This window comes from Crocosphaera sp. XPORK-15E, assembly GCF_034931425.1.
Lineage (GTDB): Bacteria > Cyanobacteriota > Cyanobacteriia > Cyanobacteriales > Microcystaceae > UHCC-0190.
This window is the reverse complement of record NZ_JAYGHQ010000018.1, coordinates 57,672-115,342: the sequence shown is the minus strand read 5'-3', so window position 1 is coordinate 115,342 and position 57,671 is coordinate 57,672. Positions and strand designations below refer to the sequence as shown.

The 57,671-nt window shown below is 39.6% G+C and carries 58 protein-coding genes, 1 tRNA gene and 2 pseudogenes (1 of these 61 only partly in view); 41 read left to right on the top strand and 20 right to left on the bottom strand.

Annotated features, from left to right (window positions below; all coding sequences use genetic code 11):
* Positions 1-899 carry the 3' portion of a thiamine-phosphate kinase gene (gene thiL / locus VB691_RS20080; protein WP_323293301.1) on the top strand. The gene continues 85 nt to the left of window position 1, outside the view, so the window shows 899 of its 984 coding nt (coding positions 86-984); its start codon lies off the left edge, out of view; its stop codon occupies positions 897-899.
* 65 nt (positions 900-964) lie between these two features.
* On the opposite strand, the gene VB691_RS20075 is transcribed toward thiL, so the two are convergent.
* Positions 965-1,528 (bottom strand): tetratricopeptide repeat protein, encoded by a 564-nt coding sequence (locus VB691_RS20075; RefSeq protein WP_323293300.1) that lies wholly within the window; start codon positions 1,526-1,528, stop codon positions 965-967.
* Between the two features lie 346 nt (positions 1,529-1,874).
* Between VB691_RS20075 and lpxC the strand changes: the two genes are divergently transcribed.
* On the top strand, positions 1,875-2,693 hold the full coding sequence (gene lpxC / locus VB691_RS20070; RefSeq protein ID WP_323293299.1) for a UDP-3-O-acyl-N-acetylglucosamine deacetylase: 819 nt from the start codon (positions 1,875-1,877) through the stop codon (positions 2,691-2,693).
* A gap of 5 nt (positions 2,694-2,698) precedes the next feature.
* Here lpxC and VB691_RS20065 read toward each other — a convergent pair whose 3' ends face one another.
* The 6 genes from VB691_RS20065 to VB691_RS20045 form a co-directional block, all read right to left on the bottom strand.
* On the bottom strand, positions 2,699-3,472 hold the full coding sequence (locus VB691_RS20065; protein ID WP_323293298.1) for a class II glutamine amidotransferase: 774 nt from the start codon (positions 3,470-3,472) through the stop codon (positions 2,699-2,701).
* A gap of 131 nt (positions 3,473-3,603) precedes the next feature.
* A complete protein-coding gene (fba, locus tag VB691_RS20060; RefSeq protein WP_323293297.1) occupies positions 3,604-4,683 on the bottom strand; it encodes a class II fructose-bisphosphate aldolase in 1,080 nt (359 codons plus the stop codon).
* 174 nt (positions 4,684-4,857) lie between these two features.
* Entirely contained in the window at positions 4,858-5,070 is a 213-nt protein-coding gene (locus VB691_RS20055; RefSeq protein ID WP_323293296.1) for a DUF6887 family protein, read from the bottom strand.
* Complete coding sequence (locus VB691_RS25885) at positions 5,067-5,261, bottom strand: DUF6888 family protein (protein WP_416245351.1); 195 nt, start codon at positions 5,259-5,261, stop codon at positions 5,067-5,069. Before VB691_RS25885 ends, VB691_RS20055 begins: the two co-directional genes overlap by 4 nt.
* A gap of 96 nt (positions 5,262-5,357) precedes the next feature.
* Positions 5,358-6,014: a glycerol-3-phosphate 1-O-acyltransferase PlsY gene (gene plsY / locus VB691_RS20050; protein ID WP_323293295.1), complete on the bottom strand. Its 657-nt coding sequence runs from the start codon at positions 6,012-6,014 to the stop codon at positions 5,358-5,360.
* Between the two features lie 16 nt (positions 6,015-6,030).
* Positions 6,031-7,221: a DUF3086 domain-containing protein gene (locus VB691_RS20045; protein WP_323293294.1), complete on the bottom strand. Its 1,191-nt coding sequence runs from the start codon at positions 7,219-7,221 to the stop codon at positions 6,031-6,033.
* 116 nt (positions 7,222-7,337) lie between these two features.
* Between VB691_RS20045 and asnS the strand changes: the two genes are divergently transcribed.
* The 4 genes from asnS (at position 7,338) to VB691_RS20025 (ending at position 10,313) form a co-directional block, all read left to right on the top strand.
* A complete protein-coding gene (asnS, locus tag VB691_RS20040) occupies positions 7,338-8,729 on the top strand; it encodes an asparagine--tRNA ligase (RefSeq protein ID WP_323293293.1) in 1,392 nt (463 codons plus the stop codon).
* A gap of 192 nt (positions 8,730-8,921) precedes the next feature.
* Entirely contained in the window at positions 8,922-9,599 is a 678-nt protein-coding gene (locus VB691_RS20035; RefSeq protein WP_323293292.1) for a glutathione S-transferase family protein, read from the top strand.
* A 5-nt stretch (positions 9,600-9,604) separates the two neighbouring features.
* A complete protein-coding gene (locus tag VB691_RS20030; RefSeq protein WP_416245349.1) occupies positions 9,605-9,907 on the top strand; it encodes a hypothetical protein in 303 nt (100 codons plus the stop codon).
* A gap of 118 nt (positions 9,908-10,025) precedes the next feature.
* Positions 10,026-10,313, top strand: a complete 288-nt coding sequence (locus VB691_RS20025; RefSeq protein ID WP_323293290.1) for a hypothetical protein — start codon at positions 10,026-10,028, stop codon at positions 10,311-10,313.
* A gap of 91 nt (positions 10,314-10,404) precedes the next feature.
* On the opposite strand, the gene VB691_RS20020 is transcribed toward VB691_RS20025, so the two are convergent.
* Positions 10,405-10,812: a hypothetical protein gene (locus VB691_RS20020; RefSeq protein ID WP_323293289.1), complete on the bottom strand. Its 408-nt coding sequence runs from the start codon at positions 10,810-10,812 to the stop codon at positions 10,405-10,407.
* A 145-nt stretch (positions 10,813-10,957) separates the two neighbouring features.
* Here VB691_RS20020 and VB691_RS20015 point away from each other — a divergent pair, with 145 nt between their 5' ends.
* From VB691_RS20015 to VB691_RS19970, 10 genes are all read left to right on the top strand, one after another.
* Positions 10,958-12,160, top strand: a complete 1,203-nt coding sequence (locus VB691_RS20015; RefSeq protein ID WP_323293288.1) for a response regulator — start codon at positions 10,958-10,960, stop codon at positions 12,158-12,160.
* Positions 12,161-12,301: 141 nt separating this feature from the next.
* Positions 12,302-12,664: a response regulator gene (locus VB691_RS20010; RefSeq protein ID WP_323293287.1), complete on the top strand. Its 363-nt coding sequence runs from the start codon at positions 12,302-12,304 to the stop codon at positions 12,662-12,664.
* Positions 12,665-12,691: 27 nt separating this feature from the next.
* Positions 12,692-13,270, top strand: a complete 579-nt coding sequence (locus VB691_RS20005; protein ID WP_323293286.1) for a chemotaxis protein CheW — start codon at positions 12,692-12,694, stop codon at positions 13,268-13,270.
* Between the two features lie 83 nt (positions 13,271-13,353).
* Positions 13,354-16,743 carry a methyl-accepting chemotaxis protein gene (locus tag VB691_RS20000; protein ID WP_323293285.1) on the top strand — a complete coding sequence of 1,130 codons (3,390 nt, stop codon included), beginning with the start codon at positions 13,354-13,356 and terminating at the stop codon, positions 16,741-16,743.
* Between the two features lie 13 nt (positions 16,744-16,756).
* A complete protein-coding gene (locus VB691_RS19995; protein WP_323293284.1) occupies positions 16,757-17,386 on the top strand; it encodes a DUF3365 domain-containing protein in 630 nt (209 codons plus the stop codon).
* Positions 17,387-17,490: 104 nt separating this feature from the next.
* Positions 17,491-20,865, top strand: a complete 3,375-nt coding sequence (locus VB691_RS19990) for a methyl-accepting chemotaxis protein (RefSeq protein WP_323293283.1) — start codon at positions 17,491-17,493, stop codon at positions 20,863-20,865.
* A 46-nt stretch (positions 20,866-20,911) separates the two neighbouring features.
* Complete coding sequence (locus VB691_RS19985) at positions 20,912-24,283, top strand: hybrid sensor histidine kinase/response regulator (RefSeq protein ID WP_323293282.1); 3,372 nt, start codon at positions 20,912-20,914, stop codon at positions 24,281-24,283.
* A 75-nt stretch (positions 24,284-24,358) separates the two neighbouring features.
* On the top strand, positions 24,359-24,883 hold the full coding sequence (locus VB691_RS19980) for a chemotaxis protein CheW (RefSeq protein ID WP_323293281.1): 525 nt from the start codon (positions 24,359-24,361) through the stop codon (positions 24,881-24,883).
* 105 nt (positions 24,884-24,988) lie between these two features.
* A complete protein-coding gene (locus tag VB691_RS19975) occupies positions 24,989-26,263 on the top strand; it encodes a polysaccharide biosynthesis/export family protein (RefSeq protein ID WP_416245346.1) in 1,275 nt (424 codons plus the stop codon).
* A gap of 35 nt (positions 26,264-26,298) precedes the next feature.
* Entirely contained in the window at positions 26,299-28,500 is a 2,202-nt protein-coding gene (locus VB691_RS19970; RefSeq protein ID WP_323293280.1) for an ATPase, read from the top strand.
* On the opposite strand, the gene VB691_RS19965 is transcribed toward VB691_RS19970, so the two are convergent.
* From VB691_RS19965 to VB691_RS19955, 3 genes are all read right to left on the bottom strand, one after another.
* Positions 28,497-30,134, bottom strand: a complete 1,638-nt coding sequence (locus tag VB691_RS19965; RefSeq protein WP_323293279.1) for a CocE/NonD family hydrolase — start codon at positions 30,132-30,134, stop codon at positions 28,497-28,499. The two genes, VB691_RS19970 and VB691_RS19965, sit on opposite strands and share 4 nt — an antisense overlap.
* Positions 30,135-30,174: 40 nt before the next feature.
* Positions 30,175-30,636, bottom strand: a complete 462-nt coding sequence (locus tag VB691_RS19960; RefSeq protein ID WP_323293278.1) for a YbjN domain-containing protein — start codon at positions 30,634-30,636, stop codon at positions 30,175-30,177.
* A 396-nt stretch (positions 30,637-31,032) separates the two neighbouring features.
* Positions 31,033-32,526, bottom strand: a complete 1,494-nt coding sequence (locus VB691_RS19955) for a hypothetical protein (protein ID WP_323293277.1) — start codon at positions 32,524-32,526, stop codon at positions 31,033-31,035.
* Positions 32,527-32,628: 102 nt separating this feature from the next.
* Between VB691_RS19955 and VB691_RS19950 the strand changes: the two genes are divergently transcribed.
* The 14 genes and pseudogenes from VB691_RS19950 to VB691_RS19885 all read left to right on the top strand — a co-directional run bounded on the left by VB691_RS19950 (position 32,629) and on the right by VB691_RS19885 (position 42,365).
* Positions 32,629-33,744 (top strand): esterase-like activity of phytase family protein, encoded by a 1,116-nt coding sequence (locus tag VB691_RS19950; protein WP_323293276.1) that lies wholly within the window; start codon positions 32,629-32,631, stop codon positions 33,742-33,744.
* A 138-nt stretch (positions 33,745-33,882) separates the two neighbouring features.
* The gene (locus VB691_RS19945) at positions 33,883-34,635 is read left to right on the top strand and encodes a metallophosphoesterase family protein (RefSeq protein WP_323293275.1); all 753 of its coding nucleotides are present in this window, start codon (positions 33,883-33,885) and stop codon (positions 34,633-34,635) included.
* Between the two features lie 155 nt (positions 34,636-34,790).
* Positions 34,791-35,006 (top strand): annotated as a pseudogene (locus tag VB691_RS19940) (DUF433 domain-containing protein); the annotation flags it as partial.
* A gap of 75 nt (positions 35,007-35,081) precedes the next feature.
* Complete coding sequence (locus VB691_RS19935) at positions 35,082-35,639, top strand: hypothetical protein (protein ID WP_323293274.1); 558 nt, start codon at positions 35,082-35,084, stop codon at positions 35,637-35,639.
* Complete coding sequence (locus tag VB691_RS19930; protein WP_323293273.1) at positions 35,624-36,322, top strand: hypothetical protein; 699 nt, start codon at positions 35,624-35,626, stop codon at positions 36,320-36,322. Before VB691_RS19935 ends, VB691_RS19930 begins: the two co-directional genes overlap by 16 nt.
* Positions 36,288-36,536 carry a hypothetical protein gene (locus VB691_RS19925; RefSeq protein ID WP_323293272.1) on the top strand — a complete coding sequence of 83 codons (249 nt, stop codon included), beginning with the start codon at positions 36,288-36,290 and terminating at the stop codon, positions 36,534-36,536. The genes VB691_RS19930 and VB691_RS19925 overlap by 35 nt, the downstream gene beginning before the upstream one ends.
* A gap of 68 nt (positions 36,537-36,604) precedes the next feature.
* Entirely contained in the window at positions 36,605-37,186 is a 582-nt protein-coding gene (locus tag VB691_RS19920; protein ID WP_323293271.1) for a Uma2 family endonuclease, read from the top strand.
* Between the two features lie 293 nt (positions 37,187-37,479).
* Positions 37,480-38,253 (top strand): DUF1350 family protein, encoded by a 774-nt coding sequence (locus tag VB691_RS19915; protein WP_323293270.1) that lies wholly within the window; start codon positions 37,480-37,482, stop codon positions 38,251-38,253.
* Positions 38,254-38,275: 22 nt separating this feature from the next.
* Positions 38,276-38,533, top strand: a complete 258-nt coding sequence (locus tag VB691_RS19910; RefSeq protein ID WP_323293269.1) for a glutaredoxin family protein — start codon at positions 38,276-38,278, stop codon at positions 38,531-38,533.
* 92 nt (positions 38,534-38,625) lie between these two features.
* Entirely contained in the window at positions 38,626-39,807 is a 1,182-nt protein-coding gene (locus tag VB691_RS19905) for a PP2C family protein-serine/threonine phosphatase (protein ID WP_323293268.1), read from the top strand.
* Between the two features lie 19 nt (positions 39,808-39,826).
* Positions 39,827-40,876, top strand: coding sequence for a chemotaxis response regulator protein-glutamate methylesterase (locus VB691_RS19900; RefSeq protein ID WP_323293267.1), 1,050 nt, complete (start codon positions 39,827-39,829; stop codon positions 40,874-40,876).
* Positions 40,877-40,893: 17 nt separating this feature from the next.
* Positions 40,894-41,481 carry a DUF6272 family protein gene (locus VB691_RS19895; protein ID WP_323293266.1) on the top strand — a complete coding sequence of 196 codons (588 nt, stop codon included), beginning with the start codon at positions 40,894-40,896 and terminating at the stop codon, positions 41,479-41,481.
* A gap of 47 nt (positions 41,482-41,528) precedes the next feature.
* Positions 41,529-41,873 (top strand): SiaC family regulatory phosphoprotein, encoded by a 345-nt coding sequence (locus VB691_RS19890; protein ID WP_323293265.1) that lies wholly within the window; start codon positions 41,529-41,531, stop codon positions 41,871-41,873.
* Positions 41,874-41,882: 9 nt separating this feature from the next.
* A complete protein-coding gene (locus VB691_RS19885) occupies positions 41,883-42,365 on the top strand; it encodes a histidine kinase (protein WP_323293264.1) in 483 nt (160 codons plus the stop codon).
* A 108-nt stretch (positions 42,366-42,473) separates the two neighbouring features.
* Here VB691_RS19885 and VB691_RS19880 read toward each other — a convergent pair.
* Positions 42,474-42,560 (bottom strand) — tRNA-Ser (locus VB691_RS19880).
* Positions 42,561-42,753: 193 nt separating this feature from the next.
* Between VB691_RS19880 and VB691_RS19875 the strand changes: the two genes are divergently transcribed.
* The gene (locus VB691_RS19875; protein ID WP_323293263.1) at positions 42,754-43,329 is read left to right on the top strand and encodes a hypothetical protein; all 576 of its coding nucleotides are present in this window, start codon (positions 42,754-42,756) and stop codon (positions 43,327-43,329) included.
* A gap of 24 nt (positions 43,330-43,353) precedes the next feature.
* On the opposite strand, the gene hemC is transcribed toward VB691_RS19875, so the two are convergent.
* The 7 genes from hemC to VB691_RS19840 form a co-directional block, all read right to left on the bottom strand.
* A complete protein-coding gene (gene hemC / locus VB691_RS19870) occupies positions 43,354-44,310 on the bottom strand; it encodes a hydroxymethylbilane synthase (protein ID WP_323293262.1) in 957 nt (318 codons plus the stop codon).
* A 183-nt stretch (positions 44,311-44,493) separates the two neighbouring features.
* On the bottom strand, positions 44,494-44,805 hold the full coding sequence (locus tag VB691_RS19865) for an AtpZ/AtpI family protein (RefSeq protein ID WP_323293261.1): 312 nt from the start codon (positions 44,803-44,805) through the stop codon (positions 44,494-44,496).
* A gap of 160 nt (positions 44,806-44,965) precedes the next feature.
* Positions 44,966-46,183 (bottom strand): ABC transporter permease, encoded by a 1,218-nt coding sequence (locus VB691_RS19860; RefSeq protein WP_323293260.1) that lies wholly within the window; start codon positions 46,181-46,183, stop codon positions 44,966-44,968.
* Between the two features lie 56 nt (positions 46,184-46,239).
* Entirely contained in the window at positions 46,240-46,350 is a 111-nt protein-coding gene (locus tag VB691_RS19855; protein WP_323293259.1) for a delta-aminolevulinic acid dehydratase, read from the bottom strand.
* A 125-nt stretch (positions 46,351-46,475) separates the two neighbouring features.
* Positions 46,476-47,531: a threonine-phosphate decarboxylase CobD gene (gene cobD / locus VB691_RS19850; protein ID WP_323293258.1), complete on the bottom strand. Its 1,056-nt coding sequence runs from the start codon at positions 47,529-47,531 to the stop codon at positions 46,476-46,478.
* A 17-nt stretch (positions 47,532-47,548) separates the two neighbouring features.
* Positions 47,549-47,830 carry an HU family DNA-binding protein gene (locus tag VB691_RS19845; RefSeq protein WP_323293257.1) on the bottom strand — a complete coding sequence of 94 codons (282 nt, stop codon included), beginning with the start codon at positions 47,828-47,830 and terminating at the stop codon, positions 47,549-47,551.
* Positions 47,831-48,183: 353 nt separating this feature from the next.
* Positions 48,184-48,957: a pentapeptide repeat-containing protein gene (locus tag VB691_RS19840; RefSeq protein ID WP_323293256.1), complete on the bottom strand. Its 774-nt coding sequence runs from the start codon at positions 48,955-48,957 to the stop codon at positions 48,184-48,186.
* 402 nt (positions 48,958-49,359) lie between these two features.
* On the opposite strand from VB691_RS19840, the gene dxr reads away from it, so the two are divergent.
* The 10 genes and pseudogenes from dxr to VB691_RS19790 all read left to right on the top strand — a co-directional run bounded on the left by dxr (position 49,360) and on the right by VB691_RS19790 (position 57,256).
* Positions 49,360-50,550, top strand: coding sequence for a 1-deoxy-D-xylulose-5-phosphate reductoisomerase (gene dxr / locus VB691_RS19835; protein WP_323293255.1), 1,191 nt, complete (start codon positions 49,360-49,362; stop codon positions 50,548-50,550).
* Between the two features lie 142 nt (positions 50,551-50,692).
* Complete coding sequence (locus VB691_RS19830; protein ID WP_323293254.1) at positions 50,693-51,133, top strand: helix-turn-helix domain-containing protein; 441 nt, start codon at positions 50,693-50,695, stop codon at positions 51,131-51,133.
* A gap of 58 nt (positions 51,134-51,191) precedes the next feature.
* Positions 51,192-51,407, top strand: a complete 216-nt coding sequence (locus VB691_RS19825; RefSeq protein ID WP_323293253.1) for a hypothetical protein — start codon at positions 51,192-51,194, stop codon at positions 51,405-51,407.
* A 110-nt stretch (positions 51,408-51,517) separates the two neighbouring features.
* Positions 51,518-51,622: pseudogene (locus VB691_RS19820) on the top strand (type II toxin-antitoxin system HicB family antitoxin); the annotation flags it as partial.
* Between the two features lie 57 nt (positions 51,623-51,679).
* Positions 51,680-53,476 carry a fatty acyl-AMP ligase gene (locus VB691_RS19815; protein WP_323293252.1) on the top strand — a complete coding sequence of 599 codons (1,797 nt, stop codon included), beginning with the start codon at positions 51,680-51,682 and terminating at the stop codon, positions 53,474-53,476.
* An 84-nt stretch (positions 53,477-53,560) separates the two neighbouring features.
* Positions 53,561-54,067, top strand: coding sequence for a DUF192 domain-containing protein (locus VB691_RS19810; RefSeq protein ID WP_323293251.1), 507 nt, complete (start codon positions 53,561-53,563; stop codon positions 54,065-54,067).
* Between the two features lie 526 nt (positions 54,068-54,593).
* Positions 54,594-54,785 carry a DUF2949 domain-containing protein gene (locus VB691_RS19805; RefSeq protein ID WP_323293250.1) on the top strand — a complete coding sequence of 64 codons (192 nt, stop codon included), beginning with the start codon at positions 54,594-54,596 and terminating at the stop codon, positions 54,783-54,785.
* Positions 54,786-55,001: 216 nt separating this feature from the next.
* The gene (locus VB691_RS19800; protein WP_323293249.1) at positions 55,002-55,946 is read left to right on the top strand and encodes a nucleoside hydrolase; all 945 of its coding nucleotides are present in this window, start codon (positions 55,002-55,004) and stop codon (positions 55,944-55,946) included.
* 108 nt (positions 55,947-56,054) lie between these two features.
* The gene (locus tag VB691_RS19795; protein ID WP_323293248.1) at positions 56,055-56,744 is read left to right on the top strand and encodes a glycosyltransferase family 2 protein; all 690 of its coding nucleotides are present in this window, start codon (positions 56,055-56,057) and stop codon (positions 56,742-56,744) included.
* Positions 56,745-56,830: 86 nt separating this feature from the next.
* Positions 56,831-57,256: a hypothetical protein gene (locus VB691_RS19790; RefSeq protein ID WP_323293247.1), complete on the top strand. Its 426-nt coding sequence runs from the start codon at positions 56,831-56,833 to the stop codon at positions 57,254-57,256.
* A 23-nt stretch (positions 57,257-57,279) separates the two neighbouring features.
* Here VB691_RS19790 and VB691_RS19785 read toward each other — a convergent pair whose 3' ends face one another.
* Positions 57,280-57,543 (bottom strand): YggT family protein, encoded by a 264-nt coding sequence (locus VB691_RS19785; RefSeq protein WP_323293246.1) that lies wholly within the window; start codon positions 57,541-57,543, stop codon positions 57,280-57,282.
* Positions 57,544-57,671: the final 128 nt, after the last annotated feature.

The following is a 57,671-nucleotide window of genomic DNA, read 5'->3' as shown; positions in this document are numbered from 1 at the left end:
CTATATTGTCCCTCGATCCTCAGCAAAAATTAGTTGTCACCACTGATGTGTTAGTGGATGGGGTACACTTTAGCGACAAGACCACTCCACCTGATGCTGTGGGATGGCGTGCTGCGGCCGCTAATTTATCAGACTTGGCCGCTATGGGTGCAACCCCCATCGGAATTACGGTGGGGTTGGGTTTACCAGGAGAGACATCTGTTGCCTGGATAGAACATTTGTATTTAGGTATAACTCAATGTTTACAGGTTGATCAAACGCCCATTGTAGGGGGTGATATTTGTCGCTCAACCGTGATTACGGTGAGTATTACTGCCTTGGGTCAAGTATATCCTAATCGTGTCATTCGTCGCTCTACGGCCCAACCTGGTGAGGTTATTGTCATCACAGGTTATCATGGTATGGCGCGGGCAGGATTAGAATTATTGCTCAAACCTAACATTCAAGATAATTTAACCCCAGAAAGCAGAGACAAATTAATCTTTGCTCATCAATACCCTAAACCCCGTTTAGATGTACTTCCTTACCTGTGGGATGTTGTAGGGACAACGACGGTAACAGGAATGGATAGCAGTGACGGGTTAGCTGATGCCATCCTGCAGATTTGCCGCATGAGTGGGGTCGGGGCAGAAATTGGCCTATCATCCCTTCTTACCCCTCCTACACTATCACAATGGGTATCTTTTGAGCAAGGGTTAGAGTGGATCTTATATGGGGGAGAAGATTTTGAATTAGTGTTATGTTTACCAGAGGTGTTAGGAATTAAATTAGTTGAACAGTTAGGAGAAGGGGCGGCAATTATTGGTAAAATTATTGATGAACCTAGGATAGTTTTAATTGAGCATAACCAGCAACAGCGAGAATTAAATTTATCAGCAGGGTTTCAGCATTTTTCTTAGCTGAATCGTGATTTTTCAGAAGTAATACTTCTCCGTTAATCATAGTCATCATTCAATCATTCTAATCACAGTAAAGACAGCAACCTTCTAACTAACCACCGCAACCCTAACCAAACATAATAAAAGGGTAAAATCAACAGTCTTAAAACCCCTTGAATTAATCCTAATAATTTCTGTTTCCAGAGGTTACGGGATTTTGGTTTCAACATCTTAACTACTTCATCAGGAAACCGTTTTCTTAATTCTGCTTCGGGGAATTGGGACAACATTATCATATAATTTTGATAACAGGTTTGGGTATTAGGATGATTTTCTCCTAATCTTTCTCTCAAAATATTAATTGCTTGTAAATAGAGAGGTTCTGCACTTAAATACAATCCTTGACCAGCAAAAAAGTGACTTAAACCAGTAAATACCCAATAAATTTCTTCATCTGAAACTGACTGTTGTAGCTGTACCTTAAATTGTTCAAAAGATGAGGAAGGGGAGTTAGGAATAGTTGCACTTAAATAGTTCCCTAATTCTTCTAAATGGGGGATGAGAAAACGATAAAAATCAATCTGTTTTAGAGTGGGAGATTGGGGGATAGTCTGGAAAACAGCGATTAAACTTTGACTAAAAGTATCCATGAGAGAAAAAGCATAAGTCGCTTAAATTTGTCTATAGTACCATCTAGGGAATTTCACCCACACGAGTTAAAGCACCTGTTATAGTAATGGTGACAATAGTAGCAAGAAGGGTTAAAGGTTCCATCGGTAAAATACGGAGATCATGGCAGGACTAATCTTATTTTAGTGCAGAATCAAGATAAATTGTGACATAATTATGTAAGGTTATCGAAACTTGTACTGAATTTCGACTACGCTCAATTGTCGCGTAGTCGAAATTCAATAACAGCTTGCCGAAGTATGCTTATGTTACAGTATTAATAACTCAAATGAAAACAGGATAAATCAATTTTATAGAGGAGTGATTATGACATCAACGATTGAAAAAGGCTTTACATTATCAGGAATTGGTTTACATTCTGGGGCAACAACTCAAGTAACAATCTTACCTGCAAAATCTGGAGAAGGACGTTATTTTGTGCGGGTAGATTTACCAGAAAAACCCATCATTCCTGCTCAAGTTTCTTCAGTCAAACAAACAACATTATCAACAGAATTAGGCTCTAATAATGCTACTATTCGTACAGTAGAACATTTATTAGCTGCTTTGGTAGGTTGTGGCATTGAAAATGCTCGAATTGAAATTGATGGCCCCGAAGTTCCCTTATTAGATGGATCAGCTAAAAATTGGGTTGATGCTATCATTAAATCGGGTCTGAAACCGTCGGAAATAGTGCCAGGAAGCCCCATTAATGAACCTATATGGGTTAGGGATGGTGATGCTTTTGTAGCGGCTCTTCCTGCCTCAGAAATGCGCTTTACCTATGGTATTGATTTTCCTTATAAAGCAATTGGTAATCAATGGATTAGTTGGAATCAAAAAAAAGAATCTTTTAGTGAATTTATTGCCCCTGCAAGAACTTTTGGATTTGCTGATCAGATTGAACAATTAAAACAAGCAGGGTTAATTAAAGGAGGTAATTTAGAGAATGCTTTAGTCTGCGATCGCAATGGTTGGGTTAATCCTCCGTTACGCTTTGAAAATGAACCTGTGCGTCATAAATTATTAGATTTAGTGGGGGATTTAAGTTTATTGGGAACTATCCCTCAAGCTCATTTCTTGGCTTATAAAGCAAGTCATAAACTTCATGTTGAGTTAGCTAAAAAAATCAAAGAAATTTATTAGTTTAATTAACTAATATTGAGAGGTAAACCATCTTGAAAAGCGATTAATTGATTCGGTTGTAAAGGTGTCCAAACTTCATTATCTGTTAAGGGAGTGGTCGCAATAACTGCCACGCGATCGCTTGCATGGGTTAATGCTTGAAAGTCTACAGTAACATCTTGATCAATTAAATGGGCAGCCCCAAAAGGAGCTTGTCTAATAATATAATGTAACTTAGTGGAACAATGGGCAAAAAATGACTCCCCATCAGATAATAAATAGTTAAAAATTCCCAGATTAGCTAAGGATAACGTAATCTGATTTAAGGTGCTATAAAGTATCGGTAAAGTTGGCTTTTCATGAGGAAATTCTTGACGTAATTTATTTAAAATAAAGCAAAAAGCTTGTTCACTATCCGTCGTTCCCACAGGTTGATAAAATTGAGAATTATTAGGCTCAAAATCCGGTAAATCTCCATTATGAGCAAATACCCAATATCGTCCCCAAAGTTCCCGTCGAAAAGGATGACAATTTTCTAACCTAATTTCCCCCTTAGTTGCTTTACGAATATGGGAAATAACATGGGTAGAATGGATAGGATAACGTTTCACTAATTCAGCAATAGGGGAGGTTGTAGAAGGTTTTGCATCCAAAAATAACCGACAACCTTTCCCTTCAAAAAAAGCAATTCCCCAACCATCTTGATGTTCATCTGTTTTTCCTCCTCGCGCACAAAACCCTTCAAAAGAAAAACAAATATCCGTAGGTATATTACAATTCATTCCTAATAGTTGACACATATTGATACTCTCCTTAATATGATAAAGAAACACTATATCTTGAACGAAAACCATAAAAAATTGGGTAACTAATAAAGCTACCCAAAGGATTTAATCATGAACTATATTACATTGCTTATTATAGTCAAAGACTATACAGCAACAGTTTTCTTTGTTCCAGCAGTTAATTCACCTTTAGCATACTTAGCAGCATAGTCATCAAGAGACATTTGCTTAATCTTACTAGCATTGCCAGCAGTCCAGAATTGCTGATAACGATCAAGACAAACTTGCTTCATGTAAGTAATAGAAGGCTTCATGAAGTGACGGGGGTCAAAGTTAGAGGGATCTTTATACGCAGCTTCACGAATAGCAGCAGTGATCGCCAAACGGTTGTCGGTGTCAATATTGACTTTACGAACCCCACTCTTAATACCTTTTTGAATTTCTTCAACAGGTACACCATAGGTTTCAGGAATCTTACCACCGTATTGGTTGATCATATCAATCCATTCCTGGGGAACAGAGGAAGATCCGTGCATTACCAGGTGAGTATTAGGTAGAAGGGCGTGAATTTCTTGAATACGGCTAATGGCTAAAACATCGCCAGTAGGTTTTTTGCTGAATTTATAAGCACCATGACTGGTACCGATCGCAACTGCGAGGGCATCAACTTGGGTTTTAGTGACAAATTCTACCGCTTCTTCAGGATCAGTTAATAATTGATCATGGGAAAGCGCACCTTCAAAACCGTGGCCATCTTCAGCTTCACCTTTACCAGTTTCGAGGGAACCTAAACAACCGAGTTCACCTTCCACACTAGCACCCACAGAGTGAGCAACTTTAACAACTTCAGCCGTTACGCTAACATTGTAGTCAAAGCTGGCGGGGGTTTTAGCATCTGCTTCTAAGGAACCATCCATCATGACGCTGGTAAAACCGTTGCGGATAGCACTGTAGCAAGTTGCAGGGCTGTTACCATGATCTTGGTGCATGGCAATGGGAATATGAGGATAGCTTTCTGCTGCGGCTAAAATTAAATGACGGAGGAAGTTTTCCCCTGCGTATTTACGGGCACCGCGAGAAGCTTGTAAGATAACGGGGCTATCGGTTTCGTCAGCAGCCTGCATAATTGACAGGATTTGCTCTAAATTGTTGACATTAAATGCAGGAATACCATAACCGTGTTCTGCCGCGTGATCTAAAAGCAGCCGCATAGGTACAAGTGCCATAGATGTCCTCCTAGTCTATTTCTTATTTTTTGTGAGCGAGTCGTTAAGAAAATTAATTCTCTTATCTGTTAATCTTAAGATAGTTTTCACTATTTGACTAACTTGATTTGGATTTTTTTTGATACATATTTTATGTATTTTGTCAAGTCTATTTTCAATACATTTCGGGGCAATTTAGTGCTTGTTTGCTTTGATTGTTTGAGCTTTCTCGATAATGGCAAGAAAACGATCGCTATTTTCAGCGTCTTCTTGGGTTCCGTGTGCTAGGACTGGTTCGGTAGCTAGTTTGTCCATGTAAGCGTGAAATGCCGCTTCATCTTCCCGATGTTCAAGCAGATAGTTTTTAAGTTCGTCTCGGTTCATTTTCTCGAAATTAGGCTGAGTCATAGATAATCCCATTCACCATTTTGGTCAATTAATATCTCTGTTTCCTCACCTGCAAGGATAAAGATCTTACCGCTTCTTTGATCCAAGCGTACCATAAAGATTGGGAGATACAAATTGGTTAATCGTTGGCAGACATCAAAACAGATTAATGCTTGTACTGTAGTTGGCAGACTAAATAGCCTCCTTTTCAAACAATAATAATCTGATTATATAACATTTGAATGCTTAACAGCTTAGAGAGTTCTTATATCAATATTTGTCGTCATTTTTTCTCCTTCTTTAGACATTTAAACTGGTTTTGCTTCTTCTTGTTGTAACTTTTCCCCAATTCTCGGTTCTGTCCCCTCAAATATACGAATAATATTAGTACGATGACGAGCAACAACATAAATACCACCCACCACCGCAAACAGACAATAGGATAAAGGTTGATGTAAGACTAGCATCAAAATATTAACCGCTATCACTCCCATGATAGAACTGAGGGACACAATACGAAATAACCCTAACACCCCTAAAAAAGTAGCCAACGCACCCAAAGCAACCAAAGGGTTAAGAACCAGTAAAAGCCCCAAACTAGAAGCGACAGACTTACCTCCAGTAAAATTGAGAAAAATCGACTTACTGTGACCTAATATCGCAGCCATTGCCCCTGCTACTATCAGCCAAGATTTCCACTCCAGGGGAATAACAGTTAAAGGCGCAAAAACAAACCAAAGTTTGATTATCCCTACCGCTAACATGGCTTTGGCCATATCTCCAATTAAGACAAAAATAGCCGCAGTTTTGCCGACGGTTCGCAAAACATTAGTGGCCCCAGTTGAACCGGAACCTTCTTCCCTAATATCAATCCCTTTGACGTATTTTGCGACTAAATAGCCTGTGGGAATTGAACCCAGTAAGTAGTCAACTAAGATCAATAATGCAGTAATTAGCCAAGCCATAGGTCAAAACTGTTTATTAATAGAGATAACTGGACATTTGTTGAGGATCAGGCGCAAAAGCTAACCATAAAGGAAATTGTAAGAGAGAGAGGTTAATTTGCTCCTCTGTTTCGTCAATGACGACTAGGGGCAAAAATTTATCCTCGACCAACCTTTCCGCCTTCTGTATTAGTGCTTCTGGGGACTCAAATAAGACCACACCCTTTTCTGGTCCAAAGTCACCGCGAGCAATGCCTAAACAGTCTTGTAGTCCCCGTCGCCATTCTCCCAGTCTTTCGGGGGTATTAGCCAAAATAAGAAACCGACTGCGATCGCCGTGTAACTGATTGACAACAGAAATCACTGCCGAGGCGACTAAAATATTTTGTAAACGACTACCCATAGAACGAATAGTTCCCCGTCCCCCTTGTTTAAAGAACCATTGTTGTACGCGCTCGGCGTGAATAGGTTCAAAGGTACGGCGCAATTGCCAAGGCGGCCCATAATAATCAGGATTTTTGCGATATTGATCAAGAATTTGCTGAATTCTGCGGGTTTGCTCTGCAAATTCCTGGGGCGCAAACTGGGCGTTAAGGGAACTTGGGGGGGGAGGTGTCAGGGTTGCGGAGGGAGTTGTCCAAGTTTCTGTAGTCGGTAATTCTAATTGTTCAGCAGCAGCCGCTAAATCTTGTAAACTACCGACTAAATAATCCTTAAACCCTTGTACCCGAATGGCCAAATCTTGGGAAATTCCAGCAAAAGTGGTCTTCATTTCCTCTCGAATGCGATCTCGACGGCGTTCGAGTTGTTCAACGGACATTTCTAGGGTTTGTTTTTGCTGCTGAAGTTCTTTTAACCCTTCTTGAACCATTTGACGCAAAACTTGTTCAATATCTTGGGTTTGTTCCGTCAGTTTTTGGGCTTTCCTGATTTCTAAAGCTTCAATTTCTCTGGTTAATGCTTGTTTTTGCTGTTGTAATGACTCAACTTGTTGGCTGAGTTGTTGTATCTGACTTTCTAGCTTAGCCGTTTCTTGGGGTTGAGGGTTGAGGGTTGAAGCTACTTTAACAGGTAATTCTGTTGCCGACGGTTCCGCCTCTCCAGGGGAAGGAAGGTTCAGGGGTTGGAGTTTTTCCTCGTTTAAGGGAAGGGGAGAACCCTCGGCCAAGTTTTCTGTAAAATCAACGTTTAAGTCGGGTTTGGGGGACTGGGAAGGGTCTGAATTCATTAATCAAAATTAGATCAATTCTTATTGTATCAGGAGACAGGGTTATGTACAGTGGACATTTGACAAGACCTGATAAAATGAACAATACAATGACTTCCTAATCATGTCAAACAACCATGCAAACGAAACGAATTCGAGACATTTTACGTCATGGTCAACCTGATGAAACCGTTACCATTCAAGGTTGGGTACGCACTAAGCGAGAATTAAAAGAATTTGCTTTTATGGAAGTCAATGACGGGTCTTCTTTGGGCAATTTACAGGTTGTTCTTGACACCAATCTTCCTAACTATGAAGATGTAGTTAAATCCCTTAATACAGGGGCTTCTGTGGAAGTTTCAGGCAGTTTGGTTCCCTCCCCAGGCAAAGGACAAAGAATTGAGTTAAAAGCTTCTACAATTCAAGTATATGGGGAAGCTGACCCCGAAACCTATCCTCTCCAGAAAAAACGTCATTCCTTTGAATTTTTACGCACCATTGGACATTTGCGATCGCGGACAAATACAATGGGGGCAGTTATGCGGGTGAGAAATGCCTGTGCAACGGCTATTCATAACTTTTTTCAAGAACGAAATTTTATCTGGGTTCATACCCCAATTATTACCGCAAGTGACTGTGAAGGGGCTGGGGAATTATTTACTGTTACTAATTTTGATTTAAACAAAATTCCCCGTAATAAACAACAAGCAATTGATTATGGTCAAGACTTTTTTGGGAAAAAGGCTTATTTAACGGTTAGTGGTCAATTAGAAGCAGAAGTCATGGCTATGGCTTTTCAAAATGTGTATACTTTTGGGCCAACTTTTCGGGCAGAAAATTCTAACACTTCTCGTCATTTAGCTGAGTTTTGGATGGTGGAACCAGAAATGGCTTTTTGTGACATTGAAGGGGATCAAGATTTGGCTGAAGAATTCTTAAAGTATATTTTTAAATATGTCTTAGAAACTTGTCCCGAAGACATGGAATTTTTTAACCAACGTATTGATAAGTCGGTTTTGGAAACGGCTAACAATATCATTAATAATGAGTTTGAACGCATTACCTATACTGAGGCGATTAAGTTACTGGAAAAATCTAGTAAACAGTTTGAATATGCCGTAGAATGGGGCATTGATTTACAGTCCGAACATGAACGCTATTTGGCGGAAGAATTGTTTAAAAAACCTTTGATTGTTACGAATTATCCGGCAGCAATTAAAGCCTTTTATATGCGTCTGAATGATGATCAAAAAACTGTTGCAGCGATGGATGTTTTAGCCCCGAAAATTGGCGAAATCATTGGGGGTTCCCAACGGGAAGAAAGATTAGATGTGTTAGAAAAGCGCATCGCAGAAATGGACATTATTTCTGATGATCTTTGGTGGTATTTAGATTTACGTCGTTATGGTACTGTTCCCCATGCAGGATTTGGTTTAGGCTTTGAAAGACTTGTACAATTTATGACAGGAATGGGCAATATTCGAGATGTTATTCCTTTCCCTCGTACTCCCTTAAGTGCTGAATTTTAATAACCCTTGTTGGGTGGGCAGTTGCGAGTTTTAATGATCAAGTAAATAACTAAAAATATAAACTGCTCACCTTCTTCTCAAAAACATTTTTAGTTATTAGTCTTCTGATTTTATTGCCTTTATTATTAACTAGATTTTTTGCTAATTAATAATATGCTAAATCTCAAATAATCAAGTCTCTGAAAATACCTTATGTTATTGTTACAATTTAGCACTTCTCATTATTGTCGAAAAGCAAGATTAGCATTAGGATACAAAAAAATTCCCTATCAAGTAGAAAACTTGACTCCAGGAATACATATTTTGAAACTAAAACCGTTGACAGGGTTAACCACCGTCCCCGTTTTATTACCTCAAAAAACAGGGGAACCCCAAGCAGTTGCAGACTCAACCCGTATTTTTAAGTATTTGGAAACCTATCAACCTAACCCTCCCATCATACCAACTGACCCCACGCAAAAAACTCAAGCATGGTTATTAGAAGACTGGTTAGATGAAAGTATTGGGACAGCAACCCGTTTTGTCTATTATCATTTTAGGGCTGGGGAAGGAAAATCGATTGATCCCTCATTATCAAGTCAATTGGTAATTAATATTGTCCGTCGTCAATATGGTATCACCCCCACTACCGTAGAATTAGCCGCACAACGATTAGAAACCGCCATGGATGTGTTATCGTTTTGGAAGACTCAGCCTTATTTAGTCGGCGATCGCCTGAGTGTGGCCGATCTCACCGCTGCTGCATTACTCAGTCCCCTGGCCTTAATTCCTAATTATCGTCAAACCTATCCTTGGTTATTTGAGAGAATTGTTACAATTCATAATATCTGTGGAGAAGCGTTACCACCAGGGTTGTCACCAAGGGAATGATAAACATGAGATATCCCGCATTTTACAGGGTCATACCGATGAGTTTAGCCTTACAAATGATAATTCTAGAGGCGGGGGTAGCATTACCACCTCCAGAGGACATTCCTGAAGAAGTATTGCGAATGGAAATTATCACAGAAGGAAGATCCGGAATAAATGGAGAACCATTAACAGCAGCAGAATATGCTCAAATTCAGGAAAAATTGGGGGAAAGTCCTTATCCTCCTCAAATAGACTCAAAGTTACGCAACCTGATCTTTTTATTGAAAATCAGGAAGATGTTAAAAACCTTTGTCCCTATATTGTAGGCTTAGGTTTGATCAATATCACAACATAGTTTGATTAATTTCACAGACTAATCATCAATAAAAGGTTTATAACAAGCTTAGCAATAGAAAAAGTTTAGAAGTTGTTAGGAAGATTATTGTGAGAATTGTCATTCGTTTAGGAACGATTTTAAATGTTAGTCTTGTCTTAGCTTTGGCCTTTATTTTTCTAGGGGATAAAGTCTTACCGAAATCATTAGGGACAGTTAGTCAAAATACAAGAACAACCCTTCATAAATCAATCGCTAAGTTTATTAGTGAAGAAAAACAAGATTTCACCAGTTTAAAAGGAGGGGAAGCAACAACCAAGGTTAAATTTAACAAACCTGGTACTTATTTTGAACGCACTGTTAACGAAGCAGAAAAGCAAACTAATGCCTCTAAATAAAGTCAAGGGCAAATTGATGTTTTTTTCAGGTTTTTTGTTAGTTTTCTAAACTTAGTAGGGGTCAAAAGCCGTTGACAGATTAAAAAATTCATCAATAACCACAATCAGTAGGATTAACTCGAAGATTGGCCAAGGACTGACCCCCATTGCCACGATAATTAAAAGATAAAGTTACACCATTTTGCAATAACAATCCTACAGATTGATCACGGCAGGTGGTAGAAACCAGTGCCATTTGCAGTTGTTTAAGTTGATTGGCATTGGGTTTATTAGCAGAAAGAATCGTAAAATTATAATTGAGAATCGAGCCAGGGCCGGCCGAAACCGAATCCCAACGGGCCTGATCGTTGATCATCATTGGTAAATTTTGATTAAGTTGTTGGGTCATTTGTTGCAACATAGCCTCAGAAATCAGCAAATTTTCGGCATAACTAGGCATCGCAGGGGTTGCGACAACACAAGCAGTCATTAAACCAAGGATTGAGAGAATTTTTTGCATGGAAAAATTTCCTAGAAATTAACAGCACTATCTTTAAGATTAGATTGCCCAAAAATCGGCCAGAATCTTGCAAATGTTATTTTTCTGGAAATTAAGGGAACTCTAGAACTGTAACTCTGAGATTGGTCACGCAACCGGATATGCAATGATGACTGCTCAATATCCCTCTCATAATCCCATTTCCATCCATGAATTTACGGCCTCTAAACAAGCTGGATTTTTTGACACGCTGAAACAACCAAGATTTAGCGGTCAATTAATACTGACCAGTAGTAAAGGCGAACAATGGTTCTTCTATCTATATCTAGGGCGCATTATGTACGCCACTGGGGGTTCTCACCCCGTTAGACGATGGCGACGACATATCGCTATGTATCTACCGCAAATTGCCTCCCAACTGTCTTCTTTACAACTAGATATTGCTAGTTTAGGAAATCAAGATTTCCGTCTTTGTTGGGAATATCAACTGCTGTGTCTGTGGGTAGAACAACAAAAAGTCAGTCGAGAACAAGCGGCCAGAATGATCCGTTCGGTCATTATCGAGGCCTTGTTTGACATCACTCAAACCATGGAAGTTACTTGTGAACTACGACAAGATAACTTACTTTCTACTAGATTAGTCTTAATTGATGCTGATCAACTAATTAACGAAGCCCAAAAACATTGGCAAGCTTGGCAAGGGGCCAAAGTTGCCGATCGCTCGCCTAATTCTGCCCCCATTATTCGACAGGCAGAACAATTACAACAGCGCACCTCCCCCCAAGTTTATCAAACCCTACGACAACTCCTAGACGGCAACCAAACCTTAAGAGATTTATCTGTGCGGATGAAGCGAGATGTCGTAACCGTTACCAGTTCCCTGTTGCCCTATATTCAAATGGGATTAGTGGAATTGATTAACATTGATGATCTGGCCCCTCCCGTTTCACCTCCCCCCACGGGATCTTTATCTACGGGAGAAACTGCCCTAGGGCCTCTGGTGGCCTGTGTGGATGATAGTCCCCTCATGTGTCAAACCTTAGAAAAAATCCTCACCGGAGCCAATTATCAATTTTTGGGCATTAATGATCCCTTAAGAGCGATCGCCATTTTATTAGCCCGTAAACCCGCCCTGATCTTTTTAGATTTGGTCATGCCGAATGCCAACGGCTATGAAATTTGTGGGCAACTCCGCAAACTTTCCTTTTTCCGCAATACACCGATCATCATTTTGACAGGCAATGACGGCATTGTCGATCGGGTTAGGGCAAAAATGGTCGGTTCTACGGATTTTATGAGTAAACCCGTCAATCCTGAATTGGTACTCAGTGCCATTCGGAAAAATCTCAAACAGGAAAGTCCCGACTAAACTAAGCCCATAAGTTGTCCTTTTGTAAATTTTATGCACCCAATCGATCAAAACTGTTACTTTCCTTGAATTTCAGGGAATTTTAAAACTAGAGAACCTGAATCAAAACATCTAAATAATTGGTTAAATGAGGTAGAAATTATGGGAACTGCGCTGGTTGTAGAAGATTCTTTAACAGAAAGAGAAATTATTACTCAATATTTGAAACAAGCTGGTATTACGGTGGCCATTGCTACCAGTGGCGAAGAAGCCTTAGAAAAGCTTCTTGGAGATCTACCTGATCTCATTGTCCTGGATGTAGTATTGCCTGGTTTGAGTGGATTTGAAATTTGCCGAGAACTGAAAGCTGAAGCCCGAACTAGCAAAATTCCTGTCATTATATGTTCCACCAAAAACACCGATATGGATAAATTTTGGGGAAAAAGACAAGGGGCCGATGCTTATATTCCCAAACCCATTGATCAAGATATCTTTCTTCGCACCATTAAACAATTAATTCTCTAATTTTTTCCTCACCAGGAGTATTCCGTTGTGGTTTTTAATGGACTTCCCAAACCAACTTCCTCCAACTCCCTCCTAACTAGCCAAGACTACAGCCAGAGGGTTTTAAGTGAACGCAACCAATTAGAACAATTCTTGCGATTTCATCTTGTACCAGACACAACCCTTTTGTTACCAGTGTCCCAACTAACAGAGGTTTTGACCATTCCCCTGGGTCAAATTGTTCCCATTCCCCATATGCCTCCTTGGGTAATGGGGGTGTATAACTGGCGGGGCGAAATTCTGTGGATGGTTGATTTAGGCGCATTACTAGGTCTTACCCCTCATGCTCATCAGGCCCAAGTCACCCCTGTTTATCGAGGGCTCGCTTTACAATCTGTGGCTGAGTCTTCCACCACGGCTAAAGTCCATCGCCAACTGTTAGGGGTGGTGGTAAGTCGCGTCGAAGATATTGAATGGTGTAACCCCTCAGAAATTCAATCCCCAACAGGTGCAGCTGTGACAGCTAACTTAGCACCTTTTTTACGGGGCTATTGGTTACAACCCCAAGGAGATATGGTAATGGTTCTTGATGGGGAATCAATTCTCGCGGCTATGCCTAAACCCTAAGTTCTACCTCATTATTTCTCTTATTTTCTATTGTTTGATTGCACTCAATCCCACCTTATTTATATCTTATTGAGGTTAATTTTATGTCTTCTCCGAATCCTAATCCCAATCTTCCTAACAGCGAATTAAAGATTGAAGACGGCGAACCATCTACGATCCAGATTGAAACCGAGATTCTTCCCCCAGAGAGGGAATTGAGGGGTGAATATGACCAACCCTCTACAATATCTAATCTACAATCGATCCTCAAAAAAGGGCAGTTTATGGGGCAATGGTGGCGCAATCTTACCCTGCGGTCTAAAACTTTGTTTGCCGCTACAGCACTTAGCGTAGGTCCCGTTATTTTAGTTGGTTCTCTCGCTTATGGCGTGGCCAACCAGGTGATTCTCCATCAGACAAAAGAGATGGAAACCATCCATGCTGTCGAATTGACAGAAAAAGTCAATCGCTTTATGAGAGATCGCTATTTTGATATTCAAGTTTTATCTAATTTAGAATTCTTGACCAATGCTCAATTAAGAAATACGATTAGACCCCAAGATAAACAAAGGGCATTGGATAGGTTTATTAATATTTACCAAATTTATGACAGTATTGCCGTTTTTGATCTTCAAGGAAATGTGATTGCTCAATCTCAAGGTACTCCCCTCAAAAATCATCGAGATCGGAGCTATTTTCAAGAGGTTATTAAGACAAATTCCCCCACCATTAGCGAACCCCTAATCTCCACCACAGAGGGGACATTTAATGTTTATTTTGCGGCTCCTGTAAAGGATCAAGCTACAGGAAAAACGATAGGAGTCATTCGCGCCAGAATGCCAGTTGAACAGCTTCAACACATTGTTAATCACCATAAGATTCCCGGACAAAAATCTTATCTCATTAATAGTAAGAAAGAAGTTTTTCTGGCCCCTGATGGAATGCAAGTAACTCAAATGAATACGGCGGGTAAAGTTGATGCAAGAAGCAAAAAGTTTGAACATCAAGCTGTTAGTGCTGCTTCTCTATTCCCAACCTATGGAAAATTTACCAACAAAAAAGAACCCCTCGCCGCCCAAAGTTCAGATAAAATTATTGCCTTTGCTCCCTTTACTACCCTAGAAAACTTACCTGACTTGGGTTGGAGTACCGCAGTTACCCTAGATCAAGCAGTTGCCTTTATTCCTCAACGTCAACTATTATCAGCCCTCTTTTTAGGTACATTATTAACAGCAGGGGTAGCTGGAGCCATAGCCATCTTACTCTCAGAACAACTCACCCGTCCCATTCGCCGCATTGTTTCTGGGGTTAAGCAAATTGGTGAAGGAGACTTAACCGTACAAATTCCCGTAGAAGGTCATGATGAATTTGCCCTGCTGGCCGATAATGTCAATCTTATGACCAGGCGGATTCATACCTTAGTCGAAAAACAAACCAATTCTACCAAACAAGCCAACCTCTTAGCAGAAATTGCCAGTAGTTTAATTGCTGATCGTCAGGCCTTGGAACTAATTTTAAATAACGCTTTAGACGGGGTGAGAGACATTCTTAAAGTTGATCGAGTTGTGATTTATCAATTCAATCTTGATCAGACTGCCGTTATTTCTCATGAATCTAATGATCCTAATTATCCTAGTGCTATAGAATTACAAATCAGCGATCGCTGTATTCCCCCAGACTTAATTAATGAATACAAAAAAGGGCGGTTTGTAGCTACAGATAATGTCTATGAAGCCGGATTTGATCCTGATCACCACCGCCTCATGGAACAGTTACAGATCCATGCTAACTTAGTCGTTCCCATCCTCAAACAAGGGGATGTGTTCGGTCTATTAATTGCCCATCATTGTACTGGCCCCCACGAATGGGAAAGCAGCGAAATTGGCTTTATGCAACAAGTTGCTGAACAATTAACTATTACCTTAGATCGTCTCAGCTTACAACAACAAAGACGGGGAGACGCTAAACGGGCCCAAATTCTCAGAGATATCACTGTCAAAATTTCTGCTGCTTTAACCACCGATGATGTCTTAGAAATTGCTGTGGGAGAAATGCGTCGCGCCCTCAAAAGCGATCGCATCATTGTTTACCGTTTTGATCCTAACTGGAAAGGAACCATCATCGCTGAATCTGTGGCCAATGAATATCCTGTCGCCTTAAACGCCGAAATTCTCGACCCCTGTTTTGCGGAGAAATACGTTGAAAAATACCAACAAGGTAGGGTTCAAGCTACTCCTGATATTTATAATGCTGGACTGACTGAATGCCATCTTAAACAACTTAGTCCCTTCAAAGTTCGGGCTAACTTAGTCGCCCCCATCATCCGTAAAAACAAATTAATGGGGCTATTTATCGCTCATCAATGTTCTGGCCCTCGTCAGTGGGAACCCTCAGAAATCAACTTTTTCTCTCAAGTTGCCGCCCAAATTGGGTTTTCCTTAGAACGGGCGGAACTGATAACACAACAGCAAAAATCGGAACAAGAACAAAGACGTGCTAAAGAACAACTGCAACGACGGGCATTAGAATTATTAATGGAAGTTGATCCCGTGAGTCAAGGGGATCTGACCATTCGGGCCAAAGTTACGGAAGATGAAATCGGCACCATTGCCGACTCCTATAACGCAACCATTGAAAACCTACGGAAAATTGTTACCCAGGTACAGGGGGCCACAGGTCAACTGTCCGACACAACCCATTCAAATGAATCTGCCATTCGTCTGTTATCCGAGGAAGCCTTTAACCAGGCACAGGATGTTTCGGCAGCGTTAGATAAATTACAAGTCATGAACGAGTCTATTCGTGCCGTTGCTGCCAACGCTGAACTAGCTGAGGCCACCGTACAACAAGCCACCCAAACGGTAGCACAAGGTGAAGATGCCATGAATCGTACTGTAGATGGCATTATGGCAATCCGTCAGACGGTCGCAGAAACGGCCAAAAAAGTCAAGCGTTTAGGGGAATCATCCCAGAAAATTTCTAAAGTCGTCAACCTAATTAGTAGTTTTGCCGATCAAACGAACCTTTTAGCCTTAAATGCCTCCATTGAAGCCGCCCATGCGGGAGAAGAAGGACGAGGCTTTGCGGTGGTTGCGGATGAAGTGCGATCGCTTGCCCGTCAGTCAGCCCAAGCAACGGCAGAAATTGAAACCTTAGTAGCCAGTATTCAAGCGGAAACAAATGACGTTGTTGCCGCGATGGAAGCAGGGACAGAACAGGTGGTGACAGGAACAAAATTAGTGGATGAAACCCGTAAGAGTCTTAACCAAATTACGGCGGCGAGTCTACAAATTACAGAATTAGTTGGAGCTATCACCAAAGCAGCCATTGAGCAATCTCAAACCAGTCAGACTGTGACGCAAACCATGACCCAAGTAGCGGCGATTTCCGATAAAACCTCTACCGAAGCGGCCCAGGTGTCTGACTCCTTTAAACAATTACTGGAAATCGCTCAATCCTTAGAAGAAAGCGTCCGTCAGTTCAAAGTTAAATAAGGAGTCTCCTAAGATGATCCACACAATCATAACCCATATTCGACGATTTAAGCTGCCCCTGCGCTTAGTTGCCCTGATGTTATTAGCTGTTACCAGTTGGTTTCTTGTTGTCTCTTGTAGTAGCCTCCAGGCAGGGCAAGGGGGAGGAAACTTAGCCCCAGATGTGATCGCTGACTATATTTATCGCATTATTAAATCCGAACGCACGGTTTACGGAAAATATGTGGTGCAGCGACTCAAAGACGAAAATGTACTGCGGGCCTCGGAACATTGGCAACAGGATAAATCTTTACCTCTACCCGCTCAAATGTTTCGCATGAGTTCTGAATTAGCCTCTGAAAATAGTCCTTTTAGCTATGGTGCTATTTCTCCTTGGAGTCTCAATCAAAACAACCAGCCTAAGACTGAATTTGAGAAAAAAGCGATGGATTCGATCTTGCTCACCGGATTACCTTTTAAAGATTATCAAACAAAAGATGGTAAACGCTATTACTCTGCCCTCTATCCCGATAAAGCTATTTCTGCCGCTTGTATTGATTGTCATAATCAACATCCTGTTCACAAACAACGTTATCCCGACAAAGTCTTTAAAGTTGGAGACGTAATAGGAGGGATTTTAATCAATTTACCTTTAGATCAGTAAGTAATCATAAGTAACTAAGTGTAACAAGTAAAAAAATTATTACTTATTACTTATTACTTATCACCTACCAATCATTAATTATCAACCATTAATTATCAACCATTATGCAAACCCCAATTATGCCGACATCTTCTTCAGAACCCACGCCCCCAACTTCTAGATCCCCTAACCCCCCTCTAGTGGCTACCGACAAGGCTAGTCATGCAAAAACTACCATCAGCCAGGTGAAAAAACCCCTCAAGAAGTTTTACGATTTGCCAGTCAGTCGCAAAACCCAAGTCATTACCGTGTTAATGTTTGCCGCTTTAGGGGGTTTAATTGGATTAGGATCAACAGCCTTAGTGGGAAGTTTACGGGCCCAATTGTTGAATCAGACCAAATCTCAATTGGCTGTCACCGAGCTTAATTATAATAATAATTTACAAGAAACAGGGTTAGTCTTTAACTCCCAAGCAGAAAACCCAACCATTATTGAAGCAGCTAAAACCTTAAACCAAGGAAAGTCATTACCTACGGATGTTGGACAACAAATTAACACTATTCTCAAAAATGAACAAGAACTCCGTCAACTCGAATATGCCACCTTTGTCAGCAAAGATTTACGCATTATTGCCAATGGAAATGGTAAAAATATCGGACAAACTTTTAATCCTAATAACTTAGTCAGTCAAGCTATTGAACAGAAAAAGCAAATTCGTACCAATGAATTAATTAGTTGGGATGAACTCACAAAAGCCAAAATCCCCTTACCCGCAGGAATTACTAGCCAAGATGCCCTAATTCTCTATACTATTACCCCAGTTAAACTACCAGGCAGTCAAACCGTGATCGGAGCCTTAGTCTCAGGGGATATTGTTAACGGAAATTCAGACATCGTGGAGAAAACCGTTGAAGCTTTCCAAGGGATAGGCTATAGTGCTGTGTATCTCTACAATCCCGACAGGGATGAATTTACCGTCGCTACAGCTTACGAGGGAACCGAACTCAGACAATCCAGTTTTAACTTACCCCTTCTTAATAAATCCATCTTAAAAAATGCTGTAGAAGCCAAAGGACAAACCGTTTACCAGCGCACTCATGTAGATGGCCATGCTTATACCCTGGCGACTAAAACTTTACCAAATTACAATGGGCAATCAGTCGCCGTTTTAGTTTACGGTGATCCTGAATTTGATTTAAACCAGATTCTCAAACAAGGCTTAATTTTGCAATTGGAGCTATCACTTGCTATCCTCACCCTAGTTGTGGTGGTAGTAGCAGTTATCGTCCAAGCTATCACAAAACCCCTGCAACGACTACAGCGAGTCACAAAAGAATTTGCTGAAGGCAACTATTGCGCAAGAGCAGAGGTTGTTTCTGAGGATGAAATCGGACAATTGGCGATTTGTTTTAATCAGATGGCCGACAATATTGCTGCTAATGATCGTCATCTTCGCCAAAAAACGGAAATGTTTCGCTTTTTAGCCGAACTTTCCCCCCCACAAACCATTGAGCCAAAATCCCTAGAAGATTGGTTTAATCAGGCATTGACAGAAGCTCGACACCTCATTAAGGTTGATCGTTTGTTGATTTATCGTTGGGACAATGAAGACAAGGGGCATATTGTTAACGAGTCCGTAGCTCCTGGTTATTCCCGTCTTAAGGAGCAAAAAGAGAAATATGCTCTTGTCCCTTCAGCCTTGTTAAAAGAAAATTCAGCAAATGCTTTCGATGGCACTGAGATAACATCAGAACCTGAATTCAAGCAATTGCTGGAACGTTTAGAAGTCCAAGCTAATCTTATTATTCCTATTTCCCATCAAAATAAACCCTTTGGCTTTTTAGTCGCTCATCACTGTGCTAATTCCCATCAGTGGCAAGAAACCGAAGTTGACTTCCTTAAACAGTTTGTCAGCCAAATTCAAATCACCTTAGAGCGGGTAACGCTTACCCATCAAGAATCCTTAGAATCAGGATTAGCCCATGCTTTAAAAAATATTACCCTGCAAATTGCCAAAGAATTTTTAGCGGATAATTTGTTTGATCTTGTTGTTCAAGGCAGTCGAGAAGCTCTCAAAACAGATCGGGTCATTATTTATAGTTTTGATGAACATTGGCAAGGAACGATTATTGCGGAATCCGTTAACCCCCTTTATCCTCAAGCTTTAGGCAAACAAATCCCTGATCCTTGTTTTGCCAAGTCTTTTGTTGAACAATATCGTCAAGGTCGTGTCAAAGCTCTCGATAATATTTATAAAGCTGGCTTAAATCCCTGTTATCTGAAACAGTTAGATGGTTTAGAAGTTCAGGCCAATTTAGTTACTCCCATTTTAATGGCCGGGGAACTCATCGGCCTCTTAATTGCCCATCATTGTGAAAGTCCTCGTCCTTGGCAACAATCGGAAATTGATTTCTTGACCCAAGTTTCTCTACAAATTGGGGTAGCCTTAGAACGGGCTAACCTTTTGGATGAACAAACAATGGCACAAGAACAACAACGGGTTGCCAAAGAACAGTTACAAGCAAGGGCCCTGGAATTATTGAAACAAGTTGAACCCATTAGTCAAGGTGATTTAACGGTTCGGGCCCAAGTAACTGCCGATGAAATTGGGACGATCGCTGATTCTTATAATTCTACGGTGGAAAGTCTACGGCGCATTGTTCGTCATGCCCAAACTGCTGCCCAAGAATTTTCTCAAACTACGGAAAATAATGATAGTTTAATTCAGTCTTTGGCGGGTGAAGCTTTGCGTCAAGTTGAACAATTGACCTTAGCGGGCGATCGCTTAACGGCCATGACTCATTCTATTAATTCTGTGGCGGAAAATGCCCAAGCCACTCAAACCGCTTTCCAGCAAGCTAGTCAAAGCGTGGTAGCAGGGGAAAACGCCATGAATCAAACTGTTGCGGGGATGATGGCCATTAAAGAAACAGTGGCAGAAACAAGTAAGAAAGTACAACATTTAGGGGAATCTTCCCAAAAGATTTCTAAAGTTGTTAGTTTGATTGGTCGTTTTGCGGCTCAAACCCACTTACTTGCCTTGAAAGCCTCCATTGAAGCGGCCCGGGCCGGAGAAGAAGGACGAGGTTTTGCTGTGATCGCCAATGAGGTGAGAACCTTGGCCACAAGTTCAGCCGAAGCCACGGCTGAAATTGAAACCTTAGTTAATAGTATTCAATCAGAGACAAAAGAAGTACAAGAGACGATGGAAACGGGAACTCAACAAGTTTTAATGGGAACCCAATTAGTGGAAGAAACTCGTCAAAGTCTCAACCAAATTACTGTCGCCAGTCAGCAGATTAATCAGCTAATTAAGTCTATTTCTCAAGCTGCGATCGAACAGTCAAGCAATTCCGAATCAATGAATGCGGTGATGGTAGAAGTTTCTTCTATTGCCGAAAATACCTCAGTTTCTGCAACTCAATTATCTGATTCTTTCCAAGAAGTTCTTTCCCTGGCGAGCCAACTCCAATCGAGTGTAGAGCAGTTTAAAGTTTAGTTATTATCAATCCCCTAAACCCCGTCCCCTATTCCCCATCCCTAAAATGCTGAATCCTGACATCCGCGATCAAGCTTATCAATTTTTTATCGAAGAAGCCCCTGAACTTCTCCAAATCATTGAAACAGGTTTACTAACCCTAAAAGAAGAACGTAGCACACCCAAAGTCCATGAAATTATGCGGGCGGCTCATTCAATTAAGGGTGGGGCGGCAAGTGTCGAACTCAATACCATTAAAATCCTAGCCCACCGGATTGAAGATATTTTTAAAGCTTTATATGATGAGACGGTTGAGATTGATAATGAGTTAGAAAGTCTTTTATTACAAGCTTATGATTCCCTGAGAAATCCTCTCATCCAGCAAATTGAGCAGGGCAGTTTTGATGAAGAAGCAGCCATAACAGCAGCGATGCCCATTTTAGAAGCCCTTGAAAGCATTTTAGGGGATAGTCTGGCTCAAGGCGATCAATATATGCCATCTTCGGCAGATTTAGGGATTGATATTGTTTCTTCGCTGTTTGAGGTGGATGTAGCCCAGGGGTTAGAACAGTTACAGACTGCGATCGCTACTAATAATAACGCACAAATTGCCCAGGAATTACGCAATCAGGGGGATGTTTTTCAGGGATTTGCCGAATTATTGAGTTTACCAGGGTTTGGGGCGATCGCACAAACTGCGATCGAAGCCTTAGATAAGCATCCTGAAGCGGCTTTAACCATTGCAACTTTGGCCTTAAAGGATTTTCAAGAGAGTCATCATTTAGTCTTAGTAGAAGGCGATCGCACTTCTGGGGGTCAACCTTCTGAGGATTTACTAACCTTAGCTCAAGGACAAATCCTTAATCCTGTTAATAATAACTCAACCCAGGTAAATACCAAACAAATTTTGTCCTTAGATGATTTATTTCAAGATGATTGTGAGGACAACAATCAAGAAGTTATCTCCTATGAAATGGTAGAGAATAATCTGGAATCTCTCGAAGTTACAGAGGAAGATTCTTTCAATTTAACGGCTTTAGAAGACTCTGATTTCTTCAATACACCGCCGTTAGATGATGTTTTTGGGGGAAGTTTAAGCAGTGTAGAAGAAACGGACTTTTCTGATGCACCTCTCTTAGATGATGTGTTTGGTGAGGCTATTTCCCTCACAGAAGCATCTGATAATTTTGCTTTTTCTTCTAATTTAGATGATGTATTTGGTAATATTGAAGAATCCTCATCAAAATCTTTATCATTGGATTTAGATGAGACTGAAAGCAGAGAAAATATTGATAATTTTATCGAATCTGTTGAGGATATTTTTGATAAATTGCTACCCTTAGAAGAACAAATAAACTCATTCATTCCAGTTCAAAAATCAAAAGTTACTACCTCTACTAATTCTTTTCATTCCACCCGCTCAAAACGCACTTCAAAAAGCCGTTCAGGAACAACAACTAATTCAGAAAAAGATAGTTCGGAAAAACAAAAAGCAGCCGGATCTAATCTTTCCGTTAGGGTTGATTTTAACCGAATCGAAAAAATGAATAATTTAGTCGGTGAATTAGTAATTAATCGTAATAGTTTATCCCTACAAAATGATCAGTTACAAGGAAGAGTTAAAGAATTACTTAATCGGTTTAGTTATTTTCAAAAAATTACAGGAACTTTACGACAACTTTCTGATCAAATGTTAGTTGCACCTGAACGTTATGGAGCAATGAATGTTCCCTTAAAATCGACAAAACAAGGAGGCAATTTAGCAACAGATTTTGATTCTTTGGAGATGGATTCTTATGGGACTGTTTATTCCATTGTACAAAGTTTAGTAGAAGAAATGATGCAATTAGAGGAATCAGTAGATGATATTGTTTTATTTGCGCGAGCCTCTAATCAAACATTAGAACAACAGCGTCAAATGCTCACTAACCTCAGAGATGAATTAATGTGGGCAAGAATGCTACCGTTAGGGGAAGTGTTAAATCGCTTTCCTAGGGTGTTAAGAGATCTGTCTACAACGTATCATAAACCTGTTAAATTAAAGTTAACAGGGACAGGAGTATTAGTTGATAAAGCAGCCTTAGAAAAATTATATGATCCCTTACTTCATTTATTACGAAATGGCTTTGATCATGGGATTGAACCCCCAGAAATTAGACGAAAATTAGGTAAACCAGAACAGGGACAGATTGAAATTAGAGCTTATCATCAAGGCAACCAAACCATTGTGGAAATCAAGGATGATGGAGGAGGGTTAAATCTAGAAAAAATTGCTCAAAAAGCTGTGACAGTTGGTTTAGTAACACCAGAACAAGTAGCGGTGATGTCCAAAGAAGTCCTACAAAACTTAATTTTTGAACCAGGGTTTTCTACAGCGACTCAAGTGAGCGAATTATCAGGGCGTGGGGTTGGTTTAGATGTTGTCCGAGAACAATTACAAGTTTTAAAAGGAATGGTTTCTGTTAGTTCAATTTCAGGCAAAGGAACAACATTTACCCTCCGTTTACCCTTAACTTTAACCATAGCTAAACTGTTAGTTTGTTTGATTAATAATGAGGGCCATGGCCAAACCTCAGCCGTCGCATTACCATCAGATAGCATCGAAGAAATTATTATGCCCGAACCTGAACAGATTAAAAAGTCAGGGAATCAACGCTTTTTAAGCTGGCAGAGGCAAATTATTCCCATTTATCCCCTAAGTCATCTGTTAGACTATCGCTGTACCTTTCCTGACGGCTTTACCAGTAAGGCATTGCAGGGCATATCAACCCCTCATGATTGGGGTTTACCCTTGTTAATTCTCCGACAAGGGGAACAACTTTACGCCCTAGAAGTAAATCGTCTGGTGACAGAACAAGAATTAGTGATTAAACCCTTTGGTAAAGCGATGGCTTCCCCTGCTTATACTTATGGGTGTACCATTTTGGGGGATGGAACCTTAATTCCGGTCATCAATGGTAGCACCTTAATGGAACAAACCCTTGATCCGATTCATAGCGATAATAAGGCTTCTGGCATTGTTCTAGACCTTGGGGAGCCTAAGTCTTCAGTTCCCGCGAAAATGGTGCAAAATCACACTGTTTTAGTGGTAGATGACTCAGCCGCCCTCAGACGAACTTTAGCGTTAACATTACAAAAAGCAGGGTATCGGGTTTTACAAGCTAGGGATGGACGAGATGCCCTTGATCAGTTGCAACAGAGTTCAGCGATTAACTTGGTAATCTGTGATGTGGAAATGCCCAATATGAATGGGTTTGAGTTTTTAGGGCAGCGTCGTCGTGATCCCGAATTAATGAAAATTCCCGTAGCTATGTTAACCTCTCGCAGTAGCGAAAAACATCGTCAGTTAGCAACTCATTTAGGGGCCAGTGCCTATTTTACTAAGCCTTATATTGAGCAACAGTTCTTAGAAACAGTGAAAAATATGATTACTCAGTAGGGGCGTTATGAGAAAGGGAAGTGTGATTCCAAACCCAAACCCCAAACCCCAAACCCCAAACCTCATTAACCAATTATGACTAACCCAACAATTACTCCCTATTCTCCGGCCAGTCTTGACCCCCATTCAAGAGAAACAGCGAACCACCGTCGTAAATTGCTAATTTTTCAAGTTGGTAAGCTTAATCTAGCCTTACCCGTAGAATTTGTCAAAAAAATCCTGCATTATATGCCCATGGAGGGAAGTGGAACAACTGCCGTTGGTTTGATTCATCTTGGGGATCAAGAAATTACGGCGATCGATCTCCATAAACGCTTATTTAAAGTGAGTCAAACTCAAATAGAAGGACGGCAGTTTCTCATCCTAGCGAAAAATACTATTGATGAGCAATTTGGGATTCTCATCTCTCAAACCCCTAGTTTAATTGATTTACCTCTGTCTCAAATTCGGACATTACCGGATTCTTATCGTCGTGCTGATACCTTGGATATGGCCAGTCATGTAACAAGAGTGCAACACATGGAGCAACTGTTAACGGTATTTGTGTTAGATGTTGATCGTTTAGTACCACCTATCGGCATTGGAGATTTTGTTTTTTAACCGAGAATAATTCCCGTTTTTTTCTGCTCCTTCCTCCTCAAAAAACCTTAATAATTGCTATATTAGCAAGGACAATGGGTTAAAAAAAATTGATCAATGGTGGTGATGAGTAAAGTGAGAAAAACGAAGATGGGAATGGCGAATGTTCTTGATCAACCAATAAAAACGGCTTTGAATCTACGATTATGGGCTTCAGTGTTCTATAGTCTTTCTAATGGCCTAGTCTTTTGGAGTCTCGCCCAAGGATTATTAGTGTCAGCCAGTTTAGCTCAGGGTTCTCAACAAAAATCCTTAGAACCGTCCTTGGTGTCTCAGGCCCCTCCCTCTACCTTCAGAAACGATGATATCCCCCCCGAAAACTCTGCTCCGCCCCTATTTGATGTTAATACTTCAGAACAGTTTAATCTCTATCGATTGGCGATCGGAGATGTAGTCAGTGTGAATGTTCGAGAGTTTCCTGAATTTAGCTTTGCTGGCCCGATTGATCCAGAAGGAAGAATTCGGGTTCCCTTTCTCGGACAAATTTCCCTTGTTGGCCTCACCTTAGATGAAGTAGAAACGAAAATTGCCTATGAATTGGGGCAGCGTTACCTTCAAGAAGAGCCGGAAGTCCTGGCCGTATTAGGACAACCTCGCCCCGTTCAACTGACCATTTTAGGAGAAATCACCCGTCCTGGCTATTATTTTTTTGGCCCTGGTGTCACCCTCAATAATGTGATCACCTCTGTTGGGGGCAGTACCCCGCAAGCTGATTTACGCTCAGTCATTGTACGTCGTTCCCTGGTAGATGGAACCATACTCGAAGAAAGAGTTGATTTATATACGCCCCTCATTCAAGGAAAACGCCTCCCAGAGTTTCGGTTGCAGGGAGGAGATACGGTTATTGTCTCTCAACTGCCCATTGGACAAAAAGACTACGATCAGACTCTCATTGCTAAGACAAATTTGGCACAACCCGCCATTACCATTCGGGTATTAGTACCGCTAAACCCGGCTGGGTTAGCCGTTCGTAACCTGACATTGCCCAGTGGCAGTACCTTTTTAGATGCGGTGGCTAATCTTCCTGCTATTAGTCCTTTAGTGATCAAAGAAGAAGTGACATTGTTGAGATTTGACCCTGAACAGGGGAAAGTTGTTGCCCAAGGATTGAATCCCATTAACACAGTACGAAATTTAGATGTGACTCAATATGTTACCCTCAAAGATGGAGATGTGATAGTTGTTAGTCGTACCTTGTTAGGAGAGATATTTTCTGCTTTCCGAGTTCTAACTCAGCCGATTCGAGATTTGATAGGGTTCGCAAATTTTTTTAGACAACTGGAAAACACCTTCGATAACAACAACAACAATAACAATAACAATAACAACAATTTCTTTTAAAATAGTGACATCTATGTTGATATTCTTAAAAACTTATGGCCCCCCCTATTGTTAAACGGTTTGCTATTTCTTTTCAACAAAATTACTGGCTAGGGTTATTGACGATGCTGGCTGGTTTTGGCATTTCAGGAATTGTGGCACTACAACCCCCGGCCGCTCCTCCGGCCCCTACCTATAAAGCGGGGGGACAACTGACCTTTTCGGAACCCCCTCCGGCCTTTACCACCACAGGTAATCAACTCCAAGCAGAAGGACGGTCAATTAGTAAAAGTATGCTGTTATCTGAGCAAGTTCTTAGGAACGTAATGGAGAAGTTACAGCTTAAGCCTGAGGAAATAGTCCAAATTCGGGATAAAAATCTGCAAATTGAAGTGCCGGAAAAGGATAAGAAAGGAAACGCGACATCATCGATTATTTCCTTGGAGTATACGGATAAGGAGTCACCAACGAGAGCGACGCTCATTTTAGAAGCCTTTATGAAGGAAATGGTAGATTATAGTCGCTGGCTTAATACCTCTGAATTGCGAAGTCGTATTGAAGCCCTCAGTAAACGTCTAGCTCAAGTTCAAGAGGCTCTAACTGCTGCGGAAAATCGCTTTTATCGTTATATCTCTCAAGAGGGTTCGGATTTATTAGCGATTCAAGATGGTAGTCTCTTTAGTGGGATCACCAGTAGTCAACAAAGACAACGGGAGCTACAATTAGCTCTCCAAGAAGTGGAAGGTAGGATCAATAATCTCATCAGTCAGTTAGGGTTAACACCAGAACAGGCTTATACTTCAGTCGCTTTGAGTGCTGATCCTTTGTTGGCCAATTTACGGGCCCAAATCTTGCAAACTGAATTGCAATTAGAGCGTCTGCAACTCGACTTAAAGCCTGAACATCCCAACATTGTTAGATTACTGAAACAAAAGCAAATAAACGAAAAGTTATTCCAAGAAAGGGCCCAAGAATTAATGGGAGCGAGGAATTTAACCCCTGTCCCTCTCGCTCAAATTCGTCAAGATAGTAGTCTTGATCCTAGTCGGCAACAATTAGCTAGTCAACTGTTAACGTTACAAACACAACGGGCAGGTTTATTTAAACAATTACAATCTGTGGTTGAAACAGAGCAAAAATTACGACAAGAGTATGAGAAGTTTCCTGATAAACAGTTGCGGCAAGCGAAACTGGTACAAGAAGTGGAATTTCAACGGATTGTTTATCAAAATATCTTAACGGCTTTAGTGGATGCTCAAGCGGCAGAAGCGGAAACTGTGGGCAGTCTCTCCGTTGCTATTCCGGCTAACTATCGACCGGTGGCCCCAACGAAACCCACGCAGACAAATCGTTTACTGATTATTGCAGCGGGTGGTGGTATCGGTGTTGTGGCTGGTTTTGGGGTGATTCTCTTGCTGGCGTTACTCGATGATCGTTTACATACTCCTCAAGAAATTCGAGATGCTTTGGCTGATCGAGAGGTTCCTTTGTTGGGGCAGTTACCGTTTATTTTCAGTTCTTTATATCGAGAGGATCTCAGCCCTGTTTTATTGGAGGGAGAGTCAGGGGATCTCAGTTTTTATGAACGACTTCGCAGTAATTTACGCCGTTTGGGATCGGATGCGTCTAAGGTGATTCTGATTACCAGTATCGCCAATGAAGAAGGAAAAAGCGCGACGGCCTACAATTTGGCGATCGCTTGCGCCCATGCGGGAAAACGGACTTTATTGGTGGAGGCTGATCTGCGGGCCCCGTCTAAAGCGGAATGGTTAGAGGTGACACCTGATCCTAATGCGAGTTTAGAACCATTACGGTATTATGGCGATCGCAGTAATGCCATTGATCTTGTGCCTGGGGTGGCTAATTTGTATGTGTTACCGAGTCCAGGCCCCCAACGTCAAGCGGCGGCAATTATTGAATCAAGTGAGTTACAATTGCTGCTCAAAGACGCAAGGGGCCGGTTTGATATGGTGATTGTTGATACGCCTTCTTTGTCTCGTTGTAATGATGCCCTATTGTTAGAACCTCTGAGTGATGGACTGATGTTAGTCACTCGTCCAGGGGCCACCCGTTCTAGTTTATTAAATGAAGCGATCGACCAATTATCCGATGCAGAGGTTCCCGTGTTAGGGGCAGCCATTAATGCTGTCGAGGATCTAGTTCCTCCAACGCCAGAGGTTCCCGATCTTAATGGTAATGGGTCTACTAACTTCGCTGAAAATACAGAAGAATTGGAAATTCATGCCAGGTTTAATTAAGGTGTTTTCCTTGGAATGGGTAAACCAATTTTAGAGGGTTTATCTGGCTGACTTGTCACGGTTAAGGTGATAATTTTTGCTTCGATTAATCGTTCTTCTTTTGGTAATTTTCCAGTTCCTGTATTCAAGGAATAGGCGGGAAAGCAGGCCCCACTTAAACTTAAACGAATACAATTTCCTTGAGTAACTTTAATACAAGTTGCTTGTAAAGGAATTTTTCGGGGTAATTCATCAGAGTCTACTCTCATATAACCCTGACTAAAATTATAGACTTTTCCATCAGGCAATACCTCAGATAAGACAGCACAAATATCAAAACTTGGTGCATCTGCTGTACAATAGACTTCTAAAAAAGGTTCCCCCATTATCACTAAATCTTCAGTTAAGGGTTGAGAGGTATAGGTTAAAACATCAGCGCGACTATCTACATTAGACCGCTCAAAAGACCCTGATGGAATACTAGCATGACCTCCCAAAGAATGAACGGGCCGCCAAGGATCATGAACTATAATATCCGTAGATATTGCCTTGGGAACATTGTCGCTTAATTGTCCGTCATCCTCTCGAATACTGGCTAATCCTTGACTAGATAAATAATAATAATTATGATTATTAGTGGCAAAAGAATCAAAAGATTGCCATTGATTAGCTCCCATTTCAAATAATAGCACGGAAGCGGAATTTAAGTCAGATTTATCTTGATTTTTCAAGAAATAATCAAACCAATTAATTTGATATTTATCAATAAAACTAATCGCGTTTTTTGTATAATTAATTGAGCCGACTTGTGGACTCCAGGGAAGATGTCCCCAAGGGCCAATAATCAGATGTTGAGCAAGGTTACTACGAGTTTTCATTGCTTTATAAAGATTCAATGTTCCTCGCAAATAAGGATCAAACCATCCCCCAATATGTAACATGGGTAAATCTAATTTATCTATCAATGTTTTTGGCGATAATTTGGACCAATAATCATCAGGATAGGGGTGATTTAACCAGTCATGATAAAAAGAATCAGAAGCAACCTCTTTAAGCAAATTTGGATAGGCAGGAATGGGGTCATATAAAGGCAAATTACGAGAGGCTGCATAGAGTTTTTGAAAAGCAATTGTGTCCCCTTTTAATCTAGCAGTTTCTGCGGCTAATTGTATCGCCCAACTTAAATTAGTTTGTAAACAAAATGCCCCATTTTCATAACCCAAATCACTATATAAATCATAAGCAATCATAGCTGGACAGATAGTTTTTAGTGCTTTTGGTTTAGCCGATGCTATAGATAATTGGGTCATTCCTTGATAAGAAAACCCATACATTCCGACATTTCCCGTACTACCTGGCAATTGAGAAACCCAATTTATAGTGTCTAAACCGTCTTCTATTTCATCAGCAAATAATTCAAATTCTCCTTGAGATGTACCTCGACCTCTGACATCTTGAATAACTACAATATACCCTTGGGAAGCGTACCATACAGGGTGAGCATAAACTACAGTAGAAGCAATTTTTCTACCGTAGGGTTGACGCATCAATAAGACAGGAAAAGAGTCAGAACTTTGAGGGCGGTAAATATCAGCATCAAGGGCCATTCCGTCCCTTGTTGTAAGGGACAAAGTTTCTTGTTTGACTTGAAACATTAGTTTTGATTATCAAGTTAAAAGTTAATCTTTTTTCTGTTTAACTTCCTCCAAATTTTTCCTTGAGAATTTCATTGTTATCATCAGCAATAGTGGCTACTAAAGTGATGGCGCGAGAAATTTCTACTGGGGATAAATCAGCAACAGCACGTTGAGTTAAAACAACAACTTGATCATTCATGATACCAAAACGAGTTTCTAGGGTTTCTGTCCAATTCATTTCTAATAATTTCCGCATTAAACCTGGTTCATCTTTGGCAGGAAGTGTTAACACTGGGGACCAAACTGTTAATAAATCTTCGTCGGTTTCTCCTGTTAGTTGAACATAAGCTTCCACACTACCGTAATTAAATTTCCAGAGGTGTCCTTCTTGATTCTGAGAAACCATTGCACTATCATTTTGTTGTAAACTGCCGATGACAGTTTCTATTACGTCTTGATGAGTGCCATGGGTGCTGGTAAAATTATCCGCTAAAGTCGGTTCAGTGGTTGAATAAGTCATCGTTTATACACAATCCTTGGTTAATTAATCAAACTTCATTCTTATTATCTCCTGATAGGGGAGTCAGAGGACAACATTTTGTGAAGATATTTTATCTTATTAATGCAAAAATTTATCTCTAGCACTAGATATTCTTGTACTATTTGGGAACGGGCGATCGCTGATTTATGTTACCGACAGGAATAATCTGGACATGACATGGTTTACATTAAAAATCTGTAGGGGCATGGCATCAGTCAATTATATGATCCTACCATTGAATTAATCTTGCCATGCCCATCAACTCCCTGATACCGATAGGAATAATCTGGACATGGTATGGTTTACATTCTAGGTTAGGTGACAAGATTAATGTTGCCATGCCCCTACTGGGGGGAAATTAGGGTTTAAAAGTTTTTATTTGATTAAATTTTTGTCAATTTTATCAATTTCATTTTCTAATAAATAATTTTTTTGATTAAGCTCATTTTCAATGTTATTCAGATTGTTTTCTAATAATCTATTATCTCGATTAAATTGATCTTCAATGTTATTCCAATCATCTTCTGGTAAAGTATTATCTCGATTAAATTGTTCCTCAATGTTATTATCAATACTATCTGGTATTTTAGTATTATTAGGAGGAGTCAAGGGATTTTCGACAGGAGTATCATCTTGCTCTGGTTCAAGTTTTCCTTGCATTCCTTGATCTACTCTTTGAAGTTGAGCAAAAAAATGATCCTGTTTATAATTAATAGAACGAGCCAAAATTAAGCCTTGCTGAAATGCTTGTAATGCCTCTTGATATTGCTGTTTTCCTAAATAAATCTCCCCAATTTTATCATAGGTTTTCATTAACCCATAATAATTATAAGATAATTGTTCAACCTGAATTAATCTTTGATAAATTTGTAGGGCATAATCTTTTTGTTCATAGGTTTCATAAAGATCTCCCAGTCTGGTTAAAGCATCAGCGGCCGCCCCAAATAATTGTAATGACCAAGCTAAAGAATAAGCTTCTTGATAACTTTGACTGGCTAATTCTGGCTTATCCATTGATTGATAATCTTGACCAATATCAATCTTTAAAGGAGGAATAAATTCAAGTTTTTTAGTTCTTAAATAGTTATCAACTAATCGTTGTTTGATAGTCGCTGCATTTTCTGGTTGCAATGATGCGGTATAAATTTCCGCTAATATTTGTAAATAAAGACCTTCTTCATAGACATTTCTTTTCCCTTGTGCTTTGTCTAATAATTCCTCATAAACTAATGCAGAATTAGGATAGTCAAACTTAGCTAAATAGAGTTTTCCCAATCCTTGTAAAGCTTGTTTTTCTGTTAGGGGTGTTTGGCTTTTCCGAGCATTAGCTAACACCTTTTTATAGACAATTATTGAATTATCCAGACTATGTAATTTAGCATAAGCATCAGCCAAAGCCATTAATAATTCTGGACTCAAAGGATCTTCTTGTTCTGATAATTGTTGTAAGGTAAAAATTCGCTTACCAATAATTTTAACATCTTCCTTACGGGTTCGGTTCCAAGCAATTTCCCCAACCCTTCCTAATGCTGCTAATTCCTCAATTCTTCCTAATACCCTTCTTAATCTTAATTCTCGATACCAAATATCAAAAGCAACCTCAATATTACCAGCATCTAACTGAGCTTGTGCTTTCACATTTAAGTTATCAAGTGCTTTCCTTAATTTCTTTTGTTCCAGAGGAGTAAGAGGACGAGGAATAGGAGGAATTAACGGATCAACTAGAGGAATTTCTAAAGGATTTAATTCAGGTGGTGGTATGGGAGCAGCCAAAGTTTTATTATTAACTAAGCAAGAGGGACTGCCTAAAATTATCGTTAAAATAAGCAAGAAATAAATTCTCTGATTAATTCTAAAAAAATTTAGCATGATAATATAAAGTTAATTAGTCCAGATTAAGATAACATTGATTATAAGATAACGATTGAGGAGTTGACAGTGAGGAGAGGGATCAAAGTTGTCCTAAGTGTGATGTTAACCATACTGTTGACAGCTTGTAATAATATGCCACAAGTAAAGGCAGAGCAGCGATTATTTCCCAGTCTTTCCCTAGAATTTTTGGGAGAATATCAATTACCGAAGCAAACCTTCCAAGAAACTCCCGTTGGTGGCCTATCTGCCATCACTTACAATCGCCAAATAGATCGCTTTTATGCCCTCTCTGACGATCGCTCTCAAAAGGCCCCCGCAAGGTTTTATACCCTCAAGATAGACATTTCTCCCACGGATGACAAGCCAGGGAAAATTCAAGCTGTTACGGTGGAAGACGTAACTTTCATCAAATCCCCATCAGAACAAACTTACGCCCCCCAAACCATCGACCCTGAAGGCATTGCCCTATCTCCGAGAGGTACTGTCTTCATTTCCAGCGAAGGAGTTCCCAAAAAAGGCATTGATCCCTTAATTGGGGAATTTAACCTAAAGACGGGACAAATTCAACAACAAGTTCCCCTTCCCCAACGATATCTACCCGCAACACAACCAGAGGAAAGTCCTCGCGGTGTCGAAGAAAATTTAGGGTTTGAACCCTTAACTATTAGTGCTACGAGTACCCTCAAAGATGACCCATTTCGCCTTTTTACTGCCACTGAGTCATCCTTAAAACAAGATAGCGCAGACACGCCTCCTGTGAACATTCCTGTGCGTCTGCTGCATTATGTAATTAGTCCCATTGGGCCACCTGTTTTAATTTCCGAACATTTATACTTACTTGATGAAACCCCCAAAGGTGCATTGGCCAACGGGTTAACGGAATTATTAGCTTTACCCCAAGAAGGAAGTTGGTTAAGTTTAGAACGGACTTTTGGTGTCTTTGGTCATGGGGCAAAATTATTCCAAGTGGTGAATAGTAGTGCTTCTGAGACATCCAATATTGAGAGTTTTAAGGCAGGAATAGCAGGAATTAAACCCTTAAAGAAAAAATTATTACTCGATTTGCAAGATTTAGGGATTGAGTTGGATAATTTAGAAGGAATGACCCTAGGGCCGAGATTAAAGGATGGCAGTCAAACATTGATCCTCATCAGTGACGACAATTTTAGTCCTGAGCAAGTCACCCAATTGCTAATATTTAGACTAAAATCATGACAAGCAAAACCTTTTGGCATCAACCTACGATTTTATGCAAAATATGGGAATACTGATAATATATATCCTTGAAACCCGACGGAATTTGTTCCCAGGAGTCACGGTGTTAACCCTCCGCCCACAATTATAAAAATAGCCATGCCCCATCGTCAAATCGTTATAGGTGACGTTCATGGTCACTACGATACCCTACTCAGTTTACTAGATGCGATCGCTCCCGACAGCGACGACCAAGTTTATTTTCTTGGTGATTTAATTGACCGCGGCCCCCAAAGCGCACAAGTCGTTGATTATGTGATGCAAAGTGGCTATAAATGTCTATTAGGCAACCATGAATATATGTTACTGGGAACGGTAGGAAAAGGGGGCATTGATAGTCATCAACTCCAAGGATGGTTATATGGAGGCGGTTATCCTACCTTAGTCAGCTACGATCATCATATCCCTCAAGAACATATTGAATGGATGAAAAAACTGCCTACTTATATAGATTTAGGGGATATATGGTTAGTGCATGGGGGTATTAACCCAACAATTCCTTTAGAGGAGCAAACCGCCGAACAATTTTGTTGGGTACGGGATGAATTTCATGCTATGACTGAGCCTTATTTTAAAGATAAACTAATTATTACGGGTCATACTATTACTTTTACCTTTCCAGGGGTAGCACCTGGTAAATTAGTGGCAGGTGCGGGATGGTTAGATATTGATACGGGGGCCTATCATCCTAATAGTGGTTGGTTAACAGGGTTAGATTTAACCAATGAAATAGTTTATCAAGTGCATAGCAAACATAAAACAAAACGGACTTTACCTTTAGCAGAAGCAGTGGTTTGTATTGACCCCTCGACGGTACTTTCTAAACGGATTAAACGCCATTCTGTTGTGTAAAAAAGATGAGTTTCTTATACATTTTGGACGCAGCCTCTGTAGGGGCGCAATGCTTGCGCCCTCATGCTTAATATATTACATTATTCTAGCTAATATTATAAAATATCCATAAACAGCTTATCTTAAAATTTGATGCCGTCTGATAATGCGCCTTAGAAGAAATAAGAGGAATTTATCCTGATTTAAGTTTAGAAAAAATCTACGCTACTATTACTTATTATCTCCAGAATCAATCAGAAATTGACGCTTATTTATTACGGATAAAAAACTGGCAAGAAACCCATTATCAAGAATTACTAAAACACCCTTCCCCTCTAAGAGAAAAAATGAAACAAATTAAACAACAAAGACAAGATTCATTAACAGTATGAAAATAAGGAATTAAAATCTGTTCCCCGTTCCCTTCTTTCAACCGATAACTTTTATATAATAAATTCAGAAAAACCATGTCTAATTTAAAGAATTATATAATTGAATGCGCTCGTCTTCTTTATTGGATTTTCTTCAAACCCTTTACATTAAAAGCACATTTACAAGACATTCACCCTGACTTAAAAATTGATGATAATCTTTATCTTAAACTAAGAGAATTTCCTAATAATAAAAAATTACGTCGCTTCACAGAACAATCATTTTGGTTAACTATAATTACTCCTCAATTAGCTGTTTTATTCGTCGGTATTATTTATCCTCTCATAACCCAAAAATCTTTTAATTGGTTGCCAAGTGAATTATTTTTAATCGGTTGGACAATGGCTCAAATAATTGCTCGATTTGGCTTTTATTTTTTAGGAAATAAATTTAATTATATTGCCTTGGGTATTTTTGTGCTTTTTATGATTTCTAGTCGATTTCTGGATGGTGTAGTATTCGGTGTAGTATTCGGTGTAGTATTGGGTGTAGTATTGGGTGTAGTATTGGGTGTACTATGGGGTGTAGTAGTTATATTAGGCGTGTTGAGGGTTTATTTTTGGTTGCCTGAGTTATTATGGATGGGATTATAGAAAACATTGCACCAGGAAAAAGATTTTTACTCTGTTTAGATGAATTTGAGCGTCTACAAGAAGTTATTGCTGTTATAAACTCTCGCGCACCTCTTAACTTTTTGCGTCATATTATCCAAGATAGAAATACTTGGACATTACTATTTAGTGGTTCCCATACCCTAGACGAAATAGAAACCTATTGGAGTGATTATTTAATTAATACTCGTTCCGTGCGTATTAGCTATTTAGAAACATCTGAAGCAGCAGAATTAATAAAGTATCCTGTCCCTGAATTTCCTGACATTTATTTGCCAGAAACAGTAGAAAGGATCATTTATTGGACAAGATGTCAACCCTTTTTAGTGCAGTTACTTTGTTCTGAATTAGTCGAATATCTTAACCGCACTTATGGGCAAAATTCCTTGAATATTAAAGCAACTCCTAACCATGTTGATGCCATTTTTGATCAAGCTTTAAGCGTTGGTCGTCCTTATTTTAATGAGTTATGGACAAATACCCTTAACCAAGAGCAAAGAGAGTATATTAGAAAGTTGGTTAAAGGAGAAGACATTGCCGTAAAAGAATATAAAAAGATTGAGAATAAACTAATTGAAAAAGAAATTATAAAGCGAGAAGAAGATAAAATAAGTTTTCAAGTTCCGTTAATTGAAAGAAGTATTAAGCAAAAAATACAAGAATAATCATAAAATTGTTTGCATTATTTTCCAAGATTCTGGTTTCTTCTACGACTTCAGTAACTACGGCAGTTATGAGCGTTTAACCGATGATGGCTTAACTCAATGGCATCCTGCTTTTTTACAACTAGGGAACAGCTTAGAAGACTGTGCCAGAAAATATAAAGGTTTTTGCCAAAGGTATAAACCGAAGGAGAAGAAGACTTTTGACATTTTTTGAGGTGAGTGTTAGAATCATGGGGATTACTCTACTAATCCCTTTTGCGATCGCCCATAGGGTAACAAGAAATGATTGCTGTAAAAGATAAGTTAACACCCGAAGAATATTTTATTTGGGAAGAACAACAACTGCTGCGCCATGAGTATCTTAGTGGTGAAGTTTACGCCATGAGTGGGGGGACTCAAAATCATGGGCGAATTGCTAGTAATATTATTTTTATCCTTAAAGGTCATTTACGGGGCGGTGGTTGTCAGTTAGGTAATTCCGATTGTCGTGTAAATATTTTTGAAACTAAAGATTATGTTTATCCTGATGTGAGCGTTACTTGTGACGATCGAGATCGCACTGCAATTCAAGCGATTCAATATCCTTGTCTAATTATTGAGGTTTTATCTCCAAGTACAGCCAGTTATGACCGAGGGGATAAATTTAGGATGTATCGTCGCAATCCTAGTTTGCAAGATTATGTTTTAGTTGATGCTGAGAAAATAGCGATCGATTCATACTGCAAAAATGATCGTGGTAATTGGGAGATTTTTAATTATCAATCGGGGGATAATATTGATTTACAAAGTATTGGTTTAAGCTTTCCCATTGAGTCGGTTTATGAGGATATTATTTTTGAGGAATTAGGAACAAAAAATAAATAGGCTATGCAAATCAGAGTAGGCTAAATTGGAGCAGTGTTTTTTATAAAAAACAAATACACCACCTCATTTTTAACTAGGCGACTTGTCAAGTTTTTTGTAATAATTTTTAACTAAATATTTAACTCTACCGTCCTCTAAAGTAATATAGCAGTATACTTAGGAGTAGGGGTAAGACATCAAAAAATTATGTATACTCACCCGAAACATTAATATTTTGCCTTACCCATCTTCAGTTTATTAATAACCCGACATCTTTTAGTTTATAATAAAGTATGATTGTTTTAGGATAAGTTATGGAATGGCAAGAAATCTCAGGCAGTTCGGTATTAATTCCCCGACATCCTATGGCTGTGATTCATTTTTTGGGGGGTGCATTTGTAGGAACTGCCCCTAACTTTACCTATCGTTGGTTACTCGAACAACTAGGTAAAGAAGGATATGCAGTGATTGCCACACCCTTTATTAATACCTTAGATCATTTAGCGATCGCCCGCAATGTACTCAACCGCTTTGAGAGTATTTTAGACCGTTTACAAGCCAATAATTCTCTAGGACAAAGATATCTTCCTATTTATGGAATTGGTCATAGTATGGGGTGTAAACTGCATTTATTAATTGGCAGTCTTTTTTCTGTCGAAAGGGCTGGTAATATTTTGATTTCTTTCAATAACTATCCAGTTAAAAAAGCCATTCCTTTTCTAGAACAAATTGATATTGATAATTCCTTGAACTTAGAATTTACCCCTTCTCCTGAAGAAACAACCTTAATTATTGCCAAAAGCTATGAAATTCGTCGTAACTTACTGATTAAATTTAGTAAAGACAATATCGATGAAACCCTGATGTTAAATCCGGTATTACAAGAAAGATTTCCAAATTTGATCGCTTTACAGACATTATCAGGTAATCATTTAACCCCATTAGGACAAGAAATAAACTGGCAAGCTGGAGAAGTTTTTACCCCATTAGATGCCGTAGGACAATGGGTTAAACAAAGTTTTGCCCGTGATTTATATAATCTCAGAAGTGAGATTTTACGGTGGTTAAATCCTGGTAAAATTATTTAATCATTAGCCATCATCCCTATTTATGCAACTCATTCTTTATAGCAAACCAGGCTGTCATTTATGCGAAGGACTACAAAGCAAACTGCAACAGATGGAAACCTTAAAATTTGACCTAGAAATAAGGGATATTACCACCCGTGACGAGTGGTTTCAAGCTTATCAATATGAAGTCCCCGTCTTGCGTCAAAAGTTACCAGAAGGAGAAAAAACCATTCCTCGGCCCTCCCCTCGCGTCTCCGTCGCCAAATTAGAGCAAATATTACAAAAATATCTCAGCTAAAACTTTGGAATGTTCAAGATGATCAGCGATAGTCTGTACAATAGTTAAGAAAGGATTTGATCGCGGTCTGAATTGTTCTTAATAACCCTTTAATGCTTGACTCCTTCATTAGTGTCCTCCTTATTGACGATCAGCCTACTATCGGTGAAGCCATTCGCCGAATGTTAGCGACGGAAACGGATATTATCTTTCATTATTGCCGCGATCCGACTCAAGTATTTCAACGGGTTCAAGAAGTCAAACCAACGGTTATTTTGCAAGACTTGGTGATGCCTGATGTAGAAGGTTTAATGTTAGTGCGGTTTTTGCGGGCCAAAGACGCTCCTACCCATGATGTTCCCTTAATTGTCCTTTCTAGCAAAGAAGAACCCCTGATCAAAGCAGAAGCCTTTAAATTAGGGGCCAATGATTATTTAGTCAAGTTACCGGATAAAGTCGAATTAATTGCCCGCATTCGCTACCATTCCAGTGCTTATATTAACCTGCTCAAACGTAAAGAAGCCGAAGAAAAACTTAAAGAAGAAAATCTTCGCCTCAGTGCAGAAATTGAAATCACTCGCCGACTACAACAGATGATTTTACCCAAAGCCGAAGAATTAGAAAAAATTGAAGGCTTAGATATTGCGGGTTTTATGGAACCGGCCACAGATGTTGGTGGGGACTATTATGATGTCTTGAACTACAATGGTCGTGTTAAAATAGGGATCGGGGATGTAACAGGTCATGGGCTAGAAAGTGGTGTGGTGATGATTATGGTACAAACCGCCATTCGTACCCTAATGACCCATAATGAAACTGATCCCTTTGTATTTTTATCCGTGATTAATCGCACCATTTTTGACAATGTAGAGCGCATTAATTCTGACAAAAACTTAACCCTTTGCTTACTCGATTATGAAAATAACTGTCTGCGCTTAAGTGGTCAACATGAATCTTTAATTTTGGTCAGGAAAGGGGGAGAAGTGGAAATCGTTGATACCATTGATTTAGGATTTCCTGTGGGCTTAGAAGAAGATATTAGTGATTTTTTAGGAGAAACGGAAATCTGGCTCAATGCTGGAGATGTAGTCGTCCTCTATACTGATGGCATCACCGAGGCAGAAAATCCCTCTGGAGAATTATACGGGTTAGATCGCTTATGTGAAATTGTTAGTCAAAATTGGGAATACTCAGCCCAGGAGATTAAAGAGGCCGTGATTAAAGATGTTCGGCAACACATCGATTATCAAACCGTCTACGATGACATCACGTTATTAGTAATTAAACAAAAATAGTGGTGATTGAATAGCCCTAATGAGGATCGCAATTGTTAATGATACGTTGATGGCAGTAGAAATGCTGCGGCGAGTGGTAACTTCTGTCTCTGGCTATGAAGTCGCTTGGGTGGCCCGTAATGGCAGTCAAGCGATCGCTAAATGCGCTATTAATACACCTGATCTCATTTTAATGGATATCATAATGCCAGATCTCCATGGGGCAGAAGTAACTAAAGTTATCATGAAACAATCTCCTTGTGCGATTCTTATTGTGACAGCCAACGTTCAAAAAAATTCCTCAAAAATCTTTGAAGCCATGGGTTATGGGGCCCTAGATGTAGTGAGTACGCCAGCTTTGGGGCTATCAGGAGAACCGGCCTTGGCCCAAATCTTACTCAATAAAATCGCAACTCTGGGTATTTTAATCGGTAAACTCAATCACAAACACCAGACTGCCCATGAGTCTTTTTTATCCCCAGGTAAGGCTTCAGCTAAACTGTCTAATCCTCCCCTCAGTTTACCCCCCTTAATTATCATTGGGGCTTCAACAGGAGGCCCTAAAGCTTTAGCTACCCTATTATCGGAGTTTCCCCCTAAATTTGCTGCTGCCATTGTCATTATTCAACACGTGGATGCTCAATTTTCTTCGGGGTTAGCTAAATGGCTGAATGAACAAACTCCCTTATCCGTTGTTTTAGCCCCTGATGGTGGTTGTCTCCAAGGGGGAAGGGTGTTTTTGGCGGGAACGAACGATCATTTAGTTTTACGTCCCAATTTAACGCTAACATACACTAAGAAGCCTCAAGATTATCCTTATCGTCCCTCAGTGGATGTGTTTTGTGAGAGTGTGGCTCAATATTGGAGTCGTAAGGGCATTGCTGTGTTATTGACAGGCATGGGACGAGATGGGGCGATCGGGCTACAAGTGTTGCGTTTAAGGGGATGGCATACTATTGCCCAAGATCAAAAAAGTTCTGTGGTTTATGGAATGCCGAAAGCGGCGGTAGAAATGGGGGCCGCTGTTGAAGTGCTTCCCTTATCTGCGATCGCATCAACCCTGATTAAACGAGTCATGCTTATTTCTTAAATTATGGCAAATTACCCATGAAAAGTTATGAGATTTATGGAAACTTTTTGGAAGAATTACCCGCTAGTGACCAATTTTTGGTAATTAGTTTTTCTCCCTCATCAATTCCCTTAAAACAACGCTGGCGCAATAATGGATTATCAGCGGATTTTGTGGCGGATTATTTAACCACATTTTTTCCGGCGGATGAAGATGCTCCAAGTACAATTGAACGTCAAAAAGAACTAAAAGGTGCTGTGAGTTATATCGCCAATGAACTGTTAGAAAATGCCATGAAATTTCATGATGAAAGTGTTCATAACACGATTCAATTTGGCATTCATTTGTTTGATGAAACTGTGGTTTTATTTTCAAAAAATTGTATTCCTTCGGCTAACTGGCCTCGGTTTAAACCGATTATTGAAGATCTGATCAATTCCGATCCTCAAGAATTATATATCAATCAGATGGAAAAATTAGCCGAAGAAGATGATAATAACGGCTCTGGCTTAGGATTAATTACAATTTGTTGTGATTATGGGGCTAGTTTGGGTTGGAAAATTGATAGCCAGGAAGAAAACTTGGGGATCTTGACTATCAACACTATGGTACAATTGCAAGTATAATGAGGGCAGATCATGACTGATTTATGGGACAAAAGGAGTTATTAACAATGGAAGTTAAAGGTGATAGCTATCGAGTTGATTATAATGCAGAAACAATAACCATTAGTTTTCAAGGTTCATTACGATTAAGTGGCGTTGAAGAATATGAACCTATTGTTAACTTATTAAATCAGGTTGCTGAGCAGAATCATGAAACGATTACCCTCGATTTAAAAGAACTAGAATTTCTCAATAGTTCTGGGATTAGTATGCTGTCTAAATTCGTTATTAATATTCGTAAACAAAAGACAAGTAATATTTTAGTGAAAGGCTCTCAATCTATTCCTTGGCAGGGAAAATCTTTAAAAAATCTTCAGCGATTAATGCCAACTTTGACCCTAGAATTTGAATAGGTATTAATTATGCTTAACGATCAACTTTCTCAAGAACAACTGGTGAATCAGATTAAAACCCTTCAGAAACAAATTGAAGAGTTTAAAAATGATAAAGAAGATCTGGAAATTCTCTTAGAAACAATTACGGAACACTCAACGGATCTAGAAAATGAAATTTACGAAAAAAATCAGATTATGCTGAAGTATTTACAGCAAGTTAAATTAGTCACAGAAGCAGCGGCCGCAGTTGAAACTGAATCTTTTACCATTGATAGTATTAATGAAGTTGCCGCCAGGGAAGACGAATTAGGACAACTCGCTCGTGTGTTTCAAAATATGGCGAAACAAGTAGAAATTAGAGAAACTAAATTACGTCAGCAAGTTCAAGAATTACGGATTGAAATTGATAAAGGTAGGCAAGCAAAACAAGTCGCTGATATTGTTCAAACCGATTCTTTTAAAAACTTAAAGCAAAAACTAAAACGTATCAAAGATTCCAGAAAATCTTGAAGTTTTAGGGTAAAAATAATAGCTATTTTAGCAGGTTATAATCGTCTGTGAATCAAGAATCCCATGTGTTTCTACCTGTGGGATTCTTGATTGAGTTGAAATTGAAGACGGAGAGGGAGGGATTCGAACCCTCGATGAGTGTTACCCCATAACTCCTTAGCAGGGAGCCGCTTTCAACCGCTCAGCCACCTCTCCAAGGCACAGTATATTATCATAGCAGATTGATGTTGTTTCCAACAAGCTTTTACAAATAAATATTTGTTGTATGGTATAAGTGGAGGGTTTGCGATCGCAAAATTTCAGATCAAAATTTTTTGCGGAAATCCATACTCAGACCTTGTATATAAATCTGTCCATCTGTCAATCCCTAAGCACTAAGGTGTCTATCATGATTAAGCACACTTCTTCCTCTAGCACTGAAGACAACCTCAATTCCCTAACTGAAGAACTCCTAGACGCGCTACTCGAAGTAGAAGAAACCTATCCTTGGGACCCAAGCTCCCCTGAAGCAGAAGCCTATTTTAGCAATCTCGAAGCCGAATTTCCCTTAATCGATGCTTTTGATGAGGCAGAAATTACGGCTCAAGCAGATACATTCTTTTCTCATCTCCATCAATCTTGGGAATCAGTCGATCAAACCAGTTTTACCCAAACTCTCTGGGAGAAATTCGGGCAAATGATTCCGAAAGCTTGGCTAGAAACCATTATTACTCAAGCAGAACAGTTAGCGAGCGAAAATATTTCTCAACTGAATCAATTAGTGGAATGCGTCAAACCCCTCTGGACAAATTGGACAGAAGAAGATTTACAAGTCTTTGCCCGTCCCCTTGCCCAAGCAATGCGGGGTGAAACAAAAGTTAAGCAAAATAATTGGCAAGATCTCTCAGAAATTGAACAAATTCGCTTCACTATGACCATTGCGAAAGAAGTATTATGTGAAATACCTCCCCAACAAGGGCAATAATTTCTGAAAGATCCCCCAAAGTTCTTACCCTCGCTGAATTTGAGCAAAGATTTCCCCTAAGATTTCTCCAGCCCCGGCATCCCGTAACCGCGTCGCTAATTCTCGTCCTAGGGCTTCTGCTGTTGTCCTTGGCCCGCTAATATTATCCTTCAAGAGTTTTTGACCATCAAGACTAGCCACCATTCCCGTTAAACTCAAAATATCCCCTTCGATGGCTGTGTTAACCCCAATGGGGACTTGACACCCACCTTCGAGTTCTCGTAAAAACGCCCGTTCTGCATAACAGCGATCGCGGGTGGTTTCGTGTTCTAAGGCTTTAAGTAATTCTAAAACTTCCTGATCTCCGATGCGACATTCAATACCTAATGCCCCTTGTCCGACGGCATGAAGGGAAATTTCATCGGGAATGACTTGATGAATGCGATCGCTCATGTCTAAGCGTTGCAGGCCCGCTACAGCGAGGATAATGCCATCATAGTCTCCTGCATCCAGTTTAGCGAGTCTGGTATTGACGTTGCCGCGTACATCTTTAAAGGTTAAATGGGGGAAATGATGCCGTAGTTGAGCTAAACGACGCAGGGAAGATGTACCAATAACGGCCCCTTCCGGTAAGGTGTCTAGTTGTTTATCGCGGTGCTTTTCATGCACCACTAAAGCATCTGCGGGGTTGACTCTTTCCGTTACACAACCCAGCATTAACCCTTCTGGTAAGTTGGTAGGTAAATCTTTGAGGGAATGCACCGCAAAATCTACTTGATTTTCCAGCATGGCCACTTCCAATTCTTTGGTAAATAACCCTTTATCCCCAATTTTAGCCAGGGCTACATCTAAGATTATATCCCCTTGGGTACTCATGGTTTCTACCTCAAATTGGCGATCGGGATAATGATTTTGCAGTTCTTTTTGTATCCAGTAAGTTTGCACTAATGCCAATTGACTTTTGCGAGAACCGATGCGAATGGAGCGACTAGAAACAACCATAGAGATTAATCTGATACTTAAGGTTATCAATAAGGAGACTCAATCTAGCGTATCGTAGTGCTAGACTCCCGTTAATAGGTAAGATTGCTCAGGAGGAAAAACGTTACATTTCTTCACGATTAATCTCCTATTGATCAGGACAGAGATGTTTATTTATGTCCGACTACTTAGAGTAAATTTTGTTTATGTTTTGCTCTCCTTGTCAATCCAATACCAAGCGCTAAAACACCCCACTGTTAACCCAATAAATAATAACATTAATGTCCAAGAATAAGGACTTTTAAAAGAATTATCAATCCAAACTCCGATCACAATTCCCATTAAGGTAGGAATAGTCACTGACCATCCTACCATCCCGAACATTCCTAACACAAACCAAATACTTTTTTTGTTTTGTCTTGCCTTGATTTTTCGTTTGGCTTTTGTTTCAACCTGTTGGTAAAATTGACTAAAATTTGTCCTATCTTCTTTTTGATCTACATCAGATTTATCCATCTTATATTAACCAACTGTTTTCAAAGTACATTTTTAGAAAGCAAAAGAAGGAGAACATAAACGAATATAAATATCTCGTTGCTCATCAGTAATCTATCTTCTGCCGTGCATAATTCGAGTATTATTGATCATCCTACCATGCCAAACAGAAACCAACCACTTAAGCACTTCTCAAAGCAACAATTGGATCAAGTTTAGCCGCTTGTTTAGCTGGCAATACCCCAAAAAATAGCCCAATTCCTCCTGATACTCCCACCGCTAGAATAATGGATTCAACGGAGATACTGGTAGCTAGAGAAAAGACAGAACTCGCTATAATAACGCCGCCAATTCCTACCCCAATACCGATCACTCCGCCCAAGGTTGTTAATAAAATTGCTTCTAATAAAAATTGTCCTAAAATATCTTGTTCAGTTGCCCCCAATGCTTTTCTTAAGCCCACTTCTTTGGTTCTTTCTGTGACAGAAACCAACATAATATTCATCACCCCAATACCTCCCACCAACAAAGAAATCACAGCGATCGCCCCCAACATTTGAGTCAAACCAGCATTAGTTTTCTCAGCCGTTTCTAAAAGAGCATTTTGCGAAAAAAGCTTCAGAGATTTACTATCTTTCAAGGAATGACGTAACTGAATTAAATTTTTAACTTGAAACTCAGCCGCCCTTACTGTATCTTGATCTTTTGCTAACATCGCAATAACATTAAGATTAATGCCATAAGGGGAACGCCATCCTCTTAGTTGAGTATGAGCAGCAGTTAAAGGAACAATCACATTGTTATCTTGATCTGAGTCAAACAAGGAACCTTTTGGGGCTAAAACACCAATTACATTAAAGCTCATATTTTTAATTCTAACTTGTTTTCCCAAAGGGTTTTGGTTAGGAAAAAGTCGCTCAGCAATGACTGCACCTAAGACAACCACACGGTTACTGTGCTTGACATCAATTTCGTTGAGAAAGCGTCCTTGAGATAGCTCATAATTTCTGACAGGGAGATATTCTGGTGTAGTTCCAATAATAGAATTTTGAAAGATCTTATCTTGATAAACAATCAATTCACTGGTGTGAATTTCTGGCGCAACATGGGTTAAAGTTGGGACTAATTTAGCGATCGCTTGAGCATCTTCGAGCAATAAAGGTTTAGCTTCTGCCGAAAGATTGTGCCGAACACGAGCAGAGGTTAAACTAAGGAATAGGACGTTCGGCCCCAAAGACTGAAATTGTTCTGCGGTTAATTTTTGTGCGCCTTGTCCTACTGCCACCATGCCAATAACAGAAGCATTACCAATGATAATGCCCAACATGGTTAAGCTACTCCGAAGTTTATTCGATAGGAGAGCAGATACAGCCATTTTGCAGGTATCGACAATTTCCATAACAGATCCCTAATCTTTCCCACTTGTCTATTGTCGGGGTTTTTGTTTAATTTTGGTTAATCCATGCGTGAAGCATACCACAAGGCCAAGGCCAAAATGACAACAAAAAGAGAAGTGCCGACAGCGATCGCAAAGTTATGAAAGGCGTGGGAGTCAATAAGAGTCATCTTCAGCCAGGGGTTTAGGGAATTATTGAATTAATTGGTTTTTGATAGCAATGCAAGTGAATGAGGCGACAATAAGACATAAGGTCATATTAGCATCAGCCTTCTGAATTTTCAAGAGTTTATGCTTAAATTTCTTTTAAAGCGTCAATAAGTTGTTGATTTTCTGCTTGAGTACGGACGGCAACACGAAAATAGCGATCGCCCAATTCAGGAAAACTTAAACAGTCGCGGATTAAAATACGATGTTTATGGAGTAATTTTTGTTGTAATTGAGAACTTGGCAAACCCGTTTCTACTAACAAAAAGTTGGCCTGACTAACCAGAGGATTAAGATCTGAAATCTCTAATAAACCTTGAAATAAAGTAGGTTGAGCAGATAATAACCACTCCCTAGTTTGTTGTTCAAATTCCCGATCTTGAATCACCGCTATTCCTGCGGCTGCGGCTAAACTATTGACACACCAAGGATCACGCCAAGTTTGCCACTGTTGGAGACGATCCGGATGAGCGATCGCATATCCTAAACGTAGTCCAGGAAGACTATAAAATTTAGTCAGCGATCGCACAATCACCAAATTAGGGTATTGAGATACCCAAGGAATTAAACTTTGTTGTTGCTCTGGTGGCACAAAATCCATAAAAGCTTCATCCACCACCACTAACTTAAATTGTTCCAGTAATGGTAATAAAGTCTCTTTTTTCCATAACTTTCCCGTGGGATTATGGGGATTATTAATAATAATTCCTGCGGGTTTTCTGGGAAGATTTTTGAGGGTGAAAACTGGATCTAGATCTTGCCAATTAAACCCGTGAGTTTCAATCTTAGCCCCAAATCCTTGTAAGGTGCGCCAATAATCTTGAAAAGCGGGCGTGATTAGATAAGTAATGTTAAGTTCCGCTAATTGACGACCGGCCCAAGTCAATAATTCAGCCGCCCCATTGCCTGGTAAAACCCACTCAGCCGATAGATTATGCCATTGTGCCAATGCTTGACGCAATTCCTGGTAGTTGGGGTCAGGATAATGGTTAAGGCTGTTTAAAGCCTCTTGAATAGCCGTTAATGCGCTTTGAGGTGGCCCCAAAGGATTAATGCTGGCAGAAAAATCCATGATTGAGGAAGCCGGACAACCAATTTGCTTGGCTGCCCAGACTAAATTTCCACCGTGAAGGGGTCGTTTCATCCTGAGAGATTGATAATTTACTCTTTGGGGGCGACTTTATCCTTAAACAACTTTCCAGCAGAAAATGCTGGCACTTTTGTCGCGGGAATACTCATTTTTTCATTGGTTTTCGGGTTACGACCTTCCCGGGCCTTGCGATCGCGGGATTCAAAGGAACCAAAGCCCACTAAGGTCACTTTATCATCTCCTGAGACGGCTTCCATGATGGTTTCAATCGTAGCACTAATAACCGCATCGGCTTGCTTTTTAGTGACATTCGCTTTCATGGCAACTGCATCAATCAATTCGCCTTTATTCATCCGATAATCTCCTAATTTACTAAATCGTAAGATATTTGACCCGATCTCTTTGCTGAGATGATGCCCAGAAAAAGGGGGGGTTGGGTAAGCCTGTCAGAGAAACTTTCTTGGGGTAGATCGCTCAAAACCTGATAGGCTAAATATTTTACTGCATTATTCTAAGCCCAATGTGTCTCTTGTGGATCGCTGGAACCTTTAATTTATGTAGATCTTTACTCAAATTTCTAAGTTTTATGATCTTCTGAGAGGTGTTAATGATTTTTATGTACTACTATGTCTGACTACTTAGTGAGGTATTGATTATAACATTTCTCATCGTGGAAATATGATAATTTCCTGATTGTTCTCCATAATTAAGAAGCTTGATAAAGTGCCTCTAATTGAGTTCTTATCCAAAGGCTTTCTAATGAGGTTAAATTGTTGGAGGGACTAAAAGTTTGTGAAGTTTCTTCATGAAATGACTCTACTAAATCTCCAACCGTTATCATATTTTTTTTTATATTAAAAGCTTGCTTTACCACTTGAGAATCTGTATCATCAATTTCTTCATTTGTTAGATTTTGTTGCTCAATACAATCAGAAAAAGTGGGGTTTACAGAAGGAATAACATCTTTTTTATTAAGATCATTGACTTGAGTTGCAGTTAAGTCTGTACAGGAAAAATCAGCACTTTCTAAATTAGCTCCTCTCAAATTAGCTCCGGTTAGATAACTATTAGTTAAGTTAGTTTCTTGCAGGTTAGCATAAACCAAATAAGTATCGACCAAATAAGTATTAATTATCTGTGCTTTACTTAAGTTAGCTTCCCAGAGATTTGCTTTACTAAGATCAGCATTTATTAATAAAGTATAACTTAAATTTGCTTGAGAAAATACAGCTTTAAAACATATAGCAGATGTTAAATTAGCATAGCTCAAATTCGCATTTTCTAAACAAGCACCACTTAAATTGGTTTGACATAACATTGCTTCTTCTAGGTTAGCTTTGTTTAAATTAACGTGACTTAAATCTAAGTAACTCAAATCGGCATTTTGCAAATCAGGAATAATCTCTGGGTTTTGTTTACGCCACTGATTCCACTTTGTAACACTTTTGATTAAAAGTCTTAACTGTTCTTGATTCGCCATTATTAGTGTTCCTGAATTAACAAAACTTGATGTTGATATATCTCAGTATAGTTACGGAGTGGATTAAATTGCTGTGATGAAAATCTCTGTTTGCTTGTGATATTTCAAGTAGACTAAATGTTAAATTTATGCTTACTTATTCGGCTCTCCCGACATCTTGGTATAAAATGTATAATCAGATACAATACTTAAGATGGTGGGTTACTACGAATTATAAGCTTTACTTATCACCACAGGTACGGGAGAGCCAACATAAAGTGGTTAAACAAATAAAAAGCAAAAAGTATTGAGAATTCATGGTTTACTCTCCTTATTCCCCCTAATACAATTATACTTGGACTTTGCAGATGGCCCCGAAAATCCTATAGTGAGAGGTGATCCCCAGTTCAGTGATGCGGCATCGTGAAAAAAATCTCTATTCTCGGCTCTACAGGTTCTATTGGCACTCAAACCCTAGATATTGTCAATCAATACCCTGAACAATTTCAGGTGGTGGGTTTAGCGACTCGTTCTAATATCGACTTATTGGCAACCCAAATTAAGCAGTTTCGCCCGGAAATTGTGGCTATTTGTGATGAAAGTCAGTTCGGAAATCTTAAAGATGCGATCGCGCCTCTAGATTATTCTCCTATCCTTCTCGCAGGAGAGGAAGGGGTTGCTGAAGTGGCCCGTTATGGAGATGCAGAAAGTGTCGTGACGGGAATTGTAGGATGTGCGGGTTTATTGCCTACCATTGCTGCTATAGAAGCGGGCAAAGATATTGCTTTAGCTAATAAAGAAACCCTGATCGCTGGCGGCCCAGTAGTGTTGCCTTTAATTGAAAAACATGGGGTGAAATTATTACCCGCAGACTCGGAACATTCTGCCATTTTTCAATGTTTACAAGGTGTTCCTGACGGGGGGTTAAGACGAATTATTTTAACCGCATCAGGGGGTGCGTTTCGAGATTGGCCTGTTGAGCAATTAAAGTATGTTACGGTTCAAGATGCTCTCAAACATCCTAACTGGTCAATGGGTCAAAAAATCACGGTAGATTCTGCTACTTTGATGAATAAAGGGTTAGAAGTTATTGAAGCCCATTATTTATTTGGCCTGGATTACAATGATATTGATATTGTTATTCATCCTCAGAGTATTATTCATTCCTTAATTGAGTTACAAGATACCTCTGTTTTGGCTCAATTAGGTTGGCCGGATATGCGTCTTCCTTTATTATATGCTCTGTCTTGGCCTGAAAGAATTTATACGGATTGGGAATCATTAGATTTGGTTAAGGCAGGTAGTTTAACCTTTCGAGAACCAGATCATGATAAATACCCTTGTATGCAGTTAGCCTACTCAGCAGGAAGAATAGGGGGCGCAATGCCTGCGGTTTTGAATGCGGCAAATGAGCAAGCTGTAGCCTTATTTTTAGCAGAGAAAATTGCCTTTTTAGACATTCCTCGCGTTATTGAAATTACCTGCGATCGCTTTACTTCTCATAATCCTTCAACTCCTAGTTTAGAGGATATTTTAGAGGCTGATAAATGGGCCAGGAAAACCGTTTTAATGGCGACTGAGGAGTTAACAAAAAAGGTTATTCAATTCAGTTGACACTTTTCTGATTTAGACGAGAAAAACCTTCCAAGACTACACTTTGCTCTCAGTTAGCGGATTCATGTCATTTTGATGGTTTCTCTTATCCTGTTAGGATTTTTTTTAGCTTTAACTAAAGCGCAATAGTTAGATAGTTAGTATGAATAGTATGTATATTGGTACAACAGAAGCAGCATTTCGTCTTCATCTTTCTCCTCAGCGTGTGCGAAAACTTGCCATAGAAGGTCGAATTGAGGGCGCATTTAAGGAAGGTCGTCACTGGAAAATTCCCTTATTCAACGGAATGCCCAAAATAAGCTGTAAAGAGAAAGGTCCAAAAGGTCATTGGCGTAAAAGACAACAAAAGGTTATGACTTTTGTTCACGTCAATCAGACTAAACTTCGGAACAATCGCAAAAATAAGACGATGAATCCCGTGATTGCTGTGAAAAGAGGCAGCACTTCAGTTCTCTGCAATGTAGTCGAAATTCCTGGTTTTGGGCGGCTTATTTATGATCCAGAGCATCCTAAAGACTGTGGCGCAACACTTTGGTTCGAGATTGAGCCTCATATTGAATTAAAAATGAATTGTTTTGCCTAAACTGTTTTAATTGATGACAAATAATGTAGGATTACTGTGGATGATTAAGAGTTAACAAATGCCAACAAATTTAATTTTATTCATTGCCGCATTATTAGTGTCTTGGCTGGTATTTCGCTGGCTATTTACGGTTATTAAATCAAGTGCTACTACTGCCCTTACTGTCGCAGCAATTATTTTATTATTACAGTTTACCTTTGGTATTAGTCCTCAAGAATTATGGAAAGAAATCATCAATCTTCCCCAAACATTTCAGCATCTTTTTAAACGATAAAATCATTATTGAAGAAATTTTAAATCTTCAACCCAAACAAGGAAAAGCAAAAAGCTATCAAGTAAAACAAATTCGTGAACTTATTTTAAAATATAAATTAGGAGATCAAGATGAAAATTCGCTATGAATTAATTATCTACTGGAGTGAACAAGATCAAGCGTTTATTGTTGAAGTTCCAGAACTTGCAGGGTGTATGACAGAGCGAAACGTGTTTTGTTATATTTAAACTTTAAACCCTGCCCTAGTCTCATCCTTCCCGTCTCACATAATCATGACTCAAAGCTTAGAAAAATCCTTAACCACCCCAACCACCCTCATTGAATTATTACGTCTACGGGCAACCAAAACCCCAGACGGCCACGGTTATACCTTCCTTATTGACGGCAAAACAGAAACTCCTCCCCTCACCTACGGAGAATTAGATCGACAAGCAAAAGCGATCGCCACCTTACTCCAAAAATACCAAGCTAGAGGGGAACGGGCCCTATTATTGTATCCCCAAGGGTTAGAGGTGATCGCCGCCTTTTGTGGGTGTTTATATGCAGGAGTGATCGCCATTCCTGTCCCCCCACCAGAGTCAGGAAGACTTAAGCGCACTTTACCCCGTTTACGGGCTATTGTAAAAGATGCTAATGCTAAGTTTGCCCTCACCACAGAAGGCATTTTGTCCCTAGTAGAGAACGTCAAAGACGAATTTCCTGAATTTGACCAAATGAATTGGATCGACACCGCAACGGTTGATCTATCCTTAGCTGAGCATTGGCAAGATCCCCAAGTAGACAAAGATGAACTCGCTTACCTACAATACACCTCTGGTTCAACTTCTACCCCCAAAGGCGTAATGCTCTCTCACTTTAATTTAATGCACCATGCCCACTATTTACAACGGGCCTGCGGTTATGATGAAAACAGCATTACCCATACTTGGATGCCCTATTTTCATGATTATGGTTTAGTAGAAGGCATGATGGTTCCCCTCTACAACGGAACACCCTGTTATCTCATGTCTCCCTTTTCCTTTATCAAGCGTCCCATTCAATGGCTACGGAATATAACTAAATACAAAGTTACTCATTCTCAAGCCCCCAACTTTGCCTATGATCTGTGTATTCGTCGGGTTAAACCCAAAGAGATCCCCCAACTTAATTTAAGCAGTTGGCAAGCAGCAGGAAACGCCGCCGAACCCATTAACCCTAGAGTAATGTCCAATTTTGTCGAAACCTTCTCTCCTTGTGGGTTTAAATGGGAAACTTTTGCCCCTGCTTACGGGTTAGCGGAATATACTTTGTTAGTATCAAATAAACCCAAAGGAACTCATCCGGTTTTTGCTTGTTTAGAGGCGAATGCTTTAGAACAGGATAAAATTGTGGATGCTGACCCGGAACAAGAGAAAGGTATTCGGGTTTTAGCTAGTTGTGGCCAGTTGGTTTGTGAGACAAAAGTTGCCATTGTTCACCCTGATACCTTAACCCATTGTGCTACAGATGAAGTCGGCGAAATTTGGGTATCTGACCCCAGTATGGCCCAAGGTTATTGGCAACGCCAAGAGGACACAGAAAATACCTTTGGGGCTTATATTAAAGATACTCAAGAAGGGCCTTTTTTAAGAACAGGGGATTTAGGGTTTCTCAAAGATGGGGAACTCTATATTACGGGACGGATGAAAGATTTAATTATTATCCGAGGAACCAATCATTATCCCCAAGATCTTGAATGGACAGTGCAACATCTTGATCCAGTTTTTCGCTCAGATTATGGGGCCGCTTTTTCCATTGAAAATGATGGAGAAGAAAATTTAGTGATCGTCCAAGAAATTGAACGGCGTACAGGTGATTTAGATACAGAAAAATTATTAGGAGATATTCGTCAAGAAATTGCTGAAGAACATGAAATCCAAACTTATGCTATTGTTTTAGCTAAATCTGGTACTGTGTTAAAAACAGCAAGTGGTAAAATTCAGCGTCGCGCTTGTCGTCAAAACTTCTTAAATGGAACTATGAATATAATGGCCGTTTGGAGTGAAAATCCTGATGTTATCAGTCGGTTTTCTGTAACAAATGAAGAATGATTTGAGTTAAACTGTAGGGGCAAAATTCCTGTGGTTGCCCCTAACAATTATTGATCTTGTATCGGTGAGAGGACTTACATTATAATGAATAAAACAATTAGCTTAATTATTGTATGCAGCTTATTATTATTAGGCTGTTCCCCTTCAACAGAAGCCAAGTTAAAAGAAAATTCTTCTCCAATTATTGCCCAAGAAAATGGTCAATTATTACCAATTGAAGCGACGGTAAAAATGGGAGAACAAGTCATAGAATTAGAAGTTGCTAAAACACCAGAACAACAACAAATTGGCTTAATGTATCGTAAATCTATTGAGAAAAATAGAGGCATGATCTTTCTATTTGACGAACTTAGACCCGTGCGTTTTTGGATGAAAAATGTTACAATTCCTTTAGATATGATTTTCCTAGCTAATGGTAAAGTAAAAGCCATTATCTCGGAAGTTCCCCCCTGTAACAGTGATCCCTGTCCAACTTATGGCCCTGACAGTTTGGTTAACCAAGTAATTGAACTAGGGGGAGGAGAAGCTAAAAAATTAGGGATCAAGGAAGAAGATAAACTTGATATTAAGTTTTTGGAAAATTCTCCATAGATCTAGTAGAATCATACAATGAAAAATTTGATAAGTTTAACTGACTTAAAGTTTTACAAACTTAAACTAATTTTTTGAATCATTGACGACAATATCCTTTATAGTGTATGGAAAGGAACTCCTCAGAGTAAAGTGAGTGACTCGCCAATCTTGACGGGTTGAGTGAGAAAAGAAACGGGAGATCAAGATCAATCTTATGATCCTGGTTGATCTTATCTGAGCAGTCTTTTACTTAATTTAGTGGTGTGAGGGTTAAGTAAGCGACTCTGATTTAAGTCAGAAGTTGTTTTCTGTTATCCTATGAAAGCTTAAAATTAGACATCTTTAAAAGGGTGGCAAACCCCATCAGAAAGATGTATCTTGAGTGATCGTGGATATTTTACCCTAAATTTGTTATCCTCCTATACGGAAAACGTCCCCAAAACGATGAAGTAAATTGTTAGTTTCGAGTGATGACTCTGAAATCAAATCAACTTCTTTTGGGAAGAAAACATCCCCCAAAATCAACCCTAAAGTGAAGATAATTATGTCAAGCACCACTTATACAAAGTTTTTACGCTTTTTACGCGAAGAATTAGCCTTGTCTGCTGATTCAATTGCGATCGCACAACGATCAGTTGAACAAACCCAAGGGCCTTTACCCATGTTACTCTGGCAATATGGGTTAATTAATTTACATGAACTAGATCGGATTTATGATTGGTTAGAGGAAGCGTAACATTGATCTTGAATTAGGAGTAAGTCATTGATGATTAAGCAATCAATAAACAAGCATTTTTCTCCCCAAGTTCATTACCAAAAAATCAAGAAATTAACTAAAATATCTCTTAAAGAAGCGGGAATATAAACTAACCCGCTTTTTTAGTGTTTAACTGGAACATATAGCAGAAGTCAGAAATCAGAAGTAAAATATACTTCGACTACTATAAATTCAATGAGCAAAAAATTAGTATTATTCGATCATGATGGGGCCATTGATGATATTTTGGCTACCATGTTATTGATGACTATGCCCCATATACAACCATTAGGAGTCATTGTCACCCCTGCTGATTGCTATATTAATGCTGCCCTTAGTGTCACCCGAAAACTGCTAGATTTCATGGGATGTCATCAGATTCCCGTAGCAGAAAGTACGGTCAGAGGAATCAACCCCTTTCCCGCCTTGTATCGCCGAGATTCCCTGATTATGGATAACTTTCCTATCTTAAATCAACAAGATACCCTCAAAACCCCCCTTGTTCCTGAAAGCGGACAAGAATTCATGGTTAACACCTTACAAAATGCAGCAGAACCCGTTACTTTAATGGTAACAGGGCCCTTAACCACTGTTGCCACTGCCTTAGAGATGAATCCTGAGATTGAGGCAAAAATTAAAGAAATTGTCTGGATGGGCGGTGCATTAAACGTTTTAGGCAATGTAGAAAGAGAATTTGCCCCCGAACAGGATGGCACAGCAGAATGGAATGCTTACTGGGATGCGATCGCCGTTGACAGGGTTTGGCAGACCCAAATCCCCTTAATTTTATGTACCCTAGATATTACCAATACTGTCCCTGTTACCTCTGAATTTATCCGTAAATTAGCCAAACAACGCCATTATCCTTTATCTGATTTAGCTGGCCTCTGTTACGCTTTAGCCATTCCACAAGACTACTATTGTTGGGATGTCCTAGCTACCGCTTATTTACATCGTCCAGAGCTTTTTTCTGTCAAATCATGGGAAACGGAAGTTATTACGACAGGAAGCAGTCAGGGACGAATTAAAATTGTTGACAGTGGCCGCCAGATTTTGGCCATGGATACCGTTGATAAAGAAGCTTTTCATCACTATTTATTACAACAGTGGGGAAGTTTGAACGACGGGGAAATCGTCTAAACTCAAGTTTTATGATATACTCGGAAAAATTTTGTTTGGAGCAAAAACCTGTATAAATTCAAACATTTACATGAACAACTTTTATACATTTATCAAGGGAGATAAATAATGAAATTGTCTGTTGTTATACCCTGTTTTAATGAAATCGGAACCATCACACAAGTTGTTGAAGCCGTCAAAGCTTCTCCTGTTAAAAATTGCGAAATTATTATCGTTGATGACTGCTCAACTGATGGCACAAGGAAACTGCTACAATCTCAAATAGAATCTCAGGTAAATCAAGTTATCTATCATCATAAGAATAAAGGAAAAGGGGCAGCATTAAGGACTGGATTTGCGGCAGCAACTGGAGAAATTGTGATCGTCCAGGATGCTGATTTAGAATACGATCCTCAAGAATATTCTCTCATGATAGAACCTATTCTTAATGGAAAAGCAGATGTAGTGTTTGGTTCTCGTTTTCAAGGTGCTAGACCTCACAGAGTTGTTTATTATTGGCATAGAGTGGGTAATACAATTTTAACCACATTGTCTAATATGTTCACTAATATTAACCTTACTGATATGGAAACTTGTTATAAAGCTTTCCGACGGGAAATAATTCAATCAATCAAAATTCAAGAAAATAGATTTGGCTTTGAACCTGAAATTACGGCAAAAGTCGCTAAAATGGATTGTCGTATTTATGAGGTCGGTATTTCTTACTATGGTCGTACTTATAAGGAAGGGAAAAAGATCGGTTGGAAAGATGGAATCAGGGCTATTTATTGTATTATAAAGTACAATCTATTTGCCTAATGTTAGCTAAGTTTTTTAATGATACTAGGATAAATGCCAAAATTATAATAAGCTAGAAGCGAAAGGAATTATTAATATTTAGGCTTATGAAAATTCGTGCGATCGCCTTGATCTTTGGTTGTTTCCTTTGGTTATTTAGCCAACCGGCCTTGGCCTTGACCAATATTCAGCTATTAGATCTCTCTTATAGAGATTGTCCCCCAGAATTGGCACAAGGTATGGTCACCAGTGGGGGATCAAGTTTACCAGCCGATTGTTACATTATTACAGGGAAAGCCAAAAATACTTCTGGCAAAACTGTCTATGATGCTGATGTGTTTGGCCGCATTAATGATGCCAATAACGAACCCATTTTACAAAACCGCAGTCGTGTCGGTTCCATTGCTGAAGTGCCACCAGGGGTCAGTGAGTTTGAACTGAGAATTACCGTTCCCTCCGATCAACCGACCCCCTTGAAATTGAAGCAATTTAAGGCTTCTGGGTTTACAACCAAGGTAAACCCTATTTTTTGACCTGATTAAAACCCCCTCATCATTTAGGGGACGCTGCGTAGCATTTGGGATATGATTTGCAGTAAGAAAATAGCCACGATAGGGGAAATATCCAAACCCCCTAAAGGCGGGATAAAAGAGCGGAAAATATTAAGATAAGGGTCGGTGATAGGACTTAAAAAGGACATAATACCAGAGGCCCACTCAGCAGTTTGAAACCAAGAGAGCAAAATACGGACAAAGATCAGTAGTAAATAGATTTGGAGAAAGCTCTTTAAAGTTTCAACAATAAGTACGGTAGCATCCATGAGTTAACAATCTTCCTGATTAATGATGGTGTTACCCATCGATCTTATATCAAAACTGATGATACCGTTTTTGCCGACCCGTAAAACCACAGAACCCTTACCGTCTTCTCCCTGGAAATTCAGTGATT

What these genes read in the sequence shown, in the direction of transcription:
- VB691_RS20075 (WP_323293300.1), bottom strand. Translation starts at nt 1,528, where the DNA reads ATGGATACTTTTAGTCAAAGTTTAATCGCTGTTTTCCAGACTATCCCC.
- lpxC (WP_323293299.1), top strand. Translation starts at nt 1,875, where the DNA reads ATGACATCAACGATTGAAAAAGGCTTTACATTATCAGGAATTGGTTTA.
- VB691_RS20065 (WP_323293298.1), bottom strand. Translation starts at nt 3,472, where the DNA reads ATGTGTCAACTATTAGGAATGAATTGTAATATACCTACGGATATTTGT.
- fba (WP_323293297.1), bottom strand. Translation starts at nt 4,683, where the DNA reads ATGGCACTTGTACCTATGCGGCTGCTTTTAGATCACGCGGCAGAACAC.
- VB691_RS20055 (WP_323293296.1), bottom strand. Translation starts at nt 5,070, where the DNA reads ATGACTCAGCCTAATTTCGAGAAAATGAACCGAGACGAACTTAAAAAC.
- plsY (WP_323293295.1), bottom strand. Translation starts at nt 6,014, where the DNA reads ATGGCTTGGCTAATTACTGCATTATTGATCTTAGTTGACTACTTACTG.
- VB691_RS20045 (WP_323293294.1), bottom strand. Translation starts at nt 7,221, where the DNA reads ATGAATTCAGACCCTTCCCAGTCCCCCAAACCCGACTTAAACGTTGAT.
- asnS (WP_323293293.1), top strand. Translation starts at nt 7,338, where the DNA reads ATGCAAACGAAACGAATTCGAGACATTTTACGTCATGGTCAACCTGAT.
- VB691_RS20035 (WP_323293292.1), top strand. Translation starts at nt 8,922, where the DNA reads ATGTTATTGTTACAATTTAGCACTTCTCATTATTGTCGAAAAGCAAGA.
- VB691_RS20030 (WP_416245349.1), top strand. Translation starts at nt 9,605, where the DNA reads ATGAGATATCCCGCATTTTACAGGGTCATACCGATGAGTTTAGCCTTA.
- VB691_RS20020 (WP_323293289.1), bottom strand. Translation starts at nt 10,812, where the DNA reads ATGCAAAAAATTCTCTCAATCCTTGGTTTAATGACTGCTTGTGTTGTC.
- VB691_RS20015 (WP_323293288.1), top strand. Translation starts at nt 10,958, where the DNA reads ATGATGACTGCTCAATATCCCTCTCATAATCCCATTTCCATCCATGAA.
- VB691_RS20010 (WP_323293287.1), top strand. Translation starts at nt 12,302, where the DNA reads ATGGGAACTGCGCTGGTTGTAGAAGATTCTTTAACAGAAAGAGAAATT.
- VB691_RS20000 (WP_323293285.1), top strand. Translation starts at nt 13,354, where the DNA reads ATGTCTTCTCCGAATCCTAATCCCAATCTTCCTAACAGCGAATTAAAG.
- VB691_RS19995 (WP_323293284.1), top strand. Translation starts at nt 16,757, where the DNA reads ATGATCCACACAATCATAACCCATATTCGACGATTTAAGCTGCCCCTG.
- VB691_RS19990 (WP_323293283.1), top strand. Translation starts at nt 17,491, where the DNA reads ATGCAAACCCCAATTATGCCGACATCTTCTTCAGAACCCACGCCCCCA.
- VB691_RS19985 (WP_323293282.1), top strand. Translation starts at nt 20,912, where the DNA reads ATGCTGAATCCTGACATCCGCGATCAAGCTTATCAATTTTTTATCGAA.
- VB691_RS19980 (WP_323293281.1), top strand. Translation starts at nt 24,359, where the DNA reads ATGACTAACCCAACAATTACTCCCTATTCTCCGGCCAGTCTTGACCCC.
- VB691_RS19975 (WP_416245346.1), top strand. Translation starts at nt 24,989, where the DNA reads ATGAGTAAAGTGAGAAAAACGAAGATGGGAATGGCGAATGTTCTTGAT.
- VB691_RS19970 (WP_323293280.1), top strand. Translation starts at nt 26,299, where the DNA reads ATGGCCCCCCCTATTGTTAAACGGTTTGCTATTTCTTTTCAACAAAAT.
- VB691_RS19965 (WP_323293279.1), bottom strand. Translation starts at nt 30,134, where the DNA reads ATGTTTCAAGTCAAACAAGAAACTTTGTCCCTTACAACAAGGGACGGA.
- VB691_RS19960 (WP_323293278.1), bottom strand. Translation starts at nt 30,636, where the DNA reads ATGACTTATTCAACCACTGAACCGACTTTAGCGGATAATTTTACCAGC.
- VB691_RS19955 (WP_323293277.1), bottom strand. Translation starts at nt 32,526, where the DNA reads ATGCTAAATTTTTTTAGAATTAATCAGAGAATTTATTTCTTGCTTATT.
- VB691_RS19950 (WP_323293276.1), top strand. Translation starts at nt 32,629, where the DNA reads ATGTTAACCATACTGTTGACAGCTTGTAATAATATGCCACAAGTAAAG.
- VB691_RS19945 (WP_323293275.1), top strand. Translation starts at nt 33,883, where the DNA reads ATGCCCCATCGTCAAATCGTTATAGGTGACGTTCATGGTCACTACGAT.
- VB691_RS19935 (WP_323293274.1), top strand. Translation starts at nt 35,082, where the DNA reads ATGTCTAATTTAAAGAATTATATAATTGAATGCGCTCGTCTTCTTTAT.
- VB691_RS19930 (WP_323293273.1), top strand. Translation starts at nt 35,624, where the DNA reads ATGGATGGGATTATAGAAAACATTGCACCAGGAAAAAGATTTTTACTC.
- VB691_RS19920 (WP_323293271.1), top strand. Translation starts at nt 36,605, where the DNA reads ATGATTGCTGTAAAAGATAAGTTAACACCCGAAGAATATTTTATTTGG.
- VB691_RS19915 (WP_323293270.1), top strand. Translation starts at nt 37,480, where the DNA reads ATGGAATGGCAAGAAATCTCAGGCAGTTCGGTATTAATTCCCCGACAT.
- VB691_RS19910 (WP_323293269.1), top strand. Translation starts at nt 38,276, where the DNA reads ATGCAACTCATTCTTTATAGCAAACCAGGCTGTCATTTATGCGAAGGA.
- VB691_RS19905 (WP_323293268.1), top strand. Translation starts at nt 38,626, where the DNA reads ATGCTTGACTCCTTCATTAGTGTCCTCCTTATTGACGATCAGCCTACT.
- VB691_RS19900 (WP_323293267.1), top strand. Translation starts at nt 39,827, where the DNA reads ATGAGGATCGCAATTGTTAATGATACGTTGATGGCAGTAGAAATGCTG.
- VB691_RS19895 (WP_323293266.1), top strand. Translation starts at nt 40,894, where the DNA reads ATGAAAAGTTATGAGATTTATGGAAACTTTTTGGAAGAATTACCCGCT.
- VB691_RS19890 (WP_323293265.1), top strand. Translation starts at nt 41,529, where the DNA reads ATGGAAGTTAAAGGTGATAGCTATCGAGTTGATTATAATGCAGAAACA.
- VB691_RS19885 (WP_323293264.1), top strand. Translation starts at nt 41,883, where the DNA reads ATGCTTAACGATCAACTTTCTCAAGAACAACTGGTGAATCAGATTAAA.
- VB691_RS19875 (WP_323293263.1), top strand. Translation starts at nt 42,754, where the DNA reads ATGATTAAGCACACTTCTTCCTCTAGCACTGAAGACAACCTCAATTCC.
- hemC (WP_323293262.1), bottom strand. Translation starts at nt 44,310, where the DNA reads ATGGTTGTTTCTAGTCGCTCCATTCGCATCGGTTCTCGCAAAAGTCAA.
- VB691_RS19865 (WP_323293261.1), bottom strand. Translation starts at nt 44,805, where the DNA reads ATGGATAAATCTGATGTAGATCAAAAAGAAGATAGGACAAATTTTAGT.
- VB691_RS19860 (WP_323293260.1), bottom strand. Translation starts at nt 46,183, where the DNA reads ATGGAAATTGTCGATACCTGCAAAATGGCTGTATCTGCTCTCCTATCG.
- VB691_RS19855 (WP_323293259.1), bottom strand. Translation starts at nt 46,350, where the DNA reads ATGACTCTTATTGACTCCCACGCCTTTCATAACTTTGCGATCGCTGTC.
- cobD (WP_323293258.1), bottom strand. Translation starts at nt 47,531, where the DNA reads ATGAAACGACCCCTTCACGGTGGAAATTTAGTCTGGGCAGCCAAGCAA.
- VB691_RS19845 (WP_323293257.1), bottom strand. Translation starts at nt 47,830, where the DNA reads ATGAATAAAGGCGAATTGATTGATGCAGTTGCCATGAAAGCGAATGTC.
- VB691_RS19840 (WP_323293256.1), bottom strand. Translation starts at nt 48,957, where the DNA reads ATGGCGAATCAAGAACAGTTAAGACTTTTAATCAAAAGTGTTACAAAG.
- VB691_RS19830 (WP_323293254.1), top strand. Translation starts at nt 50,693, where the DNA reads ATGAATAGTATGTATATTGGTACAACAGAAGCAGCATTTCGTCTTCAT.
- VB691_RS19825 (WP_323293253.1), top strand. Translation starts at nt 51,192, where the DNA reads ATGCCAACAAATTTAATTTTATTCATTGCCGCATTATTAGTGTCTTGG.
- VB691_RS19815 (WP_323293252.1), top strand. Translation starts at nt 51,680, where the DNA reads ATGACTCAAAGCTTAGAAAAATCCTTAACCACCCCAACCACCCTCATT.
- VB691_RS19810 (WP_323293251.1), top strand. Translation starts at nt 53,561, where the DNA reads ATGAATAAAACAATTAGCTTAATTATTGTATGCAGCTTATTATTATTA.
- VB691_RS19805 (WP_323293250.1), top strand. Translation starts at nt 54,594, where the DNA reads ATGTCAAGCACCACTTATACAAAGTTTTTACGCTTTTTACGCGAAGAA.
- VB691_RS19800 (WP_323293249.1), top strand. Translation starts at nt 55,002, where the DNA reads ATGAGCAAAAAATTAGTATTATTCGATCATGATGGGGCCATTGATGAT.
- VB691_RS19795 (WP_323293248.1), top strand. Translation starts at nt 56,055, where the DNA reads ATGAAATTGTCTGTTGTTATACCCTGTTTTAATGAAATCGGAACCATC.
- VB691_RS19790 (WP_323293247.1), top strand. Translation starts at nt 56,831, where the DNA reads ATGAAAATTCGTGCGATCGCCTTGATCTTTGGTTGTTTCCTTTGGTTA.
- VB691_RS19785 (WP_323293246.1), bottom strand. Translation starts at nt 57,543, where the DNA reads ATGGATGCTACCGTACTTATTGTTGAAACTTTAAAGAGCTTTCTCCAA.